This is a genomic window from Sporosarcina cascadiensis, assembly GCF_009650995.1.
Taxonomy (GTDB): Bacteria; Bacillota; Bacilli; order Bacillales_A; family Planococcaceae; genus Sporosarcina; species Sporosarcina cascadiensis.
On the sequence record NZ_WHVV01000008.1, the window covers coordinates 57,672 to 115,342 of the forward strand.

The window sequence follows — 57,671 nt, forward strand, 5'->3', positions numbered from 1 at the left end:
CCAGCTTTTTCTCTTCTGCCGAGACATCCGTTGAAAACATGGTGCGTGTGATGATCGACAATGTCAGCTGCATCATCTCGCTATGTATATCAAATTCTTGCGCCTGTTCTAAACGTTCTGCAACACGCTCTGTCTCTTCGACAATTGCGTAGGCATAACGCTCGAGAGCTTCCTTATAAAAAGTCGGCTGCATATACTTTTTCTGAAAGCCATGCCGCTCGCCTTCCGTAGTCAGCAGCCCTTCGCCAACCGTGCGCTGGAGCACTTTCGTCGTGCGTCCTTTAATAAATGACTGATCATGGCGAATCAAAATCTCCCTGATTGCCTCAGGACTGTTGACAATATACGTCGGTGAGAACCCGGTCTTCATCGAAACCACGTCTCCGAGCGGACGCATCCGCATAAAAAAACCGATTGGATCATTCGTGAACTGCTGGTAATTCTGCAATCGCGGTGTAGCGATATCTTCTACAATAACCATGTACTCTCCTCCAAGTTTTACTTACATCTCTTCCCTCGTGCATTCGAATGAAACCTTTCATTTCGGACATCCTACACGAAAAGGGAGGTGCGTCGATTTGGCAAAGGATGTATTGTGTGAAGTAACGAACTGCCACTTCTGGGAGGCAGGCAACCTATGTGGTGCGGAAGAGATCAAAGTTGTCACCAGAAAAGGAAAAAAAGCAAAAGACTCCGCCGAAACCGATTGTCAGACGTTTATTCCAAAAGGATAGTTCAATTAACAGCAGCCGGGCATTCGTGCTTGGCTGTTGTTTATTTCAGTACTGATCTTCGCCTCATCGCTTCCCAATTCACTGCAATGACACTAAGTATCGCAATCAGCCCGCCAATTGCAGACAGAGCGCTTGGTAATTCCTGCAGCCAAACATACGCAACCAAAATGGCAACAACAGGCTCCACGTAAAGCAGACTGGAGACAGCTCCTGCATCTGCCATCGATAATGCTGTCGACCATGTTACATACGCAATCGTTGCCGGGATTAACCCCATGTAAATAGTGGACAGCGTAGCTTCCAAGGTCGCACCTTGAATTTCATTGAGCAGGCCCGTTGTAAAAAATAAGAACGGCAATGTGCCGGCCCAAGTAAAATATGCCGTTAATTCGATTGGCTTATAGCGGGTGAATAATGGCTTTTGGAAGACAAAAAATAACGAAGTCGCGATGACCGCTGCTAAAATGAACCAGGCGCCTGCCGATATTTCCACTGCCCCATCCGAACTGCCGATTGTGATTAACGCGACACCTGCCAAACCGATGGCCATTCCAATCCAGCCCAGCGGACTGATCCGTTCTTTTAAGAAGATGACGGCAATAATCGCCGTAAAAATCGGCACCGTTGCAATGAACAAGCCTGCCGTGCCGGCCGCCACTGTCTGCTCGCCGTACGTCAAACCGAAATGATAAACACTGATACCCGTCCATCCTAATAATAAAATCTTCCATATATCTTGCCGTTCAGGAATACGGATTTTCGTTCCCGGCCATATTGCATAAAGAATAAATACGAGTGAAGCCACTATGAAACGCGTCAAGACCAAATGACCCGGTGAGTAGCCGCCGAGCAGGCTGACCCGGATCGCCGCGAAGCTGGAACCCCATGCCACTACTGTAAATAAGCCTAAATAGAGTGCTTTTTTATTCATAAAAGGACCTGCCTCATGCATAAGTATCTTGCCTGCTGCCAGCGGATTAAACGTTTCAGTTCAGTTTAAATGTAGCTGTGCAGTGTGCAACCAGTTCATCATTTTCATTGTACAGTTTACCATCGACTAATGCAGTGCTCCGTCCTCTGTTAATGACTGATGCTTTTGAATAAATTGCCTCCTGAACAGCAGGCTTTAAAAAATGTGTCGCCATTTCGATCGTCATGACGTCGTCAGAACCAAGAGAGCGGCAAAGCATGCCCATCGTCGTATCCAGAACCGACATATACATACCGCCATGTATAGTACCGCGTACATTATCATATTGTGGACGGTACGGTAAATATAATTCCACATCGCCTTCTGCCAGTTTCTGTGTCTGCAAACCTAAGAATTTCCAAAAAGCGCTCGTTTCAAAATCTTGACGTACTTTTTCTAAATACTCGATTGATGTATCATTCATTCGATTCCCTCCAAGTAAATTATCTGTTTACTGTATACCATATCTCAATCAGTGCCCGACGACAATTCATTGATTTTCAATTCGAATATAATACCGTCACATTTTTATAATTTTTTCAAGAAAAAGGGTTTGTTTTTTCGTCCTTATCCTTTATACTGAAAATAATTTCATAAGTTATTTTATTAGGAAGAGTACCCTGTGAGTATTTTGTCAACCCGATCACCTGCTATGTAATGGACTAAGAGGATATCCTCTACACGTATATCGTCTTTTATATACAAGCGAACAGAGTAAAGATCTCTCTCCAATCTGTCATGTTTGTGCTGTTTCATGCCGGTTGGAGGGAGATTTTTTTATGCCCATAAATTGTAATCAACATAGAAAGGAAGGATGTTAGGGTTGGAAAACAAGCTCAAGCTCTACGGCTTTAACAACCTCACCAAGACTCTTAGCTTTAACATTTATGATGTGAGCTATGCGAAAAGCCGACGGGAGCAAAGTGAGTATATCGCCTATATCGACGAACAATATAATTCAGAACGTCTGACCAAGATTCTTTACGATGTCACTGAAATGATTGGTGCACATGTATTGAATGTCAGCAAACAGGACTATGATCCGCAGGGAGCCAGTGTCACTCTGATGATTTCAGAAGAGAAGTTTCCTGCATCACAGATAGACCCTTCCTGTAATCAGGGAGCAATTCCTTTTCCTCCTGAAAAAGATTCAGTCGTCAGTCATTTAGATAAGAGCCATGTAACAGTCCATACGTATCCGGAGTATCATCCAGATAACTCCATCGCGACATTCCGGGTCGATATTGACGTATCCACATGCGGTGAAATTTCGCCCCTGAAAGCTTTGGATTATCTTATCGGCAGTTTTGATTCGGATATTATCACAGCGGATTATCGCGTGCGGGGCTTTACAAGAGCAGTGGACGGCAGAAAATTGTTCATGGATCATTCCATGACATCGATACAGGATTTCATTGACCGGAAAACGCTGGAGAAGTATGACGCAATCGATGTCAACGTCTACCAGGCGAATATTTTCCATACAAAAATGCTAATAAAAGAAATTGATCTGCAGGATTATCTGTTTAACCGGGATGTAACGGAAATACCACCGAAGGAACGTCTTCAAATCTCTCATAATCTGCGAAAAGAGATGATTGAAATTTTCAGCGGTTCTAATGTATACGAAAATGAATGAGGCGAGAACAGTGAAAACATCACAGCACCGTGTTCCGATTATGGAAGCACTGCAGCAGTATCAATCCGCACGAGTTGTACCTTTTGATGTACCCGGCCATAAGCACGGACGGGGCAATCCTGAACTTGCGGCATTTCTTGGAGAAGCATGCCTGCATCATGATGTGAATTCCATGAAGCCACTCGACAATCTGTGCCACCCTGTCTCCGTCATACGCGAAGCAGAGGAACTGGCGTCTGATGCTTTCGGCGCCAAACACGCCTTTCTGCTCGTCAACGGCACGACTTCTGCTGTACAGGCTATGGTCATGACTGCCTGCAAAGCCGGAGAGAAAATTATTATGCCCAGAAACGTCCACCGCAGTGCCATCAATGCGTTGATCTTAAGTGGCGCACTGCCCGTCTATATTAATCCGGGCGTAGACAAGGACCTCGGTATCCCGCTCGGCATGGGCGTTGAAGATGTCAAACAGGCGATACTCGATCATCCTGACGCTAAGGCCATTCTGATCAACAATCCGACATATTACGGGATCTGCTCGAATCTGCAGGCCATTACGGAACTTGCCCACCGCCACGATATGCTCGTTTTAGTGGACGAAGCGCACGGCACGCATTTTTATTTCAACGACCAGCTGCCTGCTTCCGCCATGTCTGCCGGGGCCGATATGGCATCGGTCAGCATGCATAAATCAGGCGGTTCCCTGACACAGAGCTCATTTTTATTGATTAATAATGAAGTCAGCGAAGGCTATACCCGGCAAATCATCAATCTGACCCAAACGACGAGCGGCTCCTATTTACTGATGTCGTCACTTGATATTTCACGAAAGAATCTCGCCCTTCACGGCCAGGAGATTTTCGATAAGGTGATTAAAATGGCACAATACACACGCGATGAAATCAATAAAATCGACGGTTATTATGCTTATTCAAAAGAACTGATCAACGGGGACACCGTTTTTGATTTTGATGAATCAAAATTGTCGGTCCATACCCGTGAAATAGGGCTTGCCGGAATCGAAGTGTATGATATTCTGCGTGATGAATACGATATTCAGATTGAATTTGGCGATGTGGCCAATATCCTGGCCTATATTTCTGTCGGTGACCGGACTCTCGATTTAGAACGGCTGGTCGCTGCTCTGGCTGAAATTAAACGCCGTTACAAAAAAAATCCAAGCAAACTGTTTGATCATGAATATATCAATCCGGAAATCGTCCAGTCACCGCAGCAGGCATTTTATTCGGAGAAAGAGACCCTTTCTCTGCAAGAGGCAGCGGGACGGACCGCAAGTGAATTCGTTATGTGCTATCCGCCAGGCATCCCGATTGTGGCACCGGGAGAGCGGATCACAGAAGAAATCATCCACTATATTGCGTACTGCAAGGACAAAGGCTGTTTCTTGACGGGGACAGAAGATCCGCAAGTAGAGAATATCAATGTAGTAAAGGAGGCTGACTGATGAACCTTTGGTATACAGAAGAACATTCACCGCATGTCCGTTTTTCCATTCAAGTCGAGGAGCATCTATATACCGCTAAAAGTGAATTCCAGAAAATTAATGTCTTTCAAACCTATGAGTTCGGCAAGATCCTGACACTCGACGGTTATGTGATGATTACCGAAAAAGATGAATTTATTTATCATGACATGATCGTCCATGTTCCGATGGCCACCAATCCTTCGATTGAAAAAGTGCTGGTGATCGGAGCTGGGGACGGCGGAACTGTGCGTGAACTGACCAGATATCCATCTATTAAACAAATTGATATGGTGGAAATCGACGAACAGGTTGTGGAAGTCTGTAAAAAGTATTTACCGCAGACGGCCGGACAGCTGACTGATCCCCGGGTACAACTTTATTTTGAAGACGGTCTAAGATTTGTACGCCATCAAGAAAACGCTTATGACTTGATCATTGTCGATTCAACGGATCCGTTCGGCCCGGGTGAAGGGCTTTTCACAAAAGAATTCTACGGCAATTGCTATAAGGCGCTGAAGGATGACGGCATTTTGGTCAATCAGCATGAAAGTCCTTTTTATGCGGAAGATGCAAAAGGCATGCAGCGGGCACATAAGAGCATCATGGGCTTCTTCCCTGTCTCAAAAGTGTATCAAGCGCATATTCCAACTTATCCTTCCGGCCATTGGCTGTTCGGATTTGCTTCAAAAAAATATGATCCTGTTGAAGACTTGCAGTCGGATGCGTGGAATGCACTTGGACTGCAGACAAAATACTATAATACAAAACTTCATGCCGGCTCATTCGCACTGCCGAATTATGTAAAGGAGCTACTGATCCATGCTGAATAAAAACATTGAAACGTTTCTCGGATTTGAAGCAGAATATGACGATGCATCATTCGTCGTCTTCGGTGCACCGTTTGATTCCACTACTTCATTCCGTCCGGGTACACGCTTTGCCAGTAAGATCATGCGCAGCGAATCATTCGGGCTGGAAACATACAGTCCCTATCAGGAAGCGGATTTAACCGATTTCTCGTTGTTTGACGGAGGTGATCTGGAACTCAGCTTCGGTAATACGGAACGGGCTCTGAATCAAATCGAGGAGTTCACAGCGCAGATTGTAGAGGAGGATAAAATCCCCTGCATGATCGGCGGAGAACATCTGGTGACACTCGGAGCTGTGCGAGCAGTCGCGAAGAAATATCCAGATCTGCATGTCATTCAGTTTGATGCGCATACCGACCTGCGCGATGATTATCTGGACGAGCGTCTGTCACATGCGACGGTCATCCGCAGAATATGGGATCTTCTCGGAGACGGCAAGATTTTTCAATACGGCATCCGATCAGGCGACCGTCCTGAATTCGAATGGGCTGCCGAGCGGCATGTCTTCATGCAGAAGTTTAATTTTGAAGGCCTCGCGAAAACAGTTGAACAACTGCAGGGTAAGCCAGTCTATTTGACGATTGACCTTGACGTTCTCGACCCTTCAGTCTTTCCTGGAACCGGCACACCTGAAGCCGGCGGTGTCACGTTTATGGAACTATTGCAGGCTATTCTGACTGTCAGCGGTCTGAATATTGTTGCCTGTGATGTCAATGAACTGTCCCCTGTTTATGATCCAAGCGGCGTCTCTACTGCCGTTGCCTGTAAAGTATTACGTGAATTAACGATTGCAATTAATAAAAAATAATACAAATTGGTGGTGTTTTTAATGGGAAAAGCATTAATTATCGGAGCTGGCGGCGTAGCCAGTGTAGTGGTTCATAAGTGTTGTCAGGTGCCTGACGTGTTTGAGGAAATCTGTATCGCGAGCCGTACGAAATCAAAATGTGATGCCTTGAAAGAAAAGCTGGACGGCGGACGCACGAAAATCCAGACAGCGCAAGTCGATGCAGACAATGTGCCTGAACTGGTGGCATTGATCAATGAATTCCAGCCGGATATCGTCATCAACGTCGCGTTGCCTTATCAGGATTTGACGATCATGGATGCATGTCTTGAAACAAAAGTCGATTATCTGGACACAGCAAACTATGAGCCGCTTGATACAGCGAAATTTGAATACAAATGGCAGTGGGCTTATAAAGAAAAGTTTGAAGAAGCAGGAATCACTGCTTTGCTCGGCAGCGGCTTCGACCCCGGCGTCACCGGTGTATTTTCTGCCTATGCCCTAAAACACTATTTTGATGAAATCCATACAATCGATATCGTCGATGCTAATGCAGGCGATCACGGCTATCCATTCGCAACAAACTTTAATCCGGAGATCAATATCCGTGAAATCACAGCGAACGGCCGTTATTACGAAAAAGGTGAATTCATTGAGACAGAGCCGCTTGAAGTGAAGCGTGTCTACGATCTGCCGGAAATCGGACCGAAAGATGTGTACTTGCTGTACCATGAAGAATTGGAATCACTCGCTAAAAACATTACAGGCGTAGAGAAAATCCGCTTCTGGATGACATTCTCTGAAAAGTATTTGACACATCTGAAGGTGCTGGAGAATGTCGGCATGACTTCCATTGAGCCGATCGAATTCGAAGGACAGCAAATCGTGCCGCTGCAATTTTTAAAAGCGGTATTGCCGGATCCTGCTTCACTTGGACCGCGCACGAAAGGAAAAACGAATATTGGATGTATCTATCAGGGCACGAAAGACGGAGAGCCTAAAACGTATTATGTTTATAATATATGCGATCACCAAGAGTGCTACCGCGAAGTCGGTTCACAGGCGATTTCGTATACAACAGGAGTCCCCGCAATGATCGGCGCCATGATGATGCTGACTGGGAAATGGAAAAAGCCCGGCGTCTTCAATATCGAAGAGTTCGATCCAGATCCATTCATGGACGCGTTGAATGAATACGGCCTGCCATGGCACGAAGATTTCAATCCAACTTTGATTGACTGAGGAGAATGATATGAACTTTGATGTACAGGCAGTTCCTTCACCGAGCTATGTGGTGGAGGAAGAGCTGCTCATAAATAATCTCAAAAAAATGAAAGCCGTCATTGATGAGACCGGCTGCAAAATATTACTCGCCCAAAAAGGATTCTCGATGTTTGAAGTTTATCCGCTGATTGGCAAGTACTTGCACGGCGTCACATCAAGCGGGCTCTTCGAAGCGCGTCTCGGTTATGAAGAAATGGGCAAAGAAGTGCATACGTACTCCCCTGCTTTTCAGGAAAATGAATTTGACGAGATTCTTCGTTATTCCGATCATTTGGTGTTCAATTCATTCGCACAGTGGAATCGTTTTAAGGATCGAGTGAAATTTAGCGGTAAGCAGATCGAATGCGGAATCCGTATCAATCCCGAGTACTCTGAGATTGAAGTCGACATGTATAACCCCTGCTTCTCACATTCCCGGTTCGGCGTCACGTTTTCAGACTTTGAACCTGACCAGCTGGACGGCATCAGCGGCCTGCACTTCCATACGATGTGCGAGCAAAATTCCGATACACTGTGGCGCACAATACAAGTCGTCGACGAAAAATTCGGCCCTTATCTGAAGCAAATGAAATGGATCAATTTTGGCGGTGGGCATCATATCACCCGGCCTGATTACGATATGGACGTATTAATCCGCTCGATCAACTTCATGAAGGAGAAATACGGACTGGACGTCTACTTGGAACCTGGAGAGGCTGTTGCTCTCAACACCGGCTTCTTAGTCGCGACAGTGCTTGATACGCTGCATAACGGTATGCCGATTGCGATTCTTGATACATCGGCTTCCTGCCATATGCCGGATGTCCTCGAAATGCCGTACCGCCCCGATATTATTGGCACAGGCATGCCGAATGAAAAAGCCTATACCTATCGTCTGGGCGGCCCGACTTGTTTGGCCGGAGACGTTATTGGAGATTATTCGTTTGATGCTCCATTGCAGCCTGGCGACCGTCTGGTATTCTGTGATATGGCACACTATTCGATGGTGAAGAATAATACGTTCAACGGAATGAACCTGCCTGCGATCGTATTGCAGAAAACTGACGGCAATTTACAAATCGTCAAGCAGTTCGGCTATAAAGATTTTAAAGAACGTTTATCCTGATGAAAAAACCGATTCGCCTGACTCGCGAATCGGTTTTTTCACAATAGAAAGAATCCAATGCCCATGATGAGATAGGCCGCGAACAGCGTCAGCCCTTCGAACCAGTTCGACTCTCCATCTTGGCATATGTTGACGACTAAGAATACAGCGGTAATCATCGCAATCAACTCAGGCCAGGTGAACACAAGCGGCATGGCAGTCGGCATCATCAAAGAAATCAAAACCAGAACCGGTGCAACGAACATTGCGACCTGCAATGTGGAACCAATCGCGATTTCAACCGAGACATCCATTTTATTTTTCATTGCCATCGTAATGGCCGATGTATGTTCTGCTGCGTTACCAACGATTGCTACAATAATGACTCCGATAAATAACTCGGTCCATCCAAACTTTTCACCGAGCGTGCTGAAGGTATGCACCAATTTCTCCGATACGAATGCAACGGCTACAGTAGAAAGCAAAAGTACAAGAATGGCTCTCCCCTTTGTCCACTCCGGCACTTCATCTGTCTCGTGATTATCAGAGCCGAATACGCCGCGGTGAGTAAATAATTTGAAAACCAAACCTGCTAAATAAATTAAAATCAGTATGACAGATATTCCAACACTTAAATTTAGCTCGGTTTTCGGGTCCATATCCATGGTGAATACTTCGGGAATAACAAAAGCGACGACTACTGCAAAAATCAGCAATGCAGAATTATAGCGGGCATCATAAATACTGAAATTCTGCCGTTTATGCTTCAATCCGCCGGCAAAAAATGAAAGCCCAAGAACTAACAGCAAGTTGCCCAAGACAGAACCTGTCAGTGAGGCGAGTACGATGCCGATCAATCCTGCTTTCAATGTAAATATTGAAATGATAAGTTCTACCGCATTTCCGAAGGTCGCGTTCAGCAATCCGCCGATACGCGGTCCGCTGACGATCGCCAGACTTTCCGTCGCTCTTCCAATAAATGCTGCAAGCGCAATAATACTTAAACAGCAGAGTCCAAACATCCATAAGTCTGACCAATGGAAGTAAGAACCGATTAAAACTAAAGGGACGCCGATAAAAGCCAAGGCAGCGAATACCTTATTCAATTCCTCCACCTCATTTCTAACTCAATTTCTTCTATCTTTCCCTTGTTTCATCAAATACAAACCGGAATTGTTTCTATTCTTGGCTATAGTGGAGGTAGACCGTTGCCCTGCGTTTTAGGTGAATGTGTTCTGTAGGACCCACGCTGCGCCAAGTGAACAGCGCAGGGTTCGCTTGGCCGTATTTCTGTGCTCTTAACAGAAATCAAGGCCATACATCATATTTCAACAAAGCTTTCCCGCAAGTGGTCCCATCTGTCGGACTGATCCTCCCCGAGTCGACCGTCTTCCGCTCCAATCCTACTTACTATGTAGAAAGGGTGTGGCTCTCGCATAACCCTACCTCCCCCACTATAGATGCCTGGTCATGATGATTACACCAAAAAATCAAGAACAGATTTCGGTTTAATGCCTTTATAAAAAAAGTGAAAATAGTTAGATATCTCAAAGGGAATAAAGCATTTTGTGCTAGAATAGAGTATAAATTGGCGTCTAATCTAAATAATTATGTTGAATTTAGGCTCATCACCAAAACATGTGCTTGACAACCTGTCACGTGCATTTTGGCAGTGTGTGGATATAATATGTGCGGGTTTCGTTTCTCGACTTTTTATGGATTTTAATTGAAGTGTGAGTTTGCAGTTTAAACCCGCTTCGGCGCTGGGGGATTGCCTTACGCTATGAGCCAGCTGGCAAAGATCGCGCCAGTTGTCTCACAGCCACGGCCGACCCCGCAGTTGCGCCTTCGCTGGTGTGGGAGAAAGGTACAATGTACTGATTTTTTTACAGAGTCTGAATTAGCTTATCCTGTTCCGTATCTCGAGTTTGCAAATGCTTCGTTCACAAGAATCTAAGCCTTTGTAGAATGATAAGCGTTGCATGAAAAATCTTACCCATTGTAATAGCCCCAAATAATGTCCTCATACTGCCTGCTTACACAAAAATTCTTGAAACACCAGCCAGTATACCTTCGTTCCAGGCAACCTAAGTACGCCGCGAGTGCCTTAATTTCTGCAAAGACCACAGAAATACGGCAAAGCGAACACTTCGCTGTTCGCTTTGCAACGGTTGCATGACTCACTTCGTGTGAGCCCGCGACAAAAAAACTCGGGGAGGATCAGCCCGATAGGATGAGACAACTTAATTTAACGAAGAAAATTATTTTGGATTTGAGAATTTTAACATAATGAAGGGGAGATGTAAATGAAAAAAATTATCTTTTCATTGTTTCTGGTTGTAATATTTTTAGCTGGATGCACAGATAACAACGAAGATACCAACTGGAAGGTAAGTCCAACTTTCACCAAGGAAAACCAGGTTTTGTATGGGACGGAAGGAAAGTTCGGATTGACCAACATTAATGGTCCAGATAAGCCTTTGTTTCCGGCACAACAGGGGAGGTTGTACCGTATTTATTTTCTGGAGGACGTTAAGGGACACAGTAAATATAAAATCACAGCTACTCACCAAGATACCGGCGATTCCGAGGAACTCATTGAAACAGAAATTGGAGAAGAGACCGAAGTGAAAATTGGATTTGGAGAAGCTGGACTTTGGAAGATTGATGTAACAGTTGATGGTGAGCCATACACGGATTTTGTCATAGAAGTAAACTAAATCGACATCATTATAATTCACCAATAGCGTGCGATTCATGAACATGGATTCGCGTCCATTAAACAATCAGGCCATATTGTGGGAAAATTGAAATCTTGAGGTGAGGTATGAAAGTATATTTGAGGTTGTTTGTCGGGTTGATTTTTATTTTAACATTAACAGGTTGTTTTGGAGAAGATTACGACGTGGGTGTTCCAAGAGCTTATATAAATTTAGAGGTTATAGAAATACAATTAACAGAAACCAATATAAATTGGGAAACGCAAAGTGAGAACGTCCACGAAGCAATAGAAGATGTTCAGGAATTTGGATTAACTCAGAACGAAATAAAAGTTTTTGCAAATCAAGAAGCCACTTTAGATTTTAAAGAGAATGAAAAAAATGGTGGAGATATTTGGACAGATCCAAATATTACGGCTGTTTTAATAAATGATAAGAAAGAAATTGAAATTGAAATGAATGACTTTAGGGAATTTAGATTCCCGTCCGACAAAGGAAATTTTGTGTTAGTGGTTGAATTTAAAAGCAGCGCAGGTAGCGCGCAATATGTAGGGAATATTTTAATTCAGTAACTTAAACAAACGTGTGCAATTGCTGAACAAGATTTGTTTCCCGATAGCTAGTTGATCGGAGCGGAGCGAAAATGGCTTGCAGAAAGAACTCTGTATTGCCTTATTTTCTGCAAAGAACGCAGAAATACGGCAAAGCGAACCCTTCGCTGTTCGCTTGGCTCACCGAGTGTACTCCGGAAAGCGTTCGGCTCAAGCGTAAATCCCCAGGCACAGACACCCGTTAAACAATACGATGAAATAACAATTGATCCAAAGAACAAAAAAACCTTCTCAAGAATAAATAATCCTGAGAAGGCTCTTTAATGTTAACTCTTCATTTTTGGATCCAGTGCATCGCGCAAGCCGTCGCCCATTAGATTGAAACCCAGAACTGTCAGCATGATTGCGATTCCCGGGAAAATCATTGTCCATGGCGCATTTTGCAAATAGTCTTTCGAGTCAGCCAGCATTTTCCCCCACTCCGGATCAGGTGCTGATGCTCCGAGCCCGAGGAAGCCCAGTGCCGCCGCTTCCAAGATTGCAGTAGCGATCGCAAGCGTTCCCTGTACAATGACGGGTGCCATGGAATTCGGTAGAATATGTGAAAACAAAATTCTGAAGTCTTTCATTCCGATCGCTTTCGCGGCCATAATATATTCATCTTCCTTAATACTGAGCACTTTCGAACGGATAAGGCGTCCAAAGTTCGGAACATTGATAATCGCAATAGCAATCAGTGCGTTGCGAAGACTTGGTCCCAATACGGAAACAATTGCAATTGCCAATAGAATGGAAGGGAATGCGAGCATGATATCAAATATCCTGGAGATAATCGTATCTACCCAGCGGCCATAATATCCGGCTACAATTCCCAAAAAACTTCCTACGACGATCGAACCGACAACTGCGAAGAATCCAACAGTTAATGAAATTCTTGCTCCGTGCACAATTCGAGAAAAGATATCCCGGCCAAAGTCATCAGTTCCAAACCAATACTCTGAAGAAGGAGGCTGCAGCCGGTCGGCCATCATCTGCTCGTTAATGCCTTCTTTAGTCAGTAACGGGCCAAAAATGGCAAGAAGGATAAATAGCAATACGATTCCAGCACCGACAAGCGCTACTTTACTCTTTCGAAAACCTATCCAAGCTTCCCGCCAAGGCCCCGTTGTCTTCTCTAATTGTGCTTCTGCCACTCCGTCTACCTTAGGCGTTAATTCTGACATGAACTGTTCCTCCTTCCTCAATCATATTTAATCCTCGGATCGATCAGTCCATATAATAAGTCGACAATCAGATTAATCATGACGAAGATAAACGCAACGATCAGAATACCTGACTGGATAACCGGATAATCTCTGAAGTTGATGGCATCGTAAATATATCTTCCAATACCCGGCCATGCGAAAATTGTTTCCGTCAGGATAGCGCCGCCAAGCAGAAGACCCATCTGCAGACCGATAATTGTCAAAACAGGAATCACCGCATTTTTCAGCGCGTGCTTATAGACAACCCAGAACATTTTCTGGCCTTTTGCACGTGCAGTCCGAATATAATCAGAACGCATAACCTCCAACATACTTGAACGGGTCATTCTGGCGATTATTGCCATCGGTATGGTTGCGAGCGCCAGTCCCGGCAAGACCAAGTGACGCAGAACCTGCCATAACTGATCGAATCGTCCCTGAATGAGCGTATCTATTATGTATAAATGCGTTATAGCCGTAACAGGATCTCGAACATTTTGCCGTCCTGCTGTCGGCAGCCAGCTCAACTCAATGGAAAAAGCCCACTGTCCCAACAAACCCAGCCAGAAAATCGGCATAGAAACTCCGACTAATGCAAAAATCATCGCTGCATAGTCGAACCATGAATTTTGGAACCACGCAGAAATAATACCGGCATTGATCCCAACGATCACGGCAATAATCATAGCAAATAAGGCTAGCTCCAGTGTCGCTGCCAAATAAGGCCAGATTTCATCTGCCACGGGCAGACGTGTCCGCATGGACTCACCTAGATCACCTTTTAAAATTCCACCTAAATAACTGAAGTACTGCGTATACCATGGCTGATCCAATCCCAGTTTGACAGTCAGCGCTTCGACCGCTTCTTTAGTCGCCTGCTGTCCGAGGATCACTTGTGCTGGATTGCCGGGAATTGCACGAATTAACATAAAGACTAAGAATGTCATACCTAGCAGGACAGGAATTAGCTGTAAAAGCCTTTTAATCGTATAGTTGAACAACTCTTTCACCCCTCCGGCTCTTATCTTGAAAATGAATTAAAGAAAGGGAGAATACAAGCTTCTCCCTCCACTTCATTCACAAATCACACTTCATCATTCGCTTATTTGAATTCTACGTTCGATAATAAATCAGAACCTGTAGGATGTGGAACAAACCCAGTCAATTCTTTTGCTCCACCCAATAATGGAATGGAGTGTGCAAGCGGTACCCAAGGAGCTTCCTCATGAAGAATTTCCTGTGCCTGCTTGTAAAGCTCGTTACGTTTATCTTCATCAACTTCTGTCTGCGCTTCTAAGAATAACTTATGTGTTTCTTCATTTTTGAAGTACGTATAGTTATTGCTTCCGATATTATCTTCGTCAAGAAGAACATACAAGAAGTTATCTGCGTCTCCATTATCCCCTGTCCAGCCAAGCATGAAGGCATCTGCTTCACCTTTTTCTGCTTTATCAAGATAGGTTGCCCACTCATAAGAAACGATTTTCGCTTTAATTCCTACATCTGCCAAGTTGCTCTGTATAGCTTCTGCTACCTTCGTGCCATCCGGCATATATGGACGTGGAACCGGCATAGCCCATAATTCCATTTCGAAACCATCTTCAAGTCCTGCTTCTTTCAATAGCTCTTTTGCTTTTTCAGGATCATACGGATAAGCTTCAATTTCATCATTATAGCCTGAAATAGATGACGGCATTGCGTTAGCCGCTACTTCAGCACGTCCTTCAAAGAACGAATCGATGATTGTCTGCTTATCAATTGCATAGTTCATTGCCTGACGAACTTCTTTCTTATCAAATGGTTCACGAGTTACTGTCAGCCCCAGGTATCCAACGTTCATGGAAGGACGTTCGAAAAGCTGCAAATCAGCATTGTCTTCAATTTTCGTGCCGTCAGACGGATTAATTCCGTCAGCCAGATCGATATTACCTGAAAGCAATGAATTCAGACGTGCAGAGTTGTCCGGGATAGACTGGAAAATTACGCGATCCAGTTTCGGAAGCCCCTCCTGCCAATAGTCTTCATTCTTTTCAATTGTAATCGTATCATTCGGCTTCCACTCAACGAACTTGAACGGGCCTGTTCCTACCGGGTTACGTTCATACTCATCATCACCCTTTGCAAATGCTTCAGGGCTTGAGATCGCAAACATACTCATTGCGATATTTTTTAAGAATGGCGCCTGTGGACGCTTTAATTTGATAACTACTGTATTGTCGCCGTCAGCAGTCACTGATTCAATTACGTGGCTTTCATCGTCCTTGAATCCGCCGAACATCGAGTTATAGTAAGGGAATGTATCCGCATCACCATTTGCCCAGCGTTCGAAGTTCTTTACGACTGCATCCGCATTGAAGTCTGTTCCATCATGGAACGTAATGCCTTCTTCTAATTCAAATGTATAAGTCAAACCATCTTCAGTTGTATCCCAGTCTTTTGCAAGACCTGGCTGTACTGTAGTATCCTTCTCGCCAAAATTCAATAGGGTTTCAAACAAGTTCACTGTTACTTTAAAAGTTTCCCCTTCTGTTACGCGGGATGGATCAAGAGATGTTGAATCTCCGCCCCGTCCAAATACTAATGTCTTATTCTCGCTTCCGCCTTTATCTGCAGCGTCTTTATCTTTGTCGCTGCTCCCCTTTGTGTCATCTCCGCCAGAACAAGCTGCCAGTGCAGTTGACAGAGCCAACAGCATGATCAGAGCGAGCGACCACAATTTCCCTTTCCTCATACAGATCCCTCCAATTGTTTTTGTCTTTCTATATCATCGTTGCCTTCCGCTGTGTAAAGATGGCAGGCAACAGAATGACCGGTCTTCTCCTCTGCTAATACAGGGGTGATTTTGGTGCATACATCCATTTTAAAAGGACAGCGCGTGTGAAACGCACAGCCGCTTGGAGGGTTAGCCGGACTCGGCATATCTCCTTCGATAATGATCTGCTCTTTTTTATAATTCGGATCCGGAACCGGCACTGCGGACAGCAATGCCTGCGTGTAGGGATGAAGAGGATTTGCATATAGCTCTTCACTTTCCGTGATCTCTACGATTTTCCCTAAGTACATGACAGCTACGCGGTTGCTGATATGGCGCACTACTCCCAGGTCATGCGCGATAAAGATATAAGTCAGATTAAATTCTTTCTGCAGATCCTGCATCAGGTTCAGCACTTGCGCCTGAATCGATACATCAAGTGCAGAAACCGGTTCATCTGCAATAATTAATTTAGGATTCGTCATTAACGCTCTGGCAATCCCAATTCGCTGCCGCTGACCGCCACTAAACTGATGCGGATAGCGTTTTGCATGATACTCACTGAGTCCGACAATTTTTAAGAACTCGATCACTTTTTCACGGCGTTCTTTTGCATTGCTTACCCCGTGCACAAGAAGTGGTTCTTCCAAAATCTTACCGATTGTATGACGTGGATTTAATGAAGCGTACGGATCCTGAAACACCATTTGAATATCACGCCGCACTTTACGGATTTCATTTGCAGACATAGAGGTCAGATCTCGTCCCTGAAATTCCACAACGCCTTCAGTCGGTTCCAATAAGCGCATGATTGTACGTCCGGTTGTTGATTTCCCGCAGCCGCTCTCCCCGACAATTCCAAGCGTTTCACCTTCATTTACATGAAATGAAATATCATCGATTGCTTTGACATGACCAACTGTCTTGCCGATTATCCCTTTACGGATAGGAAAATATTTTTTCAGACCTTCAACTTTCAACAGTGGCTTGTCCATCCTTTGTTGTCACTCCTTCCTGCTCATCGTATAAGAAACATCTCGTCTGGTGAACATCGGAGTTCCTGTATAATTGCGGTGTTTCTTCCCAACATCTGGCGAAAGCGCTTTCACATCTAGCCGCGAATCTGCAGCCTTTTTTGACCGAGCCCGGTTTCGGTACATTGCCGGGAATAGAGTACAAACGGTCTTTTTTATCACGCATATCGGGTACAGACTGAATCAGCCCGCGAGTGTAGGGATGACATGGGTTTTTAAATATTTCCTGCGTCGGCGCTTCTTCAATGACTTGTCCTGCATACATGACCACCACACGTTCACAAGTTTCAGCAACGACTCCTAAATCATGAGTGATTAGTAGAATTGCTGTATTCATGCGTTCGTTCAATTCCCGCATCAACTTTAGAATCTGTGCTTGAATTGTCACGTCAAGCGCCGTTGTTGGTTCATCTGCAATTAGAACTTTAGGATCACAGACCAATGCCATCGCAATCATCACACGCTGACGCATCCCGCCTGAAAGCTGATGGGGGTATTCTTTCATAACTTCTTCGGCACGCGGAAGACCGACCAGCTTTAACATTTCAACCGCACGGTCAGTAATTTGTTTTTTAGACCATTTTTTTTCATGAAGAGAAATTGCTTCTTTCATTTGATTACCTATCGTAAAGAGTGGATTCAAAGAGGTCATCGGTTCCTGAAAGATCATGGCAACATCTTTCCCTCGGATGTCTCTCATTTCTTTTTCCGACTTTTTCAGGAGATCTTCTTCACCAAACAGGATTTCTCCACCTGTAATCTTACCTGGCGGGCTCGGTACTAATTGCATGATCGATAAGGATGTCACACTCTTTCCGCAGCCGGATTCTCCGACGATCCCCAGTATTTCCCCTTCACGTACATAAAAGTCTACATGATCTACAGCGGGAATCTCTCCAGAGTCTGTAAAAAAGGTCGTCTGCAAATCCTTTACCTGAAGTAATTTCTGCCTTTCGCTCATTTGCTCACCTTTTTCTTTTTTTCTGAAATAATTCATTAATCACTATTATACTTTTTTTCTGATTAAACACAAGATGCTTTCTTGATAAAATATTATATTGGCGAAAAATGACGAAATTAAAAGAAACGCGCAGCGAAAAGCTCTGCCTGCACGTTTCTTAAAATTGTGAAGATATTTGAATAGTATGTTTACTATATTATACGAATAATTATTACTTATTCCAGATCACTTTTCCTTCCACAAAATCTGGCGTCTCAATATCTAACAACTTATATAAAGTCGGTGCAATATCAATCATATTGATTCTCTTGCTCATTTTCCCAGTCTTAATGTCCGGTCCGGCTATGTACAGCATGGGACGTAAAGCTTTTCTTTCCGGATTTCCTCCATGACTGCCAAATTCCTGTGTCGGTTCAATAGCAACTTTTGCATCTTTCCCCATCAAATAGCCGGGTGCAGCAGAGAGAAAGACATCTCCGCTGTTTTCATTGCTTATACTATCGAACTCCGTCATCCCTTCCGCTAAAACCTTTTCATATGGATGGATGTCATCTGTCTTGTGAACGAATAAAGACGAAATACCCGGATAATTGTATGTCAGTATAGTGCTGCCTTTAAGCCATTGTGAAACGGGTTTACTTCCTGCAGACGGATTGTACGTCATATTCGAAAATAAATCTCTCGCTTGAAATACCTCCATAATTTGCTGTTTCACTTCTTCATACTCTTCTGGCGGGACAATCCCTTTCTTCTCACGGCCTGCTAAATTTACATAGACATGTGCAATTGTACCGCTCGATTCTGCATAAGCTCTTGTTTTAGAAACGTCAATATTTCCTTTAGCGTCGGTCACGAGAAGACCTGCCTTTTCCAACTCTTTATTAGGCGACAGCCTGGTATGGATCGGCTCCAAACCATGATCGGAAACAAGTAACAGATAATCTTCTTTATTTAAATCGTTTTTAACTCGACCAATTACTTCATCTGCCTGTTCGAAAGCCCAATCCATATAGGACTTTTTTTCTTCGACGGTTTCTGTCTGGTAACCGGGCTGAGCAGGATCTCGCAAGAGGAATTCATGAAGTTCATTATCGACATGCGGGTAATAGTAAAATAAAAGATCCGGTGCATATTGTTCTTTTATATACAGACTGACATCAGTGATCCAGTCTGCAAAGCGTTCTCCCGCTTCTTCATATTCGTGTCTTGTGATCTGCCCTTCTTTAAATGCTTCCGTCTCATCAGGAGCAGGATAAAAGCTGAATCTTGAAGAGATATCATCAGCAAAATGTTCGGGCCCTCTATAGATACCGCCCATCATAGTGCCTTGAAACAACTGAAAATGATCCGTTTCATCGGGCTTCCCTTTAAATTTCACATAAAAACCGGCACTGTCCATTGACGGTATATCCAGCTCTACAGCTGACCAATCATCCAAATTTACTTGTTTTCCAATTTTCTTTCTGTCATCTGAAAGATAAACAGTGGTTTTTTTCTCATTATGTTCTTTTACCGCCAGCACGTACAATTCCCGGATCGGCTGATCTTTAATATCTAACGACACAACTGCTTCCTCTGCCTTTATGTGATCGGAAGATAATTGATCAATACGTTCGTCATCAATTGTTTCAAACTTCAAATCATGTAATTTAGATTCTGACAGAGTCCCGCCTGAATAAACTGCATATGTTGCCGCCGACGCATTATCCGGATCGGAATCAGGAAACGCGACAGTCGCCGTTACTTTTCCCTGATTTCTCGCTTCCTTCCAAATAGGAGTCACGCCTAATGTCTGAGAAAACCCGCTCTGATCATTTTTTACCGTTTCCCCTTCAGAATGAAAGTGATTGCTGACAATACCGGTTTGGGAAGGTCCCGCGCCTGTTGCCATCGCCGCATGTGAAGGGGCAGTGAGTGAAGGTGTCACCGTAACAAAATTGCTCGCATAGGCCGATTGATGCGAGAACTCTTTCAGGTTTTTCATCATTCCTTTATGTATATATCGCTGGGTATCTTCATAGCCCATTCCGTCAAATGAAATCACGCTGATGGTTCCTGCTGATTCTGCAGCATAAGTAAATTGATTCGCATTGACAAACGGACTGATCGTTACGATCATCGCTGTTAAATAAAACTTCATTTTTCCCATCATAACTGCATCCCTCGCTTTACTGCACTATTCCCCCGCGAGAAATAAGGTAAACTTGCTAACTTGCAGTCAATTATCCAACTTGAAATTCCGCTGGCTTTACAAATCAATTTATTTTATAAGGCTCTTCACCAAAACATGTGCTTGACAGTCTATTTCGTGGATTTGACTGTGATTGCGCTGTATAGGATCGTAAGTGGGTAGGAGACCGTTCCCCTGCGTTCCAGGCGGACGCGTTCCGAAGGGCCCTCGGTGAGCCAAGCGAACAGCGAAGGGTTCGCTTTGCCGTATTTTTGCGCTCTTTGCAAAAATTAAGGCAATACAGCGTTTCTTCTACCCGCTATTTTCGCTTCGCTCCCTTTAGTTGTCTCATCCTATCGGGCTGATCCTCCCGGAGTCGCCGCCTGGAACGAAGGTACACTGGCTGGTGTTCCAACACCTTTTATGTGAGTAAGCAGTATGAGCATAATATCTGAGTCTATTACGATAGGTGAGGTATTTCATGCAATACTTAGTAAACTGCACAAGCTAAGATCTTTGTGATTAATCCGTTTGCATAGTCGAGAAACTAGAACCAGACCAACTAAATCCACACTCTGCAAAAAAGCAACATGTTATACTTTCCCCACATCAGCGAAGGCGCAACTGCGGGGTAGGCCGGTGCTATGAGACAACTGGCGTGTTCTTCGCCAGCTGGCTCATTGCGTAAGGCAATCCCTCAGCGCCGAAGCGGGTTTAAACTGCAGCATGATTTTCGCAATACATACATGACAAGTTGTCAAGAACAGATTTTGGTGCAGCCCTTATTCTAATCCAGTATTCTTATTTTTATTTTTTTTACTCCCCATTCCATCGCCCGCTCATATGAAGGAATGAATACATCTATTTTATGTCCTTTAATGGCACCGCCAATATCTCCGGCAATTGCCTCGCCATAATTTTCGACCCAAACTCTGGATCCAATCGGCACCACGCCCGGATCGACTGCAATAACTTTCTGATTCGGGTTTGCCCGCAAATTCTGGCCGCTGTATGTGGTGCCTGAGCAGCCTTCACAATAAGCTGTATAAGCAGTGGCGGTCACTGTCAGTTCTTTCACTGGCTTCTCTGCAGCAGCGACGGGTACTGGCGTCTTTTTCTGTGGAACCGGGCTTCGCTTTATAGGATTTGTATTTAGCACAACATGCAGCTCGTCACCCGGATAGATGATGGTAGAATTTAAGTCATTCCAGCTAAGCAGATCATCAAGCGGAATTCCATGGTTATAAGCAATTCTGTACAGGGTATCTCCTTCTTGAACCGTGTAGGTTACTGCTTCTGCAGGAATTTCATCCGGTTCTTCTGCAATATCCTTTACCAAGATTCCTCCATCAGGCGATAATCCCAGTTCTAAAGCAAACACGGACAGCGGCGTTATGACCAGCAGAACAGCAGTCAACATACTAATTAGCAATCTCAACAAGCTTCTCCTTCTTTCTTTCTAAGATTTTCCACAGTCTAGCCAATCTGCAGTCATCTCATACGTAAATTAGGAGATTCTTCTTTGTCAGCTTACTATTCTACTGTTCATCTTTTGCTAAAGCCGGACAGCAGCCTGTTCCATATGCTTCCTTTTAAGCCACTCATAGCTTTTATCAAATAGCTCATTTTCTAATGAACAGTCGGAAAACGTATGATCAGCATTCTCGATATAGCGCTCAGTTACCGGTTCCGTATTTATTCTTTCATTCAGCACAGCCCTGTATGATGCGGCATGTGCTTTCGGAATCTGTTCATCCGCTTCTGCATGGATAATATGCGCTCCCCCTCTGTAAACGCCGATTGTATCAAACGGCCGGTGCTTTTGTAAATCTTTCAAAAAGCGGCGGCTAATGGAGAAGCCTTGATAATCATAACTCCCGTTTCTGGAAATTTCATTGACCGCCTGCCGTCCGAGTATCCCTGTTATATCTTCATACGGCAAGCCGACAGGGGACCATAGAATCAGATCTTTCACACGCGGATCTGCTGCCGCTGTCAAAGAAGCAACCGCTCCTCCGAGACTATGTCCAACCAGCGTAATGCGGTGAGCATTAATTCCGCGGATTCTACTGACATAATCGATGACATCCTGTACTTCGTTCAACTGATTGGTGAGCGTCACTCCTCCGTAATCCCCCTCACTTTCCCCGCAGCCGCTGAAATCAAAGCGAAAGACTGCAAATCCGCGTTTTGTAAAATAACGGGCAGCTTTTACAAATAACCGATGCTCACCGACTTTACTGCCGACGAAGCCATGAATGAAAATTAGGAGAGGAACTTTCTCTCTTGTGAATTCAGGTAGATGCAGCGCGCCTGACAAATTATATTCTCCTGATTTGACTGTAAGCAGTTTATGCATGCTACTCCACCTCTTATAACGCATTATTCCTACTTGTTTAGTATGTATTATACAGAAAAAATTAATTGAAGTCAATTGGGTAAGTCCGTGCAATGAATCCTGTAAACAATCTCCATAAAAAAACTGCTTGGAGCGTCATTTTCATGACAGTCCAAGCAGCATTTTAATTTTCTGCAAGAAACCAAGTGTATCCAGGAATACAACGATGATTGTCAGCGGTACCACAAGCTTCATTAAGAAGTGCCAAAGTGGATAAAAACTATTTGATTGCCGGCTCATCAAAGTAAATTCTTCCCTTACGACTACTTGATCCATCCGATGCATAATGAAAATAGCAATCAGCAGACAGCCTGCCGGAAGCATAACATTACTCACAAGATAATCGGTTGCATCGAAAATGCTTTTATCGAAAATCAGCACGCTCGACAATGTACTGGAGGATAGAGCAGATGGAATAGCTGCGCAAAATACCACCACACCGATGATCCATGTCACTGCTTTCCGGGAACGTTTGCCGCTTGCCGTCATCGCCGCTACAATAATCTCATACAGGCTGAATGAAGAAGTGAGCGTCGCAAACAGGAATAATAGTAAGAATAGCGCCAAAAATAATTGCCCTAAAGGAAGCTGGGAAAAGACTGCAGGCAAAACTATGAATAATAACTCAGGACCTGCTGCCGGCTCCTGTCCAAATGCAAAAACCGCAGGAAAAATCGCCAATCCTGCTAATAATGAGACGAATAAGTTCATTCCTACTACCGAACTTGCAGCAGACGTTAAACTGACGTCTCTTTTCAAATAGGAACTGTACGTTACCATACAAGAAAAGCCGACTGCCAATGAAAAGAATGACTGACCAAGCGCATACAACACCGATTCTCCTGTAATGCTCGAAAAGTCAGGCTTGAGGAAGAAGGAAACACCTTCCATCGCACCTTCCAATGAAAGCGAACGTACGACTAAAATAATAAAAAAGATAAAGAGCAGCGGCATCATATATTTATTTGCTTTCTCAATACCATTTGCCACGCCGGAAGATACGACCAGCACATTGATAATTGTGAATAGCAGCAGGCCGATTAATGTAGTCACCGGCGAACCGACAATCGAACCGAACTGCTCTGAATAAGATGCACCTTCACTGATAATTTTACCACCGACAGAGAGACCGCTATAAACGAAAACCCATCCTCCTACGACACTGTAGAAAGAGAGTAATAGAAAGCAGCCCACAACGCCTAATCTGCCGATCCACGGCCAGGCACTCGCCGGCGCCAGCTTTTTATATGCGCTGATTGCTTCTTTGCCGGCGCCCCTGCCTATGATAAATTCTGAAACTAGCATCGGCAGTCCGATTAATATGGTGAACACGACAAACAGTAAAAAGAATGCCCCGCCGCCGCTCATTCCGGTTACATACGGGAACTTCCAAATAGCCCCGAGACCGATTGCCGCCCCTGCAGACGACATGATAAAACCTAGTTTTGATGACCATTGTTCTTTTCGATGCTCCATAGACTTTTTCATTCCCCCTAGCTTCTACTTATTACAGTTATACTGTACTGCTTGCGCAGAAACAAGGGGAAATTCATTCATCTCAGCGGATTTTTCTGTATATTCTTTCGTTTCATGAGCAATTTCATCTCGAAAAAGAGTTCTGGCCAATCTCTCACAGTTTTGCTGATCGAAGAAATCTATATAGTCGGAGGCTTTGCTGAAGTATGGATTGGCATAATGATTGCCCCCAAGCGCTCGGGACAAATGCATGAGTACTTCCTCTTCCGTATTGCCTTTATAGCCGAATAAATCAGCATCCAAATCCAGATAAGAACCCCGGTTTGCAAGAAATTCCTTTTGGTCGAACGTATAAAAGATGATTGGTTTGTTCATATAGAGGAAGTCCCATGAGATACTTGAGTAATCCGTGATGAGCATATCTGCTGCATGCAGCTCATCCATAATTAACACGTCGTCAAAACTAAAAAAAGACACATGATCGTTCACATGTAGATCTTTTCGGAAATACGTTTCATATTTTTTCATGAATGGGTGAAGAAGTACACGGACAGTCAACTGCTGTTCAGCAATGAGCGACTGCATTTTAGCGCTTTGCAACAGACCGACAGTAGATCTGTAATACTTGCTTTCCAAGAATTCCTGTTCGGTCATATCAAACAGCCACTCTCTCCACGTAAACATCAGCAGCAATCTCTTCAGTTGGACAGGCGGCTGGTCAGGAGGCAGCCGGTCAAATCTTGCCATTCCTGTGATGATCAGCTTGTCCTCTGCAATTTTCCATTCCGTTGATTTAATCTTATGTTCGTATGCAGAAGCGCAATTAAAGAGGTTACACCTTTTCAGCAGCGGGACATCTTCTTTCTGAATCAATATCTTTTTAAAGCATTCAATTCCATGACTGATATGGAGCATCACGGTCTTTTTATTGAGAAAGATAAAACGATCCATATAAGGAGCTAGGTCATAAATTATCGAGTGACCGTGCACAGTGTAGCGGGCTCTGAAAAATAATACATAGTTTTGAAAACTGCCAAGCGGCACTGCATGAGGAATCGGAAATTGATTTATGTAATTAAATTGCGGATCAAACATCCAATAGATCTTCATTTGACTGCTGTAATGATCTATCAGATATTGATGGAAGACTGCGGCATTGTCTTCATATTTTTCGCCCAGATTGCCTCCTACCAGCACAATAATATCTTTGTCATTTCTATAGAATAGTTTAACCCAAAAATATGCCATCCATATTTTCATCGCATACCATAATTTAACGAAGCTGTTATGATCTTTTAACCTCATTCTATCACCCCTTGCTTCTTAATCTATTTACTACTTAATTTATACATTACTCTTCCCTGTTTTTGATAATTTGAAACATTCTAGGTTTGATTTACGAGATATAGGGAATAACATAAAGGCATTGATACCAAAACTATTTAAGATAAACATAAATATTGAAAGGAGAAAAAAGACTTGTATAGAAAAATTCTATTTATATCTGACCATGGCGATCCTTTGGAACCACTTGGCAGTGAACAGGCCGGCGGACAGAATAATTATGTTAAACAGCTGGCATTGGCACTCGAAAAAGAAGGTTATGCTGTTGATGTTGCCACTCACTGGAACAGTCTTTCTACTCCACAAATCGAACATTTCGGACAGGCATGCCGGGTGATCAGAATTGCCGCAGGAAAGCAGGAATATGTTCCAAAAAGCAAGCTGTTCAGCATGATGCCTGATTTTTATCAAGAACTTGTCAACACAATCCCCCTTGAATCCTACGAATTAATTCATACACATTATTGGCTTTCCGGTTTAGTAGGCTCCTTCATTCAAAAAGATTACCAGATGCCCTGGATCCATACCAATCATTCATTGGGCATTGCAAAGAAGGAAGCAACCGGTGATTCAGACGCATTGCGGTTGCTGACGGAAAAAATGATCCTCAGCTCTGCAGACCATGTTGTTGTCACTTCCAAAACTGAGAAAGAATTGATTTCAAAATTTGTGGACAAGCCTTCAGATATCCAAGTTATCTCAATTGGGGTGGACAAGGCATTCCGTCCTTCTCAAAAGCGGGCAGGAATACGGCCTTACTTCGCTTTTGCCGGACGGCTTCAAACAACAAAAGGAATCTATACTCTCTTGAAAGCTTTTAAGCTGCTTACTAAGAAAGAACGCTTATCTTCACATTCCAAGTTAATTATCGCAGGAGGAGGTAAAGATTGTATTGATCAGCGCAACCATTTACCTCACAGTAAAAAACTGCGTTCAGCACTGAGAGGCATTGAACACAGAGTGAAGTTCATAGGACCGCAAAGTCAAAAACAGCTGGCTGTGTTATTTGAAAACTCCATAGCAACCATTGTTCCCTCGTATTATGAATCATTCGGAATGGTAGCAGCGGAAGCGCAGGCTTGCGGCAGCCCCGTGATCGCTTCAAAAGTAGGAGGGTTGCAGGATGTGGTAAAACACGGGCTGACCGGGCTGCACGTAGAACATAAAAACCCGGAACAGCTGGCGGAGGCGATGGTCACTCTCCTGCATAATCCAGCCTACACAAAAACATTGGGACTGCGTGCAGGAGTTTATGCACAGCAAGAGTTCAATTGGTCTGTATTAGCTTATAAAATGGCCAATCTATATAAAGGAGCATGTCATGAAAAGGAAGGATTATTTACTGGCAACTGATTTGGATAATACATTAGCGGGAGATCCGCTTGCACTTCAAGGTTTGCTCAACTTTTTCAATAAAGAAGAATTGGATCCTGCCCTCATTTATGTTACGGGCAGACATCTGGATTCTGCCTTGGAGTTAATGGAAAAAGAGCAGCTTCCGGCACCTGATTTATGGATTACAGATGTAGGGACAGCTATTTATGATGCTGATACTCTGACAGAAGATACAGAGTGGCATAATCGAATAAATGAAAACTGGCAACCTTCTGCAATTCTTCGTATGGCAAAGAATTTTCCCGATCTAAAACGGCAAGAACTGCCTCACTCAAAACGCATTTCATTTACGGTAGAACCCGGAAATTCTAAAACCGTCCGGCTCTTTCAAGAAAATCTGGAGCTGGAAGGCATTCCACATTATTTTGTCTTCAGTTCCGACCGGGACGTTGACCTTTTGCCCGAGCATAGCGGTAAAGGACAAGCAGTGGAGTATGCACTGAAGCGTTATGCAGCTCCGCATGCCAAAGTGTTGCTGGCAGGGGATTCAGGTAATGACTCCCAAATGTTGTCATTGCCGTTTCCTTCTGTAATTGTGGGCAATGCCCAGCCCGAATTAAATGATCTTCCTTCTCATCCCCTGATTTATCGATCAACCGCGCATTTTGCGGGCGGTATCCAAGAGGCATGGGAACACTATCACATGCCTTCATATAAAACAAAACCAATTGGATCCTAGCGGCCAATTGGTTTTGTTAATTATAGTATTGAACTTCCATCTGTCTGATTCGTAAGTTTTTTATAATAACTTACATCTTCTTCGTAAACCGCTTCGTAAGTTGCCAGGCTGTTTCTCCGAATTTCCTTAAAGTGTGCAGGATCAATTAACCTAAACTGATCATTTAAACAAGCTGCATTTTCCCATGCAGTTTCTTCAAACACTTTATTCATTTCATCTTCTTCTATCAGCATAGCAAGCAGCTCAGCATTTTTATAAATTTCACTCATTGAATAACTTTTTCTCATTGTAAAAATTTCTATTGTTCTAGGCAGCGAAGCTTCTAACGCTTCCTGATCCATCACATGCCCCAGTTCATGCAGAGTAATCGCTTGGACATAGATATCTGCTGAACAAAATGCCGCCATTTCCTTATGTGCTGATGCCAGACGTTTAGGATCGTAACCTATATATTTACCTATAAAATTATAACTCATATTAATTCCGTCGCTTACTTCGCGAAGAGGAATATCCATTTGAACTGTTTCCATGACCCCAGCAATCAATCCTTGTAAATGATTAGAAACTAATTGATTATTCATTCTCGTACTTCCCTTTTTTCTCTATTTTTATTTTACTGATATAATAGTTTAGCCTTTACTAGTAGTATATACTTATGCTTTATTTTTTTCAATATGAATTCCCATTAAGTACGAAATTAGACACATGTTTGATGAGTAACAAAATAAAAAATGGGTATGTATTGTTAAAGTAGTGCTGAAGACTTGTATTTTAAAAAGGACAAGATACTAATTATATAAGTTGAATTAATAAACCTGCTTTCTATAAGACACTTAATACCGTTGATTTCCGTTCCAGGCGGACGCGTGTCTTGCGGGTCCGCGGTGAGCCAAGCGAACAGCGAAGGGTTCGCTTTGCCGTGTTTTTGCGCTCTTTGCAAAAATTAAGGCAATACAAGGTTCCTTCTGCACACTATTTTCGTTCGCTCCCCTAAGTTGTCTCACCTGTCGGGCTGATCCTCCCAGAGTCGTTTTAGCCGCGGGCTCACACGAAGTGAGTCATGCAACCGTAACTTATATAATAAACACAAAAAAAGAGTATTCTCAAATCGTTGCAATCGATTTAAGAATACTCTTCTTATTAACGTTCTTCACTAACTTCATCAACTTACTTATTATTTCGGCTTTTGCTTTTGCTGTTGTTGTCATTGTTGTTGTCATTGTTACGTTGTCTAGCGCGGGCTTCTCCGCCTTTGCGCCCAGCTTCTTCACGGCTCATTTTGCCGTTGCTATTGTTGTTGTTATTGCTGCGGCTGTTGTTGCTGTTATTCCCGCCGTTATTATTGCTTTGTTCCGCTCTGGCTTCTCCGCCTTTACGGCCAATTTCTTCATAGAACTTTTTGTCATGATTTTCGGAAGTCGCTACTCCGCCTTTACGCCCGATTTCCTGATAGAATTCACGGTCGTGATTTTCAGCAGTGGCTTCGCCGCCCTTACGTCCAATTTCCTCATAGAATTCACGGTCATGATTTTTAGCAGTCGCTTCTCCGCCTTTGCGGCCCGCTTCTTCCAAACTCATTTTGTTGTTCTGATCGTTGTGGTCGTTGTTGTTTCGCTTAGCCATGTATAACTTCCTCCTATGCATTTTATGTTTTATTAGCTCGTCGACAGGCTTAGTAGTTATATTCCCAATTCACAAACTACTAAACAAGTAAAGTGCCTTTTTCATATTTTAGTGACAAAGATTCATGATATGGATTACTTTGCCTAATTATAAATATTACCAATTTCCCTGTAGTTACAGAAGAGCGTTAGGCCGTAAGTTGCTTGAGACAAATGTTATCGTTCTCTTACACCTTTTTTAAAAAACTTTGCATAAACCTTTCATTAACAGCCACTTTACAGTGAGACGTTTATTGAAAGGAGTTGTAAGAACTTGGGAAGAGACGAACATACGAAAGGCAGCAATAATTCCAGCTCATTACCACAAACACCGAAGAATCAAAAGATTGCACCGAAGGATATGAAAGAAGAAATCGCTAAAGAACTGGCGGAGCTTCGCAGCAACCCGAAAAAATCGACAGACAGCAATCGAAAACGCTGGCCCTGATCCTTCCTGGAGTTACACTTTTTTGTTTTGGGATCAATAAATAAAAAAACCGCTCGAAAATTGTCAAAAACGACTTTCGAGCGGTTCTTTTAAGTTGCCGACGCTTTTTCCTGGTCTATCAGCTTTTCCAATTGTTCGTCCCATTGATCAAGCAACGTGTTCCATACCCTTGTAAACCGCATATTTTCTGATCGATTATAAACGGAGAACTCAATACATGGAATCAGCTGTTTCGAAATATGGGCAGCTGGATTAATTTTGTCGAGTACAATCTGCAACGGATCCTCTGACATTTCCACTCCAGCTGAAAGAAGAGCACTTCGCAATAGTTCTTCATGGAGGCTTTTCATTTTATGTTTCTGCTTTTTCGCCAGACGAAACGGTTCAATTTTTGTTTTGATCAGATCTTCTTTTTCTTCACATAGAATATTTTCATGGCAGGCACTGTAATACATAATGATTTCCTTTTGCTCAGGCGCCTGTTCATAGATGCCTGACTGCAATTGTTCCGCTCCGTTTTGCGTAAGCTCGAAGACACCTTTACGTTTACGAATCATGTCTGCCCGTTTCATTTTCTCCAATAAATCCTCTGCAAATAAAGAATCGACGGCGAGAAAGTCCGCAACCATCTTGGGATCAGCAATTGGCAATTTATCTATCGTCAGCAGCATCATTTTCATGAGAATATCCATAGTAGTACGTTTAATTGTTGTATACGAAATATTGACCGTCTCTACCGGTAATCCCCATCTGGAAGACTTTTCAATCTGCAGATTCGGCTGCTGCTGGAGCTCTCTCTGCAATTTCTTTTGCAGCGAATCCATGCCCTCACCTTCCTTTCCTTATGGCTGTACGTTTCTCAAGCCGCCTTGCTGTTGTACAATTTCACGAAGTCGGCTGTACATATCACGTGTAGATTGATTCCTTGTCCGCACAGCGAACATTTCCGAACTCCCTACGATGATCAGCAGTTCCCGGGCCCGCGACAGTGCGACATTTAATCGCCGGTAGTCTTTTGCAAACCCGATATCTCCACCTGAATCACCGTGATTCCGGACAAAACTCAAAACGATGATGTCCATTTCCATTCCTTGAAACTTATCGACCGAGCCCGTTCTGCAATGAAGATGTTGCGGCCGCAGCTCCTGCTGCAGCATGCGGTCAATTTGTTTTACTTGCTCGCCATAGAAACTGATGACTCCGACACTCTTCAAATCGTTCTTATCCATTCGGCCGGAACGTTTCGCTTCTTCTGTTGCCTTCTCGGCATCCAAAAGAATTTTTCGGACAAGTGTTAACTCCGATTCATTAAACCGGCTCGTACCGCCTTTTACTTTATCTTCATAGAATGCAGGTTCATTCGGCGTATCAAACCACAATAAATGATCGCCACGCGTAATCAGATCGCTTTCCAACAAGTGATCACGAAGTTCATCCGAATCAGGCAATCCACACTGCAATTCATAATTTCCTTCTTTATAGAAAGGAGAGATCGTCTGCATAATATTTTCGTGCATCCGATATTGAATGCTGAGCATCGTTTTATTCTGCTTCGGCAGCGTGCGGAATAACCTTTCAAATAAAGATTCATTCAGCAACTTTTTCATTTCACGCTGCACATCCGGATCTTTTTGCTGATCCACCAGCTCGTCCATTGTTTCCTGTCCGACGAGCGGCGGCAGCTGATGATGGTCTCCCACAAGGATTACTTTCTTGCCTTTTAACATTGGCAGCAGCAATTCGGGCGGTGTGGCTTTGGAAACTTCATCGATAATGACGACATCGAATTCGGGGTATTCCTCCATGAATTGTTTCGATGCTGATGCAACACATGTTGTGCCGATCACGTTCGCATGTTCGACATAGAGTTTTCGTATTTCATCCAGATCATAGTCATTTGCTTGCTGCAGCAGCTGCTCCCATTGCGCCTGTAGTTCCTGCAGAACAGGGAGCTGCTGCCGTTCTGTATTTAAATCTTTCATCTGCTGTACTGCTGTTTCCAATTCAGCTGTAACTCGCTTCAGTTTCTGTTCGACTTCGGGGTTCAGCTGTTCATGGAGTTCATCAATACTGGTTTTCAGCTGCATATTTTCGTCTTGCCGTTTCTGAAGCTGTTGTTCCAGTTCACTGATTTGCTTTCGCTGCTCTTCCAGCGTCTGTTGTGTCCCGGCAGCATTTTGTTCATAAGTTACTTTCATTTCAGCTAGCAGAGTCAGTTGTTTCCTCTGCTCCCCGCACTCCGAGACAGCTGCTTCCATCGTGCTGATTTCTTTTAACAACTGTTGCTTTTCCCAATCAATATCCGGCCGCGGGTGTTCATTCAGCCACTCATCCAGAAGCCGCTGCTTTTCAGCAAGCTGTTGTTGAATACGTTCTGACTGTTGCTGAAAATACTGTTGATCCCGTTGAGTATTCTTTAGTTCTGAATCAAAAAACTTCAGAACTTCCTGCTTAATTTCAGCAAAGCGCTGTTTGGCCAGTTGTTTTTGCTGCTGCTGAATTTCTGCGCCTTTCATGCGGACTAATTCTTCTTTGCTGTAAAAAAAAGACATGCCTTGGGCGATTGTTTGTAGAACTTCTGTTTTAGCTTGGGATTCCTCTTGAATTTGCAGTATATTTTTCACAGCCGGCTTAATCAGGAATCTCCCAAGCCGATCAATCATTCCATGCATTTCCTGTATGGTCTTAAAATCATCTGTAGACTTTTTTTCAATCATATGGATTGGAAAACGATGTTTCTGCAAAAGCTGTTCCGTTTTTCCAATCGCTGTCTGAAACCGTTCATAAAGTTCTTTCCACTCCTGAAACTCATAAGTGAATTGTCCTGTTTCAATTGATTTAATTAACCGTTGCAGTTCATTCATTTGTAAAACGAATTGTATCGGTACATCTATCGGCTGATCAGACAGCTCTTTTTGCAGCCTGTCCAATTTACTGATCGAAATGATTTGTTCATTTGCCGCATGCAGTCTGTTTTCACGCTCTGGAATAGAAGCTGACTCATCCTGTAACTTGTTCAGCTGGCCTGAAAGTTGCTGCAGGTTCGACGTCAGCTCCGCATATACACATAGTTGTTTTAGCTTTTCCAGTTCGTTCTGCAGAATTGCCAGCCGCTCAGTCAAACTGCTTTCTGTCGGTATAGCTGACAGCTTCATTTGCAGCTGCCGGATTTCCTGCAGCTGCTGATCTAATTTTTTCTGAGTCTGTTCGGTACTATTCTGCTGATCTGATAATTTTTTTGACAGCTGATTCAGCGTATACTGTTTTGCAGCAAGTTCTGAAGTCTGTGTTTCCAGCTGTTGTGTTAATAAGTTTTGTAATTCCAGCTGTTCCGCAAGCACCTTTTGTTCTTCGCTGTATTCGATACTTCTTTGTTCAAGCTGCTGAACAGTCTCTGATAGTTCAAACTCTTTCTTCTTATACATTTCACGCGTCGTCTGAACGGTTTCCAATGTTTCATTGCGCCAATGTAACGCCACATTCTCCTCAATGAACCGCTTGCCCTCTTCTTCAATACTTTCGGAGCGCCCATAACGGAGAATTCTGGTCTTCGGATCCGTCAGCAATCGACCAAGCGCATTATCTACCGCTAGATTCGACTGAGAGGCAACGAGTGTCCGCAATCCCGCTTTAACGTTCTGATAACAAATTTCCGAAATGACGGTCGTCTTGCCTGTTCCCGGCGGCCCTTGAATCACATATAGATCATGAGCCTTCATTGCGCCAGTAACCGCTTCTCTTTGGAATGCATTAAGATTATTATGAAACTCCAATATTGGCTGCTTATTATTGATCTGCACTACAGGACGCTCTTCAAATAAAATCTTCTCTAAATTGGCATTTGCAGCCAGTCCGTCCTGTAAATCTTTGAAGCCTCTCCGCAACCTTCTGATTTGGCTCAGTTCCGCAAAATTTGTCAGTACTAGTTTTTTATTATGTACCGGAAGCCATTGTTCTTTCCGTGATTGCTGCTGAAAACGCTGGTTCAGTTCAACGACAATGATTCTCTGTGACTTCTGAATATCGATCACTTTACCAATTTCCAGGGAAAGCTCCAGCACTTTTACACTGAAGCCTCTCAGCTGCCGCCAATTCTTCGACTGCAAATCTTTACAATGAAGATGCAGTTTCGTAAAGTCACTATTAAAACTTGCCTGGCTGAATGTGCAGGAGAGATCCTCGACATCTGCATTTTTTTCAGCAATCTGTAAATAACCTTCCCAGCTTTCAATCCGCTTTTTGACATATTCCGAACGCTCTTCTGCTACAGGCAGCTCGCGCATACTTGTATAAAAATGGATGGGCAGTGCCAGTCCGGATTTATTCAGACGGAATTTTATCAGTGTATGCAGTCTGCGGTTTGTCTGAACAGGTTCTTTTGCTCCCCGGACATGAAAACCCGTCGCGACAAAGCCGTCCGGTTTTAACACGCATTCCATGACGGCAACACGCTCTGAAACTGTCTTGGCAAATTTTTCATTTTTTTTCGGATCAAAATAAAGCGAATAAGACTGGTTGCCCTGCCGGTTAGCCGGTTTTTTCTCAATATATAATTCGAATGCCGTCTCGGATGACACGAGCGCCTGTTCATTTAAGAACCATTGCTCAATACCTTTGCGGGCATTTTTGGTAATCTCAAGACCGCATGATATGGTTTCGATTGTATTTGTTACCGTCATCATACTAATTGCTTTCTATATGGCTGTTTGACAGTAAGATGGATGTTCATGCTTTTCCCTGTCGATTCATTGTTCAAAGCTCTCACCTCAGTCCTATATTATAGATGATATACTGACGAACCGCGAGTATGAAAAAAGCTTTTGAACTTTTTAAATGATTTTAATATAGATGTTTAGATTCTTTTGGACCGGGGTATAGTATGCATAACAAGGCAAACCGGCAGTTGAAAAAGGTTAGGAAGAAGAACAGCCTTTGATTCTGCGGGAGATGCACAGCCTTGGCGGAAAATTTTCTTTACTGGCAAGAGGTACACTCAGGTGGGGAACTTGTTTTACAGTTCCACTGGAAAGACAGGTTTACCAGGCAGTATGTAAGAGGTTTTTTGTGCAAGTGCAGTTGAAAGAGCTGCTTTTCAGCAGTGTCCAAAACATACGGCAGGGGTACTATGTCAGTATGGTGTAGTACGAAACAAAAGTTTTCCGCATATTAGTGAGAAAGGTCAATCGGAAGCCGGCAGTTTCGGCAGCTGATTGACCTTTTCTTTTCCCTTGTAACATATTTGTATTGTTTAAATCGTATGAATACGGGAAAACAGGAAGTAAGCAATCACTACAGAGGAGGAACTTTCAATGAAAAAAAGAGCAGCATTAGCGGCAATCGGATTAGGCGCGGCGTACCTGATGAGAAATAAGGATTCACGCGATAAACTTGCCGGTCAATTTGATGAATTCAATAACACACCGATGCGGGGCGATCGTTCTCGCACAAGCCATACGGATACTCAGCACGAACGTAAAAAAGGCTTGCTCGGCAATTTATTCAACTGATCGATTTTACGATGAGGAGATGATGTTCATGAGAAATGACAAAGGTGAAAAAGTGTTTACTGATAAAGACCGGCCTGATGCAGAAGAACCTTATATGGATAATCCAGAAAACTTAAAGACTGATAAAGAAAGCATCTACGACATGCATGAAGATATGCAGACTGTTGACGCTATTCCGCTTGAAGATGTGCGGATGGAAGAAGAAGAGGAACGCCACCACAGGCGGACCAAAGACCGTTCATCAAGTGAAGAAAAATATGAAAATGAATAAAGATGAAATAGACAGCCGCAACCATGGGCTGTCTATTTTTAATGTATTTGAAGTCTTTCTGTATTTTAAACAGCTTTTTCTGCTAAATGTAATTTCATTTTGGTAGTCTGCCGCACGTAGTAAGAAGAAGACCGCTCCAAAAAGCCATTTTGGCGAACCAAAACATTCCATGACCGCACATTACACAGACCGGACCGAGCGAAACTCGTCTTTCCTCGAGCCAAACGAGCCGTTCACCGCACTATTCCGGACTGCAAGAGCGTAAGTCCCTATCCTGCTTACCCTAATCCATGACACACAAAAAAAGCGCCTCGCGAGGCGCTTTTTACTATGTCATCTTCAGCAGGGCATCTGTACCTTTCATTCCGGCAGTGATGCCGAGCTGTTCAGCTTCCAGCGTAACCGATTCCAGCGGTGCCGCCAGCAGCTGTTCAATCGTTTTGACTCCGACTGCCCGGCCGGCGATAATTTTCCTGTCCGCCAGCACACTGTTCAGCAAGCCCACGTCAAGCGCTCCGCACATAATATAACCGGTGTCATTCGATACGGTCAGCAGCGTTGTTTTAGGTAATTTTACCGTTACAGCCTGAAATGTATGTCCGTCAATTGTAATTGTTTGATTGTCAATCAACATACCCGCCCCTTTCGCTTTCAGTATATGAAAGCACGGGCCGTTTGTTGCATACAAATTGCTGAACAGCGAAAAGCCTCTCATACGCCTGTAACAGCGTGAGAAGCTATTTCATTTATCGTAAAGCGGACTAAATCGATTTCATCTTCAAATCCCGGTAAATAAGCAGTGTAGAATTCCTTGTCCTAGACTCACGCTCCAAAATACTGACTTGTATAGCTCTTCGACATATTCACGTTCCCTGAATAATGAGAGTGGCGCACCCATTCTGTTTAAAATTGCATTTTATTAATGAATAGTACTTAAATACAAGTTCTCTAAAAGAGAGCATTTTATTATTATCTGAAATCAGAACTTAAGTCTTAGTTTTCTTTCAAAAAATAGAAGAAAACTCTTGTGTTTTTATTGGCGTTTGCCGTATTATAGAAAAATGTTGCGAAGATGATTCGTTTCAAACAATTCATAAGGAGAGTGGCATGATGGGAAGCATTACAAAAGAAGACATTTATAAATTAGTGGAAGAGCAGAATGTGAATTTCATTCGTCTTCAGTTTACCGATATTTTTGGTATGATTAAAAACGTAGAGATCCCGATCAGCCAGCTCGAAAAAGCCCTGGACAACAAGATGATGTTTGACGGATCGTCTATCGAAGGATTTGTACGGATTGAAGAATCGGATATGTATTTGGTTCCTGATTTACACACATGGATGGTATTTCCCTGGCCTTCTGGCAAAGGCCGCGTTGCACGTTTAATCTGCGATGTCTACTTAGCGAATGGCGAGCCGTTCACCGGAGATCCGCGCGGTAATTTGAAACGTGTTATTCAGGAAATGAAAGACCTCGGGTTCACAGATTTCAACTTAGGACCTGAGCCAGAATTCTTCCTTTTCAAATTGGATGAAAATAAGCAGCCGACGATGGAACTGAACGACCATGGTGACTATTTTGATTTAGCACCGATGGATTTAGGTGAAAACTGCCGCCGGGACATTGTACTGGAACTCGAAGAACTCGGTTTCGAAGTGGAAGCATCACATCATGAAGCTGCACCCGGACAGCATGAAATTGATTTTAAATACGCTGATGTGCTGACGGCTTGCGATAATATCCAGACGTTTAAACTGGTGGTCAAAACAATGGCCCGCAAACACGGGCTTCATGCCACTTTTATGCCGAAACCGCTATACGGCGTCAGCGGTTCGGGAATGCATTGTAATGTGTCGTTATTCAAAGACGGAAAGAATGTATTTTTTGATAAAGCAGGCGAACGTCAATTAAGTGTAACAGCCTATCAATTCATGGCAGGCGTCCTGGATCATGTGCGGGGATTCACTGCAATCACGAATCCGACGGTCAACTCGTATAAGCGCTTAGTTCCTGGATACGAGGCACCTTGCTATGTCGCCTGGTCTGCACAGAACCGCAGCCCGTTGATCCGCATTCCTGCATCACGCGGTATGAGCACTCGTGTCGAAGTTCGTTCTGTAGACTCGAGCGCCAACCCGTATTTGGCGATGGCGACTATTTTAAAGGCGGGACTTGACGGAATTAAGCGAGAGCTGCAGCCGCCTGCACCTGTGGACCGCAATATCTATGAAATGAAACCTGCAGAACTTGCGGAAAACCATATCGATATGCTGCCAACTGACTTAGATCACGCGCTAATTGCTTTATCAGAAGATCCGATCATACAGGAGGCACTCGGCAAACATATCTATGCAAACTTCACGGATGCAAAACATAAAGAGTGGGAAAGCTACCGAATTACTGTACATCCATGGGAAATAGAAAGATATATGAAAATGTATTAAGCAAAGCGACTGCTGCGGCGGTCGCTTTTTTCTATGCAAAATCGCTTCTATTGTTCATTCGGCGGCTGCAGTTTACTATAGTAGATACAAGGAGGAATCGGCATGAAGACGATTTGGCATAATGCAGTATTTTATACGATGCAAAATGAGGGACATACAATAGAAGCACTTCTGACAGAAAACAGTAAAATACTTACAACCGGTTCCTATGAAGAATTACGAATACATGCAGCTCAAGAGATCGACTTGCAAGGAGCAGTTGTCTTCCCCGGTTTCATTGATAATCATATGCATATTATCGGCCAGGGTGAAAAGCTGCTGAGGCTGGACCTTTCGCAGGCTGCTTCCTCAGAGGAATTAATGCAAATGCTGCGCGGTGCTTACAGGAATCTGCGCGAAGATGAGTGGTTCATTGGAGAAGGTTGGGATGAACAAAATTTTCCGGATAAGAAGATCCCCACGCGATGTGAGCTTGATTCCATTACGGATTCCCCGATGCTGCTGAAGCGCACGTGCTGGCATGCGGCAGTCGTTAATTCGAAGGCCCTGGAACTTGCGGGCATCACAAAAGACACCCCGGATCCCGAAGACGGGGTGATTGAACGTGATGAGAGCGGTGAGCCGACAGGGCTGTTGAAGGAAAGTGCAATGCACCGGGTTCTTCAGTTATTGCCTGAGCCGTCTGAATCCTATGTGACAAAAGCGCTTCGTACTTCGGTTGATCATCTGCTTTCCGTCGGATTAACGGGTGTCGTCACAGATGACTTAGGCTATTATGGCAGCTACCAGACTCCTTTGCAGGCATTTAAGAATGTACTGGGCGGAGAATGCAAATTCCGCGTACATCTTCTGCGGCACTTCAGCGTTTTTCAGCAGCTGATGGATGACCGTGCCACCTATAATGAACCATGGGCGGAACCCGGTGAGATGAAGTTTTTCATTGATGGAGCTTTCGGAGGCAGCACTGCTTTACTAAGCTCGCCTTATGCGGATGAGCCTGATAACATTGGCACCACTGTCGTGACAGATGAGGAACTGGAAGAGCTTGTGAAACTGGCACGAACTTACGGCGAGGCGGTCGCTATACATATGATCGGTGACCAGGCGGTTGAAAAAGCACTGGATGTGATTGAAAAACATCCTGCACCTGCAGGCAAGCGTGACCGGTTCATCCATGTCTGCCTATTGCGTGACGACTTGGTAAATCGAATGGCGAAACTCCCGATCGTCCTAGATATCCAGCCGGCTTTTGTTCCTTCAGATTTTCCATGGATAGAAGATCGTCTTGGAACACACCGAATGAACTGCGCCTATGCCTGGAAGCGTCTGATTGACCGGGCTTTCATTGTCGGGGGAGGTTCTGACGCGCCGATTGAGGACCCCAGTCCCCTGCTCGGGATGCACGCCGCCATCGAAAGACGTCAGCCCGGCGATCAGCATGATGGCTATTTGCCGAATGAAAAACTCAGCCGCTATGAAGCTGTACAGTTATTTACTTCAGGAGCTGCCGCCACAATTGGAAAAACCGATTCGCGCGGGCGCATAGCAGAAGGTTTCGACGCCGATTTCACCATACTTTCTGAAGATTTATTTACAGTACCCGTGGACAGAATACCAGATATCCCCATTTACATGACGGTCGTTGCCGGTGAAATTATGTACAGAGCAAGTGAAAAATCCGGCAGCTAGTTTAGTCCCGTGCTGTTAGGGAAAACTTCCTTAAAAGGAGGTTTTATTTTGGAACTGTTGAACGTAAATGGGACAACTGATTGGAAAAAGCTGACGCGCAATGTGCTGATTCCTGTAGTCGGCGGGTCGATTGTGGGCTGGCTGGCAAACCGCAATACGCAGGAGCAATATGCCAAACTGGAGAAGCCTTCATTTTCTCCTCCTGGATTTGTATTTCCCGTCGCATGGACGGCGCTTTATACGCTGATGGGGGTTGCAAATTATCGTGTGGAGGAAAAACAGGCACGGCGGAAGCAGAATGACTCGGCTGTTCCACTGTATGATGTACAGCTCGGACTTAACTTTCTGTGGTCATTCCTTTATTTCAAATGGAATTTGCGCGGTACCGCATTAATGGAAATGACCATTTTATTGGGCGCGATTGCTATGACGGCTTACGAGTTCAACAAAACAGACCGTACAGCAGGCGCTTTGATGGTGCCGTACATCGGCTGGGTGCTGTTCGCTTTGACACTGAACTATTCTACTTGGAAATTGAATAAGTGAAGGAATGGAGCTGTCCGGAAAGTTATTCCCGCCTAACTTTTCGGACAGCTCTTTTTTAGGCTCTTCACCAAAACATGTGCTTGACAGTCTATTTCATGAGCAGTTTGAAATTTGCTGGGATTACGCAGTATAGGATGGTAAGTGGGTAGGAGACCATTTCCCTGCGTTCCAGGCGGACGCGTGTCTTGCGGGCCCGCGATGAGCCAAGCGAACAGCGAAGGGTTCGCTTTGCCGTACTTTTGCGCTCTTTGCAAAAGTTAAGGCAATACGGGGTTCCTTCTACACGCTATTTTCGCAAGCTCCCGCAAGTCGTCTCACCTGTCGGGCTGATCCTCCCCGAGTCGCCTAAAACCAGTGCTCCTAACGCTACGCTTTTACTCGCAAAAGCCGTTCTTCGTGACGGCTTTCACTACGGTGCACTAGGCTGGGGTTTCAAGACTTTTTGTGTGAGTAGGCGGTATGAGCATACTATTTAGGCCTATTAAGATAGGTAAGGTATTTCATGCAATACTTATTATTCTGCAGAGGTTAAAGTTCTTGTGATCAATGCGTTTGCAAAGTTGAGAAATGAAATCACACGCACAAAATCTCACTCTGAGAAAAAGCAAAATGATATAGATACACCACGCCAGCGAAGGCGCAACTGCGGGATAGGCCGTTGCTAAGCGAACAGCGTAGGGTTCGCTTTGCCGTATTTCTGCGTTCTTTGCAGAAATTAAGGCAGTGGTGCATGCTCTTCGCCAGTAGGCTCATAGCGTAAGGCAATCCCCCATCGCCGAAGCGGGTTTAAACTGCAGTATGATTTTTGCAATACAGGCATGACAAGTTTTCAAGAACCGATTTTGGGCAGACCCTCTTTTTTATATGGATATATTTTTTTGTATGCGGTGAAAAATGAGGTTTGGCACGCTGCTATACCTGTTCTAATCCCACCAAAAAAAGACTGTCCTGAAAGGAATTTCACTTCCAGGACAGTCTGTGATTTAATAGTTTCTGTTCATACGCTCTGCTGTCTTATAGGCATCATACATACCCCAGATCCAGACAATGGGATAAGTGATAAAACCGATGAGCACAAACATGAGTAGTGCATTAATACTTTGCAGGATAATGAGCAAAATACCTTTTAGTATTTGTCCATTGTAAATTTGTCCGACACCAGTCCAGAAAAAACTCAGCACTGCGGCGATACCTGGATGCTTCAGCATGCCCTCGTCTCCTTCCCGGCTGTTTCTTTCATTCTATCGTATAGGAAGGAGGGATGACAAGCTGAATGTTTTGCTGCTCGAACTCTCGCTGTTATAGACGGTCTCTATCCAATCGATTTTTATTCAGAGGATCATTATTTAGAGGATCTGTATCTAAATGATCTCCATCTACCTCGATGTCTCCATCTTTTTCAAGATGCACTTCTTCGCGTCTGACCGTTTCGTGAACTGTTTCCGGCTCTTCCACCTGATGTTTCTTCAGTACAATTTCTTCTGTAACTACGGGTTTTTTCGTAACTTCCACATGCTCTTCCGTAATAGGAATTCGAATGGTCTCGTCATCTTCTCTGAATGCGGCTGTATTATCCAGTGGAGAGTTAGTCTTATCGAACTGTCCTCCATCCGTTACCGGTCTGCGTTCCACCGTCACTTCTTCATGCATGACATTGACATCGACAGAACGCGGCTCTTCAACGACATCTTTTTCAAGTCGGACTTCGCCTTTTCGGACGCGCTGCTTGTCCACCTGTAAACGTTCTTCATGCAAGCGCATACGTTCTTCTTCGGTGCGGTTATCATGCAGCGTATCCGCGGAATAATCTCTCGGACGGTCAAGCACTGCCTCGCCGCCTACTTTGCCATACTCATCATCCGCACGCAGAGACTGATCCGGCAGCGTCTTATTTAAACGGTACGCAGGATCTCCGCCGTTTAATTCCTGGTCAGTTACACTCAGCCCGTTAGCCCCGAGATTCACGTCCGTGCTGTTTCTTTCCAGTCCGTAAAAGTCTGTGTTTTCCATATAGTGACGGTTGGCTTCTCCTGAATCTACATACAGCAGCATGCCGCCGTTTTCAATTTCTCTGTAATAGCGTTCGGTATCTTCCTTCCCAAAATCAAGGCTATCAACCATGCGGTGCACGTGGTCCTCTCCCGAAATGAAGCCCATAAAGCGATCCCACCATGAGCCGTCCGCTGATTTGACTTCTGCGGATGTGCGGCTGCGCAGCATGGACAGATGATCATCATCCTTCACTACTACATAGATATCTTCATCAGACCATCCTTCATTATTCAGTTCTTCTACTCGGTTCATCAGTTGTGTCTCATCGTGGTACATTCCAATATAACGTTTTTTTGACATGTCAGTTTTCCTCCTAGAATTTTTTTAGCTTTTTATTCTTGCTTTTCTTATATTACCCCCTTGACAAAAACGAAAACATTTGATTTTCTTTTTTTATGTATAAATGGCCGGCAAGATGGAATTCTAAATAGAAAGGGAGTGATTAAATGCTCGAATTAAATACCGAAATAGAAGGCAGGATGGCTTCGTTCGGGACTTTGCGGGATCGTGTCGTGCAGAACGGCTATCATTTTGGCGGCGGCTGGGATTATCACAAAGGCAGTTTTGATTCGATATTGCACAGAGAAGGCGGTGAGACGATTTATCTGCGCGTTCCTTTTGAAGTGTATGAAGGGGAACTGGATGACTATAATACGTCTATCAAGTTTAGGAAACCGTATGTCATCAAGCATGTTGTCAACACCGGACTCGATAAAGATGCCAGTTCGTTGGTCAGCGGATCGTTTAATCAGTTCCAGGAACCGCTCGACCGGGACGCTCAAATTCATGATAAAAGCCGTTGGGAAACTGCTGGGGAGTTTGCGATTGAAGAGTTTTTGCAGCACTTGGAATAAAAAAGATGAAGGCAGCCGCTTGCACGCATATAAATAATAGTATGAGCGGTGACGGAGCATTTATGAGCGGATGGTCTGCCCGGTATGATCATGCAGGCTGGCTGAATGATCATTTGCACGGGATGTACGAGCGCCCGCAGCGGCAGTATGATCACTTGCAGTAGTTCTATGATCATTCAGAGTATAAATCAAGAGAAAAGGCTGCCTGACAAGTCCATTAGACTTACTGGGCAGCCTTTTAATTGTCCGGTCGCCATTCTGCCGGGCCGGCCGGTTTCTCATCTGCAGCTTCTTCCAGCTGCGCTTCATGCTCAAATATCATCTTCGCGATTACTTGGCGGATTTTGTCCTCCACCACCTGCTTGGCGCGCAGGCTGCGAACGGGAACTTCGATTACCATTTCCACGCTGTCGCTGCCCAGATTCGTATAGCGAACGGCAGGTTCAGGCTGTTCCAGCACTTCATCCAGCGGCAGTATATACTCATGCAGCAGCTCTTTCAGTAAGCTGCTTACCTTCTCTGTGTTACTGGTGTATTTTACGTTCAACTTCACATCAGCAATAACCAGTTTGGAAGAACGGCTTTTAATGATCTGCTCAATGAAATATTGATTCGGCACAATGAGTGTGCCTTCCCTTTCCACCGTCACATCCGTAGAACGAAGTTTGATCCGCTCGACTTTCCCGACGCGTCCTTCTATCTCAATATATTCTCCCACTTCAATTGGCCGTTCAAACAGCATAATGATGCCGGATACGAAGTTGGCGGCCACGTTTCGGATTCCAAAACCTATTCCCACACCCAATGCGCTGAACAATAGGGCAAATGTCGTCAAGCTCAAGCCGACAATCCGGAAACCAACGACAATACCAATGACCATAATCAAATAATACAGCAGCCGGTTCACGGTATACTGCATGCCTTTTTCCACTTCCATACGTTCATAGAAATAGGGCATGACATGCACGGTAACCGCTTTTGCCAGCCGGTTCGCAAAGGTGATCACCAGGATGATCATGATAATCAGAAACAGTGAGATGCCCACGCCCTTTGATTGATAAAAAGGTGTGAACAGCCATTTCTTCTTTGAAAAAGTCAGCAGGAATAAGAAAATCGATCCATAGAGGGCGACCCAGTTTGCCAGCGACTTGATAAACGGCACGACATGCTGGCGTGCCCGGGAAGATGCCGATAATTTATCGAGAAGAAAGAACAGCAGACTCTTCCCAATAAAAATCAGAAGGAGATACAGAAAGAATAAGTAAATTTCCTTGCTCGTCAGCTCTTTCATAATCGTCAAATCAACGGGTATCGTCAGAAGGGCAAACTCGTAAATCATCGCTTACTCCTTCAGTTCCCGAACTTTTTCCTTCATTGCTTCCGAGCTGAGCACTTCTTTCGGAAATTTTTCATAAATGGGCTGAAGTTCATTCGTCAGCTCCTCCAGTTCTGCAGCTGAGTAAAACAGGAATTCGAAATATCGGGAGCCGTCGTCTGTTTCGATTAAAATATCCAGCACTTGCAACGGTTCCCGGCCCGCTGTGTCTTCGTCCGACATAATCGGTTCCTCCGCTGCATAATTCCCCTGATAAATCCATACTGTCCCTTTTTGCACTGATTCTGCAAACGCCAGCAAATCATCTGCATTGTCTGTCTGCTTCATCTACATTCCTCACTTTCCGCTTTTTACTTATCCTTCCCTTTTGGAGTTTAATGAAACAAATCTGTCTCACGCGACTTGGCAAGCAGCTGATTCGTCGCTTTATTCACTTTTTGTTTCAATAAGTATCCAAATGCCAACATAATAATGCCGACAACCATCAGGAAAATCAGATCTTTTACAGCCCGTGCCCACACAATTCCTCCCACGGCTTCCCGCATGAGATCAATCGCATACGTAAACGGCAGAAATGGATTAATCCATTGGAAAAACTCAGGCAGCAGCATGATCGGATACGTACCGCCGGACCCTGCAATTTGAAGGACGAGCATCACGATAGCCATTGCTTTTCCCACATCGCCGAATACAGAAACGAGGGTGTAGACGATTGACATGAAAACCATGCTGATCAACATACCGAACAGTATAAATAGCACGGGAGCCTTCACAGTGACACCCAGCAATGCGATATCCCCGACTGTCACAATAAGCGACTGAATCAGTCCGATCAAGCCGAAAGTAAAGAATCTTCCTATATAGACTTGTTTTGCTGTAAACTTTCCTTCCCGGTGGATATCTGTCGATAATAATGAAATCAACAGAAGACAGCCAACCCAAATGGCAAGCACAGTATAGAATGGACTCATCCCCGTCCCGTAATTCTTAATGGGAAATAATTTATTTTCATTAAGAATGATCGGCTCCTCAAAGAAGCTTCTTTCTGCCTGCGGGTCATTTCGCAGCAGCTGGATGATTTCATTGATGTCCGTCTCACCCTGAATACTTTTAATCCTGCTGGCAAGCTGGTTCACTTTACTGTAGACATACGGGTATTCATTGAGTGCTTTCTCCACTTGCTGTTTACCGTTGGTCAGATTCCCATCCGTATCCACAAGTATCCGCTGAACTTCCGGTATTGTTTGTTGCACTTCTGTCAGCAGTTTTTTTGCCGTGCCCAAGGTTTTGATGGCCTGCGCAATTTCCTGCTGAACGAACGGCTCAATCGTTTCAGTGTATTCTTTCAAAAAAGAATCTGCTTTCACCGATGTATCCGCGGCAATTGCCTGCAGATCATTGACTCCATTTTTCACCCGTTCCTGCTCGTCCTGCACCAGTGAATCAATCGTCCTTGCATTCGTCTGGATTTCTGTCATCTGATTTTTCATGTTTTCGATTTTCTGTAAAGATGCATCAATAGGAACAGTAATAGCCGGCGGTTCGGGATCAATAACACCTGTTTGCTGGTTTTTCGCTTCATTCAGCTGCACCGCTAAATCCTTCACCTGGTTGAGATCAGCCTCGAGTCCACCCAGCTTTTCTATACTTCCCGTCACCCGTTCATCCAGACTTTTCTTTGCGCGGTCCCACTCTGTAAAATCGAGCTCGGTCTGCTGGATTTTTTTAAGGAACGCATTGGTTTCTTTCGTGATCTCCGTTATTTTTTCCAAATCTGCTTTGATTCTCGGTGCCGCAGCTTTCAACTGCTGCTGTGCAGCAGTCAGCTGACTGAGCGTGTCATTTACCGTCTGCAGTCCCTCTGAAGTCGTTTGCTGTACTTCTGGCATCATTTTCTGCGCCTGATGAATAATTTTCTGTGCAGAACCTGCATCCCCCGCAATCCCTTCCAACGTCTGATGAATACCGGGCAGTTCTTTTTGGATTTCAAATACATAATCCTCGAACTTTTTAATATCCGGCAGATCCTTTTCAATTTCAATACCCAGTTCATTGAATAAATCAAGCACTACACCGTTCACTGTGGAAATGAAGCGGCTGCTCACTTTATCAACAATGACGGAGGCACCTTTCTCCGTAATCTTGGGGGCAATGGAATTGAGTTTTTCATTGACGTAATACTCGATTTCCGCCTTTTCTGGCTCTCCTGAGACAACCGTTCCGAGTTTTTCTGAAAAATCTTTAGGAATAAAAATGGCAGCAAAATAATCACCGTACTCTACCCCATCCATCGCTTCCTCGCGGGATGTAAATGTCCAGTCCATATCTTTATTTTCTTTCAGATTTTGTATCAGTTGGTCGCCGACATCTATTTCCTCCTCACGAATTAATGCGCCTTCATCTTCATTGACGACCGCCACCGGCAGCTTATCAGTCCGCGAATAGGGATCCCATGCCGCATAGATATTCAGCCATGCATATAAAGACGGCAAAAAAGTCAAACCGCCGATCAGAATCGCGGCCACCCAGTTCCTGCTTATATTTTTCAGATCCATCTTAAATATATTCCAGCTAACTTTCATTGACTTCCCCTCTTTCTTTTACTTCTTGTTATTTGTTACTATACCCATATCCCGGCTATTCAAGGAAAATTAGTGTAACTTTTATTAAAAAATTGCGTCTCCTAGTTAAAGGAGTGAGGCCGAATGAAAAAGCGGATGATAATTGCTCTGACTTTATTGCTTGCAAGCTGTTCTGGAGGTCAACTTTCCAATCCTCTGCCTTCCCCGCTGAACTCTGCAATTGACTGGGTGGATTTTGTGAAGTGGAATGACACTACCTATAGTGCAAATTTCGAAACAAATGAACGTAATCTGGATTGGGAGACCGGAGAAGAGATCGGAAAAGTGAAATACATGCTGAACGGGCATGTGGGAGCAAATCATAAGTCGAAAAACGGAGATGCAGCTTATTTGCCTAAAGGAACGCAGCTCTATGAAATAAAAGGCTATGACCCGGCATTTCGGATTTTTGCAGATGGCAAAGTATATGAAGTGTCAGATGCCGGAAACTTTGGAACAATCGGCGACTTCCTGGATATAGAAGGAAAAGTGAAGCGGGTAATTTTGCAGAGTGAAGAAGATTTATCGTTGGTTGGTGAGTTTTCTGAAGAACATGCTGCAGAATTTATCAAGGAACTGCTAACGCTTCCCTATAAAGAGGAGTATGAATTATTTGAAGGAAAACGTGTTTTCTTTGGAATAGAACTGGAAGACGGTTCCATGACAAGATCATTGTATTGGCCCGCAACAGGCTACATTACGTATGGAGGAAAAGCTTCCGGCAGGATGAAAGAAATTTTTGAAGAGGAAATGAATGTGGCGGACTACTGATAGAAAGAGACTCTTCTGAAAGGAATGAGATGCCGTCATAATAACTCTTTACTCTATTCCACTGATTAAATCGAGGCCCCTTGTTACAGAAACATGCCTGTTAGTTATATATCATTGAATAAGAGCTAAAGATTATTCATCACTTTATTTAGTTTAACAAGTGCTTCACTTACTTCTTTTCTTAGTTGATGTTCAGATATTTCAAAAGAAGTTTCTTGTCCAGGGAGACATTCGTGCCAATAGCAATCAACTACTTCAAAAACTCCATTTAAAATTTCAAACAGGATGTTATCCATTCTTTCTATCCCATTTTTAAATGTATATATATAGTTACGTTCAAAATACTCAACAGTAATCAGCCCGTTTACAAAATCATCTATTAACATCTTGTATTTATAAGCAAACATTTCTCTACCTCTTTTAATAAAAAAGAGCAAACCAGCTTACTGATTTGCTCTCTCATTTATTTGTTTAAATTAACGTCTCTTCCCATTCTTTTCTTAGCAAACCCATGACAAGAATATCATGGTACTTACCAAATCTAAAAAGCTCTTCTCTAAAAGTGCCTTCTAACTGAAATCCACATTTTTCATAAGAGCCAATAGCTCTTTGATTAAAACCAAAAACTTGAAGTTTAACCTTATTTACATTCATATAATTAAAAATAAAGTTAAGCAAAACTTTCATTGCATCTGTTCCATAACTTTTCCCCTGGAAGTCAGGACCAATCGAGATCCCAACATGACAAGTGCCATTGTTCCAGTTAACCAAATAAACAGCTATAGTTCCAATGAATACTTTTTCATCTTTAAGTTCAACGGCAAACATATAGTCATCTTTCTCAGAGCTAATTTCTCCAAGAAACTTTTCATGATCTGCTTCAGTTGGTGGAAATGGAATACCATCGTTCATTAGCAGACGACTTTCCATTATGTCCTCAACGTTAGAATAGCTCTCGTAATCCTCTTTTGTAATTTTGCGCAAGGTTACTTTTTTTCCTGTTAAAAAACTCTGTACATGTTTCTTGATCAATTTAGATTCCCCCATTTTTCAGGGGTCGCAGTAAAGGGGTTATTTTTACTGTACCCCTGTGACGTTTTGTTCGATTATATCTGTGAAAACGTCTACTACAATGTTCGATAACATAGGCTAATCTCCCTTTTTGTAATAATTCAAATATACACCAAGTTAATGGTATGGATCAACTTCTATCAGTTTCTTCACACTATGACCTGGCTCGGTTGCGGCAAAATATAAATTTCTATGTAAACTGCAGCCCTACGTATGAAAATGTACACATCTAGTTTCTTCATCTATCAGCAGACCATGAACTTCAATTTCCAGCTCTCTCACTTGGTATCCACCCACTTCATTTGATACACTTAATCGTAACATGAAAATTATGACTTCTTAGGAGGAGAATTAGTTGCAGCAAACTTTAACTGATCTATCAAAATATCCTCTCGTACAAGCGCCTATGGCAGGCGTGACGACACCTGAGTTTGTGGCTGCCTGTTCAGAAGCAGGTGCACTGGGTTCTATCGGAGCCGGCTACCTATCTGCAGAAGACACAAGGCAGTTTATCCAGGAAGTGAAACAGCTGACTTCCAAACCATTTCAAGTAAATCTTTTCGTTCCTGAAAAGACCGCAGCAAGTGAAGATCAGATTAGAAAAGCGATTCAGGCGTTGAAGCCGATTGCGGATCAGCTGGGGCTTCACGTTGACAAGCCTGTATTTTCATCAACTGAGTTTAAAGATCAAATCGATGTGATTATTGAAGAAAAAGTTCAAGCTTGTTCATTTACTTTCGGACTCCCCCAACAAGCAATCATTGACAGATTAAAACAACACGAAATCTGCCTCATTGGAACTGCCACAACCATAAAGGAAGCACAGCAGGCAGAGCAGGCCGGTATGGACGCAGTCGTTCTTCAAGGAAGCGAAGCGGGCGGCCATCGCGGCTCATTCAGTGGTGATCTGGAATTAGTGCCGCTGGATCTGCTGTTGGATGAAGCCCGCAAGATCATTCAAATTCCGATAATTGCTGCGGGCGGTATTGCAACAAAAGAACAGATTGACCGTTTGCAGAAAGTAGGAGCTGCAGCTGTACAGATTGGTACAGCTTTACTTACAGCAAATGAAAGCGGCGCCAACCCGTATTATAAAGAAGCCCTTCTGCAAGCCGAAGAACAATCTACCGTTTTGACAAAAGTATTTTCAGGTAAATTGGCACGCGGCATAAAAAATTCTTTCATTAATCAAATGGAGAACTCACCCATTGCGCCGTATCCGTTTCAAAATGATTTGACTAAACCGCTGAGGAGCGCTGCTGCAAAGCAAGGGAAATCAGGGTATCTGTCATTATGGGCCGGTGAGAATGTGCATCTGTGCAGAAGAGGCAGTGTAAAAGAAATAATCGAGGAACTGGCTGATACTCACACAGCTCCCTAATAGTTATCAGAATTACGTTTATCAGTTGGCATATAAGGGTAAACACATGCACGTATCTAAAGTATATTCTGAGGTGAACATAATGGTAAACAGCTCTTTTAATCAACATACAGCAGAAGAATTTTTAGCACAGCATAAAGAAGCCTTTGAGCAGGAGCTTTTCAAACAGGCTGTCAACGTAAAGGATAAAGTCAAAGAGATTCTGCAAATCGGTAATATCGATTTGATAAATAATGCACATAAACTCGTTACGTATGTTATTTGGGGTGAAGAAGAGAATTTATACAAATTTGCCAAACAGGAAGGTATTGCCTGGTCGACTTTTTCATTGACTCTTGATCTAAAACTTGAATGGGTGCAAGCAATTCGCCGGACTTTGTGGATCTTCATTCAGCGGATGATAAAAGAATATAACATCAAGAACTATGACTTTTTTGAATTAGAAGAACAAGTCAATAATCGGATCGATCTCTTTTTAAATGAATTTTTCATTAATTATTCTACATATAAAGATGCCCTGCTTCGCGAACAGCGCAATTTGGTTGAAAATTTATCGGTCCCGATTATTCCCATTACGCCGGTAGTGAGTATTCTGCCGTTAATTGGAACCTTGGACTATTTCCGCGCTAAAATTATGGAAGAACGGGTTTTGACGGAGATCTCCAAAAGGCAAATCCAAACGCTGATTATCGATTTATCAGGTATAGCAGAAATGGATACAGAAGTAGTTGATCAGTTTCTGAAGATGATTGAAGGGGCGAAAATGATGGGTTGTCACGCGATCATCACTGGACTTAAGCCCGAGGTTGTGCGAAATATTATCGCACTAGGCGTTGTCTTCGATTCACAGACACAGACATGGGGCACCTTGCAGCAAGCACTGAATATGTATTTTCAGTAAACAAGCGATACCCTTTGAGGTATCGCTTGTTTACATTTCTTTATGGCTGAACGGGCATTTCCCTGTTAGGGGTTCGCAGTCATCGCCGATGAAAAATTGTTTCCATTCATTGTGTGACGGATCTCCAAAGTGACTGATATCCGGATGCTTCGGCAGATTATCCCAGACTTCTACCCGCTCCCGAACTTTTTCCCGCGAGTTGATGCCGCCTTTCTCTGTACCTTCTAAACCTTTGAATATTTTTCGCGGCTGAAATCCAATGACCATGCCGTTGCCGAGATCGCGCGTTTTCCTCTGCTTGTAGGCAGGTGCATTTCCGAAGGCAAAAATCGGCTCTCCATGAAAACGGAAATCCCATAAGTGATGATCTGGATCGCGCGGTGCGTCGGCAGGCCACTCCACTTTATCTTCTGTATGTAAATATTGAAGAATATCCCAAAACTGCTGACGGTACTCTTCCAGCGATCCTTCGGTTTCAAACGGCTCAACAAATACAAACAGCCCGTGCCGCTTATGTTTAGGGTTATCAAATAAGGCCAAAAAAGCTTCCAATGCTTCAGGAAGATCAGACCAATCGTCCTGAGAGATATAGGCATATCGTAATTCGCCCTTTAATTCCCCGCTCATACCGAAATAGCAGGGAAATGTTTTATCAGTCACAATATCATGGAATGTCTGATATTCCTGCAGCAGCCACTCCGGCAAATCTTTGCGCTCTGAAAAATCTTCTTTCGTCAATAAAGCATTTGATGTCTGGATCAACGGTTTATCCCCCTTCGACTTACTATACTGTACTATGAATACCCTAACTTTCTGGTAATGAAACATATCAGGCTGCAAGTTCATAGAGCGTATCGGGTCATTCAGTTGGAAAAGAACCGCTGATCTCCCATCTAGTCTATAGCATTAAGTTTCACTTCAGTTGGACTTTTCCCGTCTCTGTCAATTCTATATAAATGGTAGTCAGATGTACGCTGACCAAAGCCGCGGTCTACCATAAAATAGATTTTATCATCCGCCCCAAGTTTTGGATTCGATGAGGATTCTTTTAATGCCGTCAGCTGTTCCGTCTTATACGTTCTCCAATTAAAAGTGAACAGTTCATATTCATAGGTCCCGTTTTCATCTGTCCCCCCGACTGCCTGATAAACAATTTCCTGACTTTCCGGGATAATGACAAAATCGTAAATATCGTCTGCCTGTACCGGACTGCTGATTATCGACTTTTCATCTGGATTATTCAGTGGAATTTCAAAAATTCGCTGACTCGAAGAAAATATATCATCTGCCGTTTCCGCATGCTCATCATCATCCATCTGTACAAATACAGAATTTTTTTCTGCCGATACCTGCAGAGACATCATACTGTATTTCTTCATATCCGTATGTTTCGTCTGTTTTTTCTCTGTTAAATGATAACTGTATACATCAAATTCATGAGGTCTTTCCGAAGCGACCGGCGAATAATTCGTCACGATACCCGCCTGCAAATAAAACAGTACATCCGGAGTCTTCGGATCAAACACCAATTCCGTAATCAGAGAATCTGAGGAAAAGACCATTTTATCTTCCTCTTTTTCCAAATCATAAATATGCACTTCTGTTTCTTCACTCGTTTCAAGCTCTTTTTCCGCCACCGTGTAGGCCAGCATTTTGCCGTCACTGGAAAATACAGTATCAGTAATCGCATCTTCAACCGGCAATTGTACAAGAGGCTTTTCTTCGTTGCTGACAAATAAATTCGCAACCCCTTTTTCATATGTTATATAAGCAATATCCCCGTTTGCAGATACATCATATACATCCGTCAATCCTGCCTGCTTTTCATTGTCATCCTTGTCGAACATCAACCCGAGAATAATGAATGCAAACGTCAGGAACGCTATAAAACTTAATAAGACTACCAGCGATTTTTTCATATAGTTTCCCCCTTCACATTCCCGTAAGCCCAAATGTTCTGAACAGCCAAATACCTGCAGCTGCCCCAACCAGCAGTATTTCAAAAAACGCCACAGCATAAGCGGGTGCTTTCAGCTTCAAAGCTAAGAGCTTCAGCTGGACCATATAGAAAATCCCCCAAAATATAAGCGGTATCAGAATCACCAAGAATACAGCATTCATTTCTCCAGCGAACAGCATGATTGCCCAAACAAAGAATAATGTAATAAAAGTCAGAATAATTCCTATGGTGATATTAATAAAATGAATCCACTTCGCATGTTTTTGCAGCGACTGTTTGGATGAAGGAAAATCATAAATAGTCGTACGGTAAACTAAAATAATAGAAAGCAGCACAATGGCGTACGAGAATATACTCAGTACGGCGGAATAACTTAAATCTAAATCCGCAGCCAGCAGACTGCCTGCAGCAAATACCGCTATATGACTGAGCAGCAGCCCATTCATCCACAGGCGGCGATTCATCGATTGAACTGGACGCAGTGTGACAGTTAAAATGAATGCACTTACTATTACGGCTAATAGCAACCAGATCATATGAGCGTCGCCGCGGGTAAATAATTGCAGTGCATATACACTGTACGCAAAAATCAATGAGGCACTTGAAAGAATCAGCATCATTTCCCTTCGGTATGGATACATCGCCTGCTGCAGCTGTTTTCCTACTTCTTTGTCGTCGCCAAAATTCAACATAGCCATCTGAACCGCCTCCTCTTTCGAATACCCTTGATTATGCAGGTCTTCAAACGCACATTGCAGATGACTGAGCAATTCTTCGCTCAAATCATTGCGTTCTTCCTGATTACTGTCCGTCTGCCTGACGATGCCCTTGACAAAACGCTCAAATACTTCACTCATGTCAGACCATCCGAACTTTTGCGGACAAGTGCGTTCATCCACTCCCAGTTTTCCTGCTTGTTCTCCAGTGCCAAACCGCCTTCATCAGTCAGCCGGTAGTATTTCCTCCGGCCGCTATCCGTTTCCTTCCAGTACGACTCCACCCAGCTCTTTTTTTCCAGTCGCTTAAGAGCAGCATATAGTGTACCTTCACTCATTTCGTACGTGTCGTTGCTTAACTCTTTTAAAACTTTGACAATCTCATAGCCATATAAATCACGCTGCGAAATCAGTGATAATAAAATCAAGTCGATACTGCCTTTCATCATTTCCTGATCCATTCTATTCACCTCTTTTTATACATACTAGCACGATGTACATCGCATTACAATGTATCGACCGAAAAATAACACCTTACCGAGTTTATTCGATAAGGTGCAGGCATATTATTGGATAGGATTCGGGTCTTCCGTCAATTCGTCGACTGTCTGCATGACCAGTGTCACTGCCTGGCTCAATGCACTGCCGCCGCCCAGAGCAGCCGCCACGCCTACTGCTTCTAAAATTTCCACTTCTGTACATCCTGCGTCAACACAGCCTTTCGTATGGTAGACGATACAGTATTCGCTGTGAGCATATACACTGACAGCCAATGCGATTAGATGCTTATGTTTCTGACTGATTTCGCCTTCCTCAAAACCGACTTCCGAAAACGCATTGAACGATTTCACCAAGCTCGGTACCTTCTCCATCATCATGCCCATGCCCATTTTGTAATCCTGCAGCACGGCGTCTGTAAATGTGATTTCCTCCATTATATTCCCTCCAATTCACCAGTAGTATGTCCGCCGGGTTTGTTTGCTATTCACTAAGAAAGGCAATGATATAGACAGCAAATCTAAAGGAGCGGATTCTAATGAAAATTGTCATTACAGGCGATACGCATATTCCTGGAAGAGGAAAAGAACTGCCGCCGCGGCTCGTTCAGGAATGCGAAACAGCTGATTTAATTTTACATACAGGAGACTGGAAAACGATAGAAGTCTGCGAAATGCTGTCAGAATTTGCAGAAGTACAGGGAGTAACCGGAAATGTGGATGACAACAAAATGAAAGAGAAATTTCCGCTTCGGCAAGTGATTGAAGCGGAAGGTTTTCGTATTGGGATTGTGCATGGACACGGAGAGAAAAAGACAACTGAAAGACGTGCAATTGAAGCATTCGATGGGGTGCCGCTCGATGTGCTTGTATTCGGGCACTCCCATATTCCCATGCTTCGTTATATGGATCAGACACTGATCATCAACCCCGGCTCCCCCACCGATAAACGCAAACTGCCCCACTATTCATTTGCAGTATTGCATCTCGATAAAGAAATTCGTGCGGAGATGGTGTTTTACAAACAGAAAGCTTAAGAGAACGTCCAGCCGCGGCTGTATTGAACAGGCGGCTCGATTTCAACTCCCAGTTCCTTCGCGGCAGTGTACGGCCAATAAGGATCACGAAGCAATTCCCGCGCAAGCAAAACGATATCCGCTCTGCCATTTTGCAGAATTTCTTCCGCCTGCACCGCAGAAGTGATCAGTCCAACCGCTCCAGTGGGAATATCCGCTTCTTTGCGGACTTGTTCTGCGTAAGGCACTTGGTAACCCGGAAATGCATTAATTTTTGCCGGGACAACCGCACCTGAGCTGACATCGATTAAATCCACGCCCTGCTCTTTCATCCAGCGTGCCATTTCCACGTATTGCGCTGTATCCATGCCGCCCTCCGTATAATCCTCTGCAGAAATACGGACGAACAGCGGTCCTTCCCATACCGAACGTACGGCGTCAATCACTTGTCGTAATAGCCGATAGCGATTTTCTGCAGAGCCGCCGTATTCATCAGTCCGCTTATTAGAAAGCGGCGATAAAAACTCATTGATCAGATAACCATGTGCCGCGTGAATTTCAATTACTTCGAAGCCTGCCTGCTTAGATCGTACAGCAGCCGCCTTAAAAGCTTCGATCGTTACTTTAATATCTTCAATTGTCATCTCAGCCGGCGTCTTATATTCCCCGCTGAATGCAATCGCACTTGGTGCGTAGATTGACCCGTCTACCGTCGCTTTTCTGCCGGCATGCGCCAGCTGAATACCCGTACGTGAACCATGCTGTTTCATTAAGCGGACAATTTCCGCCAGCCCTTCAATATGATTATCTGACCAGATGCCGAGGTCTTCATTTGAAATTCTGCCCTGCGGCTGAACCGCTGTCGCCTCGACGATAATCAGTCCGACTTGGCCCACCGCACGTGTTGGATAATGAGTTTTATGCCAGTCTTCTACTTTTCCGTCTTGATTATGCGAAGAATACATACACATCGGCGACATAGCGATACGATTTTTGAACTCTACTCCCCGAATTGTAAAAGGTGAAAATAAAGTTGTCATGAATTTGTCCTCCTTGAATAACAGATAGAAAAAGTATAGCAAATCTGCATAAGATTTAACTGATTCAGGATTGAAGGAAGCAAAATGAAACATATGGATGCGGGGAAACGTATAGGATGTAAAGAGGAAGTGAAAGGAGCCTGATAATTTTTGAATCCATTACTGACCATTTGGACACAGCCGAAACGGACAATTGAATATGTATTGGAACATAAAACATGGAGCTACAGCGTTTTTATTTTAGCTTTGACCTCACTGAGCTTGGGATTAACGGTTTTTGAGAACTCAGGGTTTCTATTGGGACTGCCGCTCATTGCAATTGTCATGATTGGCATAATTTTTTCTTTTACCGGCGGAGTCATCGGCTGGTTCATCAATGCCGGGCTTTACACGTGGGTAGGCAAATGGCTTGGCGGGAGCGGAAACTTTAAAGACATGGCGACAGTGACGCTGCTTGGCTCCATCCCAATGATCTGGATATTTCCTTTTAATTTTCTGATGCTTGCGATCTACGGAAAGGATTTATTTATTGATTCGAGTACTACGCCGTTTTCGGGTCCGGTGCCGTTCGGCGTGACCCTGTTTTCAAATCTGCTGATGATTGGTCTCGGTGTATTCAGTACGGTAATCGTTTCAAAGTCGATCGGTGTGGTCCATCAGTTTTCCGCATGGCGAGGTTTTGGAACGATTATGATTATTGTCGGTATACTGTTAGCGCTAATGATTCCATTTTTCATTCTGCTGTTCATGTTTTTATTTATGGTTGGTGTTTAACAGCATGAATTTATTGTGCAGCTGGGACTCTTCCCGCATGAGGGACAGCTTTTACGATTATCCTTTGTATTTATTGCTACCAGGTAATGCTTTTATAATATTCCAAGCTTCAATTGCATCTTCTCTGTTTTTCCCCTTATTTTCCGGATCCGAAAAATAGTCTCTTGTAAATTGATTGTATTCAAATTGTGAACCGATTTGTCTTTTATAGGATGGATCTTTTTTCCTTTCTTCCTCCTCAAGCCATGCTGCAACAACATCGCGATATGTGCTCCCTGCATTCTCCTTAAAATAATTTTGAATATATGTGGAGAAATGAAATGTTGGAATGACTGATTTAAAGAAAGCCCTAACTGCCTGACTACAACGATGATTTTCTGTAATGACCGTATCTAAACTTAAGTCTTCCAGTTTTATTTTTTGCGAGGAGGAGCTTCTTTTCCTTATTGGCTTTTGTATTTTTCCTGTTTCAAGAAATATAGCAATTCTGTCCGTAATCTCAATTTTAGATCCAGCTGCACTCATACCAGATTCCCT

At 43.7% G+C, this 57,671-nt stretch carries 57 protein-coding genes (2 of these 57 cut by a window edge); 24 read left to right on the forward strand and 33 right to left on the reverse strand.

Annotated features, from left to right (window positions below):
• Nucleotides 1–481 carry the 5' portion of a cytochrome P450 gene (locus GDZ68_RS09960; RefSeq protein WP_153722150.1) on the reverse strand. Its footprint begins 200 nt before the window's first position, so the window shows 481 of its 681 coding nt (coding positions 1–481); its start codon is at nt 479–481; its stop codon lies beyond the left edge, outside the window.
• 97 nt (nt 482–578) lie between these two features.
• On the opposite strand from GDZ68_RS09960, the gene GDZ68_RS09965 reads away from it, so the two are divergent.
• Nucleotides 579–734 carry a DUF1540 domain-containing protein gene (locus GDZ68_RS09965; protein WP_153722151.1) on the forward strand — a complete coding sequence of 52 codons (156 nt, stop codon included), beginning with the start codon at nt 579–581 and terminating at the stop codon, nt 732–734.
• Between the two features lie 40 nt (nt 735–774).
• On the opposite strand, the gene GDZ68_RS09970 is transcribed toward GDZ68_RS09965, so the two are convergent.
• Together GDZ68_RS09970 and GDZ68_RS09975 are read right to left on the reverse strand one after the other, a co-directional pair.
• Nucleotides 775–1,665 carry a DMT family transporter gene (locus GDZ68_RS09970; RefSeq protein ID WP_153722152.1) on the reverse strand — a complete coding sequence of 297 codons (891 nt, stop codon included), beginning with the start codon at nt 1,663–1,665 and terminating at the stop codon, nt 775–777.
• Nucleotides 1,666–1,720: 55 nt separating this feature from the next.
• Nucleotides 1,721–2,128 (reverse strand): PaaI family thioesterase, encoded by a 408-nt coding sequence (locus GDZ68_RS09975; protein WP_153722153.1) that lies wholly within the window; start codon nt 2,126–2,128, stop codon nt 1,721–1,723.
• Nucleotides 2,129–2,518: 390 nt separating this feature from the next.
• Between GDZ68_RS09975 and speD the strand changes: the two genes are divergently transcribed.
• The 6 genes from speD to nspC are packed head-to-tail and all read left to right on the forward strand — an operon-like array spanning nt 2,519 to nt 8,874.
• A complete protein-coding gene (speD, locus tag GDZ68_RS09980; RefSeq protein ID WP_153722154.1) occupies nt 2,519–3,343 on the forward strand; it encodes an adenosylmethionine decarboxylase in 825 nt (274 codons plus the stop codon).
• A complete protein-coding gene (locus tag GDZ68_RS09985) occupies nt 3,324–4,808 on the forward strand; it encodes an aminotransferase class I/II-fold pyridoxal phosphate-dependent enzyme (RefSeq protein ID WP_153722155.1) in 1,485 nt (494 codons plus the stop codon). Before speD ends, GDZ68_RS09985 begins: the two co-directional genes overlap by 20 nt.
• Nucleotides 4,808–5,659: a polyamine aminopropyltransferase gene (speE, locus tag GDZ68_RS09990; protein ID WP_153722156.1), complete on the forward strand. Its 852-nt coding sequence runs from the start codon at nt 4,808–4,810 to the stop codon at nt 5,657–5,659. The genes GDZ68_RS09985 and speE overlap by 1 nt, the downstream gene beginning before the upstream one ends.
• Nucleotides 5,649–6,506, forward strand: coding sequence for an agmatinase (gene speB / locus GDZ68_RS09995; RefSeq protein ID WP_194841120.1), 858 nt, complete (start codon nt 5,649–5,651; stop codon nt 6,504–6,506). The genes speE and speB overlap by 11 nt, the downstream gene beginning before the upstream one ends.
• Before the next feature lie 21 nt (nt 6,507–6,527).
• A complete protein-coding gene (locus GDZ68_RS10000; RefSeq protein WP_153722157.1) occupies nt 6,528–7,727 on the forward strand; it encodes a saccharopine dehydrogenase family protein in 1,200 nt (399 codons plus the stop codon).
• 10 nt (nt 7,728–7,737) lie between these two features.
• Complete coding sequence (nspC, locus tag GDZ68_RS10005; protein ID WP_153722158.1) at nt 7,738–8,874, forward strand: carboxynorspermidine decarboxylase; 1,137 nt, start codon at nt 7,738–7,740, stop codon at nt 8,872–8,874.
• A 38-nt stretch (nt 8,875–8,912) separates the two neighbouring features.
• Here the strand turns inward: nspC and cax are convergent, their stop codons facing one another.
• Entirely contained in the window at nt 8,913–9,959 is a 1,047-nt protein-coding gene (gene cax / locus GDZ68_RS10010; protein ID WP_153722159.1) for a calcium/proton exchanger, read from the reverse strand.
• Nucleotides 9,960–11,159: 1,200 nt separating this feature from the next.
• Here cax and GDZ68_RS10015 point away from each other — a divergent pair.
• Complete coding sequence (locus GDZ68_RS10015) at nt 11,160–11,573, forward strand: hypothetical protein (protein WP_153722160.1); 414 nt, start codon at nt 11,160–11,162, stop codon at nt 11,571–11,573.
• 107 nt (nt 11,574–11,680) lie between these two features.
• On the forward strand, nt 11,681–12,145 hold the full coding sequence (locus tag GDZ68_RS10020) for a hypothetical protein (RefSeq protein WP_228551074.1): 465 nt from the start codon (nt 11,681–11,683) through the stop codon (nt 12,143–12,145).
• A 305-nt stretch (nt 12,146–12,450) separates the two neighbouring features.
• Here the strand turns inward: GDZ68_RS10020 and nikC are convergent, their stop codons facing one another.
• The 10 genes from nikC to GDZ68_RS10070 all read right to left on the reverse strand — a co-directional run bounded on the left by nikC (nt 12,451) and on the right by GDZ68_RS10070 (nt 25,464).
• Nucleotides 12,451–13,347 (reverse strand): nickel transporter permease, encoded by an 897-nt coding sequence (gene nikC, locus GDZ68_RS10025; protein WP_153722161.1) that lies wholly within the window; start codon nt 13,345–13,347, stop codon nt 12,451–12,453.
• Between the two features lie 17 nt (nt 13,348–13,364).
• On the reverse strand, nt 13,365–14,369 hold the full coding sequence (locus tag GDZ68_RS10030; RefSeq protein ID WP_153722162.1) for an ABC transporter permease: 1,005 nt from the start codon (nt 14,367–14,369) through the stop codon (nt 13,365–13,367).
• 101 nt (nt 14,370–14,470) lie between these two features.
• Nucleotides 14,471–16,099, reverse strand: coding sequence for an ABC transporter substrate-binding protein (locus GDZ68_RS10035; protein WP_153722163.1), 1,629 nt, complete (start codon nt 16,097–16,099; stop codon nt 14,471–14,473).
• Nucleotides 16,096–17,115, reverse strand: a complete 1,020-nt coding sequence (locus tag GDZ68_RS10040; protein WP_153722164.1) for an ABC transporter ATP-binding protein — start codon at nt 17,113–17,115, stop codon at nt 16,096–16,098. Before GDZ68_RS10040 ends, GDZ68_RS10035 begins: the two co-directional genes overlap by 4 nt.
• Complete coding sequence (locus GDZ68_RS10045) at nt 17,090–18,115, reverse strand: ABC transporter ATP-binding protein (protein WP_153722165.1); 1,026 nt, start codon at nt 18,113–18,115, stop codon at nt 17,090–17,092. Before GDZ68_RS10045 ends, GDZ68_RS10040 begins: the two co-directional genes overlap by 26 nt.
• 211 nt (nt 18,116–18,326) lie before the next feature.
• Nucleotides 18,327–20,264 carry an alkaline phosphatase family protein gene (locus GDZ68_RS10050; protein WP_194841121.1) on the reverse strand — a complete coding sequence of 646 codons (1,938 nt, stop codon included), beginning with the start codon at nt 20,262–20,264 and terminating at the stop codon, nt 18,327–18,329.
• 808 nt (nt 20,265–21,072) lie between these two features.
• Nucleotides 21,073–21,723 (reverse strand): 3D domain-containing protein, encoded by a 651-nt coding sequence (locus tag GDZ68_RS10055; protein ID WP_228551075.1) that lies wholly within the window; start codon nt 21,721–21,723, stop codon nt 21,073–21,075.
• A 117-nt stretch (nt 21,724–21,840) separates the two neighbouring features.
• Nucleotides 21,841–22,644 (reverse strand): alpha/beta hydrolase, encoded by an 804-nt coding sequence (locus GDZ68_RS10060; RefSeq protein ID WP_194841122.1) that lies wholly within the window; start codon nt 22,642–22,644, stop codon nt 21,841–21,843.
• Between the two features lie 141 nt (nt 22,645–22,785).
• Nucleotides 22,786–24,159: a sodium-dependent transporter gene (locus GDZ68_RS10065; RefSeq protein WP_153722263.1), complete on the reverse strand. Its 1,374-nt coding sequence runs from the start codon at nt 24,157–24,159 to the stop codon at nt 22,786–22,788.
• A 24-nt stretch (nt 24,160–24,183) separates the two neighbouring features.
• Complete coding sequence (locus tag GDZ68_RS10070) at nt 24,184–25,464, reverse strand: CDP-glycerol glycerophosphotransferase family protein (RefSeq protein WP_153722168.1); 1,281 nt, start codon at nt 25,462–25,464, stop codon at nt 24,184–24,186.
• Nucleotides 25,465–25,638: 174 nt separating this feature from the next.
• On the opposite strand from GDZ68_RS10070, the gene GDZ68_RS10075 reads away from it, so the two are divergent.
• The gene (locus GDZ68_RS10075) at nt 25,639–26,856 is read left to right on the forward strand and encodes a glycosyltransferase (protein ID WP_153722169.1); all 1,218 of its coding nucleotides are present in this window, start codon (nt 25,639–25,641) and stop codon (nt 26,854–26,856) included.
• Nucleotides 26,825–27,577, forward strand: coding sequence for an HAD-IIB family hydrolase (locus GDZ68_RS10080; protein ID WP_153722170.1), 753 nt, complete (start codon nt 26,825–26,827; stop codon nt 27,575–27,577). Before GDZ68_RS10075 ends, GDZ68_RS10080 begins: the two co-directional genes overlap by 32 nt.
• A 20-nt stretch (nt 27,578–27,597) precedes the next feature.
• On the opposite strand, the gene GDZ68_RS10085 is transcribed toward GDZ68_RS10080, so the two are convergent.
• On the reverse strand, nt 27,598–28,158 hold the full coding sequence (locus tag GDZ68_RS10085) for an integrase (protein ID WP_153722171.1): 561 nt from the start codon (nt 28,156–28,158) through the stop codon (nt 27,598–27,600).
• A gap of 586 nt (nt 28,159–28,744) precedes the next feature.
• Nucleotides 28,745–29,200 carry a KGG domain-containing protein gene (locus tag GDZ68_RS10090; protein ID WP_153722172.1) on the reverse strand — a complete coding sequence of 152 codons (456 nt, stop codon included), beginning with the start codon at nt 29,198–29,200 and terminating at the stop codon, nt 28,745–28,747.
• 312 nt (nt 29,201–29,512) lie between these two features.
• On the opposite strand from GDZ68_RS10090, the gene GDZ68_RS18085 reads away from it, so the two are divergent.
• Nucleotides 29,513–29,686, forward strand: coding sequence for a hypothetical protein (locus GDZ68_RS18085; RefSeq protein WP_194841123.1), 174 nt, complete (start codon nt 29,513–29,515; stop codon nt 29,684–29,686).
• Nucleotides 29,687–29,775: 89 nt separating this feature from the next.
• Here the strand turns inward: GDZ68_RS18085 and GDZ68_RS10095 are convergent, their stop codons facing one another.
• Both GDZ68_RS10095 and GDZ68_RS10100 read right to left on the reverse strand, forming a co-directional pair.
• Nucleotides 29,776–30,510 (reverse strand): hypothetical protein, encoded by a 735-nt coding sequence (locus tag GDZ68_RS10095; protein ID WP_153722173.1) that lies wholly within the window; start codon nt 30,508–30,510, stop codon nt 29,776–29,778.
• Between the two features lie 18 nt (nt 30,511–30,528).
• Complete coding sequence (locus tag GDZ68_RS10100; protein WP_153722174.1) at nt 30,529–34,368, reverse strand: DEAD/DEAH box helicase; 3,840 nt, start codon at nt 34,366–34,368, stop codon at nt 30,529–30,531.
• A gap of 627 nt (nt 34,369–34,995) precedes the next feature.
• On the opposite strand from GDZ68_RS10100, the gene GDZ68_RS10105 reads away from it, so the two are divergent.
• Complete coding sequence (locus tag GDZ68_RS10105) at nt 34,996–35,193, forward strand: hypothetical protein (RefSeq protein WP_153722175.1); 198 nt, start codon at nt 34,996–34,998, stop codon at nt 35,191–35,193.
• Nucleotides 35,194–35,221: 28 nt separating this feature from the next.
• On the forward strand, nt 35,222–35,464 hold the full coding sequence (locus GDZ68_RS10110) for a hypothetical protein (RefSeq protein ID WP_153722176.1): 243 nt from the start codon (nt 35,222–35,224) through the stop codon (nt 35,462–35,464).
• A gap of 328 nt (nt 35,465–35,792) precedes the next feature.
• On the opposite strand, the gene GDZ68_RS10115 is transcribed toward GDZ68_RS10110, so the two are convergent.
• Complete coding sequence (locus tag GDZ68_RS10115) at nt 35,793–36,098, reverse strand: YunC family protein (RefSeq protein ID WP_153722177.1); 306 nt, start codon at nt 36,096–36,098, stop codon at nt 35,793–35,795.
• Between the two features lie 476 nt (nt 36,099–36,574).
• On the opposite strand from GDZ68_RS10115, the gene glnA reads away from it, so the two are divergent.
• The 3 genes from glnA to GDZ68_RS10130 all read left to right on the forward strand — a co-directional run bounded on the left by glnA (nt 36,575) and on the right by GDZ68_RS10130 (nt 40,144).
• The gene (gene glnA / locus GDZ68_RS10120; protein ID WP_153722264.1) at nt 36,575–37,909 is read left to right on the forward strand and encodes a type I glutamate--ammonia ligase; all 1,335 of its coding nucleotides are present in this window, start codon (nt 36,575–36,577) and stop codon (nt 37,907–37,909) included.
• 102 nt (nt 37,910–38,011) lie between these two features.
• The gene (locus GDZ68_RS10125) at nt 38,012–39,598 is read left to right on the forward strand and encodes an amidohydrolase (RefSeq protein WP_153722178.1); all 1,587 of its coding nucleotides are present in this window, start codon (nt 38,012–38,014) and stop codon (nt 39,596–39,598) included.
• A gap of 48 nt (nt 39,599–39,646) precedes the next feature.
• Nucleotides 39,647–40,144: a TspO/MBR family protein gene (locus tag GDZ68_RS10130; protein ID WP_153722179.1), complete on the forward strand. Its 498-nt coding sequence runs from the start codon at nt 39,647–39,649 to the stop codon at nt 40,142–40,144.
• Between the two features lie 983 nt (nt 40,145–41,127).
• Here GDZ68_RS10130 and GDZ68_RS10135 read toward each other — a convergent pair.
• Together GDZ68_RS10135 and GDZ68_RS10140 are read right to left on the reverse strand one after the other, a co-directional pair.
• On the reverse strand, nt 41,128–41,352 hold the full coding sequence (locus GDZ68_RS10135; RefSeq protein WP_153722180.1) for a hypothetical protein: 225 nt from the start codon (nt 41,350–41,352) through the stop codon (nt 41,128–41,130).
• 91 nt (nt 41,353–41,443) lie between these two features.
• Nucleotides 41,444–42,496 carry a YsnF/AvaK domain-containing protein gene (locus GDZ68_RS10140; RefSeq protein ID WP_153722181.1) on the reverse strand — a complete coding sequence of 351 codons (1,053 nt, stop codon included), beginning with the start codon at nt 42,494–42,496 and terminating at the stop codon, nt 41,444–41,446.
• A gap of 146 nt (nt 42,497–42,642) precedes the next feature.
• Here GDZ68_RS10140 and GDZ68_RS10145 point away from each other — a divergent pair, with 146 nt between their 5' ends.
• Together GDZ68_RS10145 and GDZ68_RS10150 are read left to right on the forward strand one after the other, a co-directional pair.
• Nucleotides 42,643–43,050, forward strand: a complete 408-nt coding sequence (locus tag GDZ68_RS10145) for a YugN family protein (protein WP_153722182.1) — start codon at nt 42,643–42,645, stop codon at nt 43,048–43,050.
• Nucleotides 43,051–43,055: 5 nt separating this feature from the next.
• Entirely contained in the window at nt 43,056–43,214 is a 159-nt protein-coding gene (locus GDZ68_RS10150; RefSeq protein ID WP_153722183.1) for a hypothetical protein, read from the forward strand.
• Nucleotides 43,215–43,288: 74 nt separating this feature from the next.
• Here the strand turns inward: GDZ68_RS10150 and GDZ68_RS10155 are convergent, their stop codons facing one another.
• Genes GDZ68_RS10155 through GDZ68_RS10165 form a run of 3 tightly spaced genes read right to left on the reverse strand, consistent with a single transcriptional unit; the run spans nt 43,289 to nt 46,968 of the window.
• Nucleotides 43,289–44,389, reverse strand: a complete 1,101-nt coding sequence (locus GDZ68_RS10155; RefSeq protein ID WP_153722184.1) for a mechanosensitive ion channel family protein — start codon at nt 44,387–44,389, stop codon at nt 43,289–43,291.
• 3 nt (nt 44,390–44,392) lie between these two features.
• On the reverse strand, nt 44,393–44,713 hold the full coding sequence (locus GDZ68_RS10160; RefSeq protein ID WP_153722185.1) for a hypothetical protein: 321 nt from the start codon (nt 44,711–44,713) through the stop codon (nt 44,393–44,395).
• 47 nt (nt 44,714–44,760) lie between these two features.
• Complete coding sequence (locus tag GDZ68_RS10165; RefSeq protein ID WP_153722186.1) at nt 44,761–46,968, reverse strand: YhgE/Pip domain-containing protein; 2,208 nt, start codon at nt 46,966–46,968, stop codon at nt 44,761–44,763.
• Nucleotides 46,969–47,091: 123 nt separating this feature from the next.
• On the opposite strand from GDZ68_RS10165, the gene GDZ68_RS10170 reads away from it, so the two are divergent.
• Nucleotides 47,092–47,778, forward strand: a complete 687-nt coding sequence (locus tag GDZ68_RS10170) for a hypothetical protein (RefSeq protein ID WP_153722187.1) — start codon at nt 47,092–47,094, stop codon at nt 47,776–47,778.
• A 125-nt stretch (nt 47,779–47,903) separates the two neighbouring features.
• Here GDZ68_RS10170 and GDZ68_RS10175 read toward each other — a convergent pair whose 3' ends face one another.
• Together GDZ68_RS10175 and GDZ68_RS10180 are read right to left on the reverse strand one after the other, a co-directional pair.
• Entirely contained in the window at nt 47,904–48,185 is a 282-nt protein-coding gene (locus tag GDZ68_RS10175) for a colicin immunity domain-containing protein (protein ID WP_153722188.1), read from the reverse strand.
• A gap of 64 nt (nt 48,186–48,249) precedes the next feature.
• The gene (locus tag GDZ68_RS10180) at nt 48,250–48,825 is read right to left on the reverse strand and encodes a GNAT family N-acetyltransferase (protein ID WP_153722189.1); all 576 of its coding nucleotides are present in this window, start codon (nt 48,823–48,825) and stop codon (nt 48,250–48,252) included.
• Nucleotides 48,826–49,204: 379 nt separating this feature from the next.
• Here GDZ68_RS10180 and GDZ68_RS10185 point away from each other — a divergent pair, with 379 nt between their 5' ends.
• Both GDZ68_RS10185 and GDZ68_RS10190 read left to right on the forward strand, forming a co-directional pair.
• The gene (locus GDZ68_RS10185; protein WP_153722190.1) at nt 49,205–50,230 is read left to right on the forward strand and encodes an NAD(P)H-dependent flavin oxidoreductase; all 1,026 of its coding nucleotides are present in this window, start codon (nt 49,205–49,207) and stop codon (nt 50,228–50,230) included.
• Nucleotides 50,231–50,312: 82 nt separating this feature from the next.
• A complete protein-coding gene (locus tag GDZ68_RS10190; RefSeq protein WP_153722191.1) occupies nt 50,313–51,131 on the forward strand; it encodes an STAS domain-containing protein in 819 nt (272 codons plus the stop codon).
• 30 nt (nt 51,132–51,161) lie between these two features.
• Here the strand turns inward: GDZ68_RS10190 and GDZ68_RS10195 are convergent, their stop codons facing one another.
• From GDZ68_RS10195 to GDZ68_RS10215, 5 genes are all read right to left on the reverse strand, one after another.
• Nucleotides 51,162–51,893 (reverse strand): YqcI/YcgG family protein, encoded by a 732-nt coding sequence (locus tag GDZ68_RS10195; protein ID WP_153722192.1) that lies wholly within the window; start codon nt 51,891–51,893, stop codon nt 51,162–51,164.
• Nucleotides 51,894–52,024: 131 nt separating this feature from the next.
• Complete coding sequence (locus GDZ68_RS10200; protein WP_153722193.1) at nt 52,025–53,050, reverse strand: hypothetical protein; 1,026 nt, start codon at nt 53,048–53,050, stop codon at nt 52,025–52,027.
• 13 nt (nt 53,051–53,063) lie between these two features.
• The gene (locus tag GDZ68_RS10205) at nt 53,064–53,948 is read right to left on the reverse strand and encodes a permease prefix domain 1-containing protein (protein ID WP_153722194.1); all 885 of its coding nucleotides are present in this window, start codon (nt 53,946–53,948) and stop codon (nt 53,064–53,066) included.
• The gene (locus GDZ68_RS10210; RefSeq protein ID WP_153722195.1) at nt 53,945–54,268 is read right to left on the reverse strand and encodes a PadR family transcriptional regulator; all 324 of its coding nucleotides are present in this window, start codon (nt 54,266–54,268) and stop codon (nt 53,945–53,947) included. Before GDZ68_RS10210 ends, GDZ68_RS10205 begins: the two co-directional genes overlap by 4 nt.
• 105 nt (nt 54,269–54,373) lie before the next feature.
• The gene (locus GDZ68_RS10215) at nt 54,374–54,742 is read right to left on the reverse strand and encodes a carboxymuconolactone decarboxylase family protein (protein WP_153722196.1); all 369 of its coding nucleotides are present in this window, start codon (nt 54,740–54,742) and stop codon (nt 54,374–54,376) included.
• A gap of 101 nt (nt 54,743–54,843) precedes the next feature.
• Between GDZ68_RS10215 and GDZ68_RS10220 the strand changes: the two genes are divergently transcribed.
• Nucleotides 54,844–55,341 (forward strand): metallophosphoesterase family protein, encoded by a 498-nt coding sequence (locus GDZ68_RS10220; protein ID WP_153722197.1) that lies wholly within the window; start codon nt 54,844–54,846, stop codon nt 55,339–55,341.
• Here the strand turns inward: GDZ68_RS10220 and namA are convergent.
• Entirely contained in the window at nt 55,338–56,360 is a 1,023-nt protein-coding gene (gene namA / locus GDZ68_RS10225) for an NADPH dehydrogenase NamA (protein ID WP_153722198.1), read from the reverse strand. The genes GDZ68_RS10220 and namA overlap by 4 nt on opposite strands.
• Before the next feature lie 150 nt (nt 56,361–56,510).
• Between namA and GDZ68_RS10230 the strand changes: the two genes are divergently transcribed.
• A complete protein-coding gene (locus tag GDZ68_RS10230) occupies nt 56,511–57,134 on the forward strand; it encodes a YIP1 family protein (protein ID WP_153722199.1) in 624 nt (207 codons plus the stop codon).
• A gap of 57 nt (nt 57,135–57,191) precedes the next feature.
• On the opposite strand, the gene GDZ68_RS10235 is transcribed toward GDZ68_RS10230, so the two are convergent.
• On the reverse strand, nt 57,192–57,671 hold the 3' portion of the coding sequence (locus GDZ68_RS10235; RefSeq protein ID WP_153722200.1) for a DUF6434 domain-containing protein. It continues 84 nt past the right edge of the window; only the last 480 of its 564 coding nucleotides appear in the window; the start codon falls outside the window, past its right edge; its stop codon occupies nt 57,192–57,194.

What these genes read in the sequence shown, in the direction of transcription:
- GDZ68_RS09970 (WP_153722152.1), bottom strand. Translation starts at nt 1,665, where the DNA reads ATGAATAAAAAAGCACTCTATTTAGGCTTATTTACAGTAGTGGCATGG.
- GDZ68_RS09975 (WP_153722153.1), bottom strand. Translation starts at nt 2,128, where the DNA reads ATGAATGATACATCAATCGAGTATTTAGAAAAAGTACGTCAAGATTTT.
- speD (WP_153722154.1), top strand. Translation starts at nt 2,519, where the DNA reads ATGTTAGGGTTGGAAAACAAGCTCAAGCTCTACGGCTTTAACAACCTC.
- GDZ68_RS09985 (WP_153722155.1), top strand. Translation starts at nt 3,324, where the DNA reads ATGTATACGAAAATGAATGAGGCGAGAACAGTGAAAACATCACAGCAC.
- speE (WP_153722156.1), top strand. Translation starts at nt 4,808, where the DNA reads ATGAACCTTTGGTATACAGAAGAACATTCACCGCATGTCCGTTTTTCC.
- speB (WP_194841120.1), top strand. Translation starts at nt 5,649, where the DNA reads ATGCTGAATAAAAACATTGAAACGTTTCTCGGATTTGAAGCAGAATAT.
- GDZ68_RS10000 (WP_153722157.1), top strand. Translation starts at nt 6,528, where the DNA reads ATGGGAAAAGCATTAATTATCGGAGCTGGCGGCGTAGCCAGTGTAGTG.
- nspC (WP_153722158.1), top strand. Translation starts at nt 7,738, where the DNA reads ATGAACTTTGATGTACAGGCAGTTCCTTCACCGAGCTATGTGGTGGAG.
- GDZ68_RS10015 (WP_153722160.1), top strand. Translation starts at nt 11,160, where the DNA reads ATGAAAAAAATTATCTTTTCATTGTTTCTGGTTGTAATATTTTTAGCT.
- GDZ68_RS10020 (WP_228551074.1), top strand. Translation starts at nt 11,681, where the DNA reads ATGAAAGTATATTTGAGGTTGTTTGTCGGGTTGATTTTTATTTTAACA.
- nikC (WP_153722161.1), bottom strand. Translation starts at nt 13,347, where the DNA reads ATGTCAGAATTAACGCCTAAGGTAGACGGAGTGGCAGAAGCACAATTA.
- GDZ68_RS10035 (WP_153722163.1), bottom strand. Translation starts at nt 16,099, where the DNA reads ATGAGGAAAGGGAAATTGTGGTCGCTCGCTCTGATCATGCTGTTGGCT.
- GDZ68_RS10040 (WP_153722164.1), bottom strand. Translation starts at nt 17,115, where the DNA reads ATGGACAAGCCACTGTTGAAAGTTGAAGGTCTGAAAAAATATTTTCCT.
- GDZ68_RS10045 (WP_153722165.1), bottom strand. Translation starts at nt 18,115, where the DNA reads ATGAGCGAAAGGCAGAAATTACTTCAGGTAAAGGATTTGCAGACGACC.
- GDZ68_RS10050 (WP_194841121.1), bottom strand. Translation starts at nt 20,264, where the DNA reads ATGGGAAAAATGAAGTTTTATTTAACAGCGATGATCGTAACGATCAGT.
- GDZ68_RS10060 (WP_194841122.1), bottom strand. Translation starts at nt 22,644, where the DNA reads ATGCATAAACTGCTTACAGTCAAATCAGGAGAATATAATTTGTCAGGC.
- GDZ68_RS10065 (WP_153722263.1), bottom strand. Translation starts at nt 24,159, where the DNA reads ATGGAGCATCGAAAAGAACAATGGTCATCAAAACTAGGTTTTATCATG.
- GDZ68_RS10070 (WP_153722168.1), bottom strand. Translation starts at nt 25,464, where the DNA reads ATGAGGTTAAAAGATCATAACAGCTTCGTTAAATTATGGTATGCGATG.
- GDZ68_RS10080 (WP_153722170.1), top strand. Translation starts at nt 26,825, where the DNA reads ATGAAAAGGAAGGATTATTTACTGGCAACTGATTTGGATAATACATTA.
- GDZ68_RS10085 (WP_153722171.1), bottom strand. Translation starts at nt 28,158, where the DNA reads ATGAATAATCAATTAGTTTCTAATCATTTACAAGGATTGATTGCTGGG.
- GDZ68_RS10090 (WP_153722172.1), bottom strand. Translation starts at nt 29,200, where the DNA reads ATGGCTAAGCGAAACAACAACGACCACAACGATCAGAACAACAAAATG.
- GDZ68_RS10095 (WP_153722173.1), bottom strand. Translation starts at nt 30,510, where the DNA reads ATGGATTCGCTGCAAAAGAAATTGCAGAGAGAGCTCCAGCAGCAGCCG.
- GDZ68_RS10100 (WP_153722174.1), bottom strand. Translation starts at nt 34,368, where the DNA reads ATGATGACGGTAACAAATACAATCGAAACCATATCATGCGGTCTTGAG.
- GDZ68_RS10105 (WP_153722175.1), top strand. Translation starts at nt 34,996, where the DNA reads ATGAAAAAAAGAGCAGCATTAGCGGCAATCGGATTAGGCGCGGCGTAC.
- GDZ68_RS10110 (WP_153722176.1), top strand. Translation starts at nt 35,222, where the DNA reads ATGAGAAATGACAAAGGTGAAAAAGTGTTTACTGATAAAGACCGGCCT.
- GDZ68_RS10115 (WP_153722177.1), bottom strand. Translation starts at nt 36,098, where the DNA reads ATGTTGATTGACAATCAAACAATTACAATTGACGGACATACATTTCAG.
- glnA (WP_153722264.1), top strand. Translation starts at nt 36,575, where the DNA reads ATGGGAAGCATTACAAAAGAAGACATTTATAAATTAGTGGAAGAGCAG.
- GDZ68_RS10125 (WP_153722178.1), top strand. Translation starts at nt 38,012, where the DNA reads ATGAAGACGATTTGGCATAATGCAGTATTTTATACGATGCAAAATGAG.
- GDZ68_RS10135 (WP_153722180.1), bottom strand. Translation starts at nt 41,352, where the DNA reads ATGCTGAAGCATCCAGGTATCGCCGCAGTGCTGAGTTTTTTCTGGACT.
- GDZ68_RS10140 (WP_153722181.1), bottom strand. Translation starts at nt 42,496, where the DNA reads ATGTCAAAAAAACGTTATATTGGAATGTACCACGATGAGACACAACTG.
- GDZ68_RS10145 (WP_153722182.1), top strand. Translation starts at nt 42,643, where the DNA reads ATGCTCGAATTAAATACCGAAATAGAAGGCAGGATGGCTTCGTTCGGG.
- GDZ68_RS10150 (WP_153722183.1), top strand. Translation starts at nt 43,056, where the DNA reads ATGAAGGCAGCCGCTTGCACGCATATAAATAATAGTATGAGCGGTGAC.
- GDZ68_RS10155 (WP_153722184.1), bottom strand. Translation starts at nt 44,389, where the DNA reads ATGATTTACGAGTTTGCCCTTCTGACGATACCCGTTGATTTGACGATT.
- GDZ68_RS10160 (WP_153722185.1), bottom strand. Translation starts at nt 44,713, where the DNA reads ATGAAGCAGACAGACAATGCAGATGATTTGCTGGCGTTTGCAGAATCA.
- GDZ68_RS10165 (WP_153722186.1), bottom strand. Translation starts at nt 46,968, where the DNA reads ATGAAAGTTAGCTGGAATATATTTAAGATGGATCTGAAAAATATAAGC.
- GDZ68_RS10170 (WP_153722187.1), top strand. Translation starts at nt 47,092, where the DNA reads ATGAAAAAGCGGATGATAATTGCTCTGACTTTATTGCTTGCAAGCTGT.
- GDZ68_RS10175 (WP_153722188.1), bottom strand. Translation starts at nt 48,185, where the DNA reads ATGTTTGCTTATAAATACAAGATGTTAATAGATGATTTTGTAAACGGG.
- GDZ68_RS10180 (WP_153722189.1), bottom strand. Translation starts at nt 48,825, where the DNA reads ATGGGGGAATCTAAATTGATCAAGAAACATGTACAGAGTTTTTTAACA.
- GDZ68_RS10190 (WP_153722191.1), top strand. Translation starts at nt 50,313, where the DNA reads ATGGTAAACAGCTCTTTTAATCAACATACAGCAGAAGAATTTTTAGCA.
- GDZ68_RS10200 (WP_153722193.1), bottom strand. Translation starts at nt 53,050, where the DNA reads ATGAAAAAATCGCTGGTAGTCTTATTAAGTTTTATAGCGTTCCTGACG.
- GDZ68_RS10205 (WP_153722194.1), bottom strand. Translation starts at nt 53,948, where the DNA reads ATGAGTGAAGTATTTGAGCGTTTTGTCAAGGGCATCGTCAGGCAGACG.
- GDZ68_RS10210 (WP_153722195.1), bottom strand. Translation starts at nt 54,268, where the DNA reads ATGGATCAGGAAATGATGAAAGGCAGTATCGACTTGATTTTATTATCA.
- GDZ68_RS10215 (WP_153722196.1), bottom strand. Translation starts at nt 54,742, where the DNA reads ATGGAGGAAATCACATTTACAGACGCCGTGCTGCAGGATTACAAAATG.
- GDZ68_RS10220 (WP_153722197.1), top strand. Translation starts at nt 54,844, where the DNA reads ATGAAAATTGTCATTACAGGCGATACGCATATTCCTGGAAGAGGAAAA.
- namA (WP_153722198.1), bottom strand. Translation starts at nt 56,360, where the DNA reads ATGACAACTTTATTTTCACCTTTTACAATTCGGGGAGTAGAGTTCAAA.